We start from the raw sequence: 57671 nt of genomic DNA, 5'->3' as shown, positions 1-57671 counted from the left end.
GGACCCGCCGGTGCGCCGGCCAGACCCAGGATGGTGCCGGGCAAAATCGCGATACGGACGTCGTCTGGGCCCAGGAGTTGGATTGGTGCGCCCTGCCGGAGGTTCTTTTGCGGGTTGCGATGCGTTGCCGAACGCTGCGTGGGTTGTCCCATCTGCTGGACAATCTCAGCGTCGCTGAGCGAGGCGACAGGGGTAGCATTCGCGATGGTGACGCCATCGCGCAAAATAGTGCAGACATCGCAGACCTCGCGGATTTCACGCATACGGTGAGAAACAAAGACGATGCCGATGCCTTCCTCGCGCACCAGCCGCCTCAGCACCGAGAAAAGTTTGGCTGTCTCGCCGGCGGTGAGATTGGCCGTGGGCTCGTCGAGAAGCAGCACTTCGGCTCCAGTGGAAAGCGCACGAGCGATCTCGACGATCTGGCCCTCGTGAAGCGACAATTTGCGTGCCGGAAAATCGATGATTTCTTCGCCGATCGCTGGGTCGATCAGGCGGAGCGCACCAAGCGCAATTTCGCGCATGCGGCGGCGGCTGATCAGCGACCAGGCTGACCTGGCATGCACAATGCCGATGTTTTCCGCCACCGACAGCTCGGGCAACAGCGCTAGTTCCTGATGCACCACAGCGATGATCGGGCTGGTGCGGCCGGCCTTCGACGAGCGCAAGTCAATATCGCCGGCATCGCGCGAGGTCAGCCCCGTGACGATGCGGATGAGGGTGCTTTTGCCGGCGCCATTGCCGCCCAGGAGCGCGTGGATTTCGCCAGCCCGGACCTGAAAACTCACGCCCCGGAGGACTCGCGTCGCGCCGTAGCTCTTCTCGACGTTGGAAGCTTCGATCAGCGTCTTCCTGGCTGATCCCAGCCCAACGCCCGGAACATTGCCGCAAGTGCCCAAGCTTTGAGCTGACCCTGGTTCCATCCTCTATCTCCTCCCGAGACGGCAGGATCATGCGACCGATTGACATTCGGCTCAATTCTCGTTTCTTAATATTTTGTGTAGCTGAGCTTAACTGACGAGCACAATGTCGGATTTCAAGTTCAATTCCATGACCCATTTCGAGGCGGTCGCGCGTCTCGGAGGCGTGGCGAAGGCCGCGCAGGAATTGCGCGTGACACCTTCGGCGGTCAGCCAGCAACTGCGGCTGCTGGAACACCAGCTCGGGGTGCGGCTTTTTCAACGCGAGAAGCGTCATCTCTCGCTCACTATCGACGGCGAGCGGCTCTTTCAGACCACCACGCAGGCTTTCGAATCCATCCGCGAGGTGCGCAACGCCATCGTTCGGCAGCGTGAGAGCTTCCAGCTCAGCGTCCGTGTCAGTCCTTCTTTCGGTGAGAAGTGGCTGGCACCGCGCTTGGCCGAATTCAGCAAGGACTATCCGAGCTGGAATTTGCGGGTCGACGCGACACCCAACTTCTCCGACTTCGAAACGGAGGTCATCGATCTCGATCTTCGTTACGGCGACGGCGGCTGGGCCGGCCTCTATTCCGATTGCGTCGTCAACGACCTGATCCTGCCGATGTGCTCGCCTTCCTATCTTACCGAACTGCACGCGATCTCGCCGGATCCGCGCGAGCAGCTTCGCCATGCGCGATTGATCGACAGTGTGAAGGCCTATTTCCGTTGGGATTACTGGCTGCCGCGCAACGCCATCCAGGGGGCCCGCATGACCTATCCCTATCGTTTTGACCGTTCATCGATGTCGGTTCAGTTGGCTAAGGATGGGGCAGGCGTGGTCCTGGAGAGCACATCGATCGCATTCGAGGACCTGGTGTCGGGCTCCCTGGTGCCGGTCTCAACCGAGTTCGACGTCATAGAGTTTCCGGGCTATTGGCTGGTCTGTCCTTCGCGGCATATGAACCGGCGCGCGGTTCGCCTGTTTTCGGAATGGGTGTCACGGATCGGAAAGCGTGATACCGATCTGGCTCGCCATTTTCTGTTGGAGAAGCAACTCCACATATCGTTCGAGCGACGGCCGCATTTCGGCGCGCAGGATGACAGAGCCACACCAATGGCGTGATACAATAATGTTGATCCCGTATTAGAGTTTTTCAGAACGGCCAAGTTGACCTTGTGCGCATGGCGACAATAACGTTCTCAGCAGGTCGAGGCGCACCATGCGGTGGTCCTGTCGCAAGGAGGCAAAGCCAATTCCACCGAAACAAGAGGTCATAATACGCACGAAGTCGACCGGATATCTTTCCGCCTCCGTGGTGGCTATCTGAAATCCCGACACGCCGACCGTGGTCTGCGGGCGGGTTCATTGGGGCAAAGGCCCTAAATCGAATGAGTATTGCAGGGCGGCCGAGCAAATTCGGCGCTGTGACGAAGATGCCTAGGAACCTTCTGGAAAGACTGACAGGATTTTTTCTCTCGGCCGAGCTGCACCGCTATCGGCTCGGCCGCGTGCGCGAAAGCAGTTGAACGATGTGCTGAAGTTCGGCTTTCATGACGGGCGTAGCCGAACCGGAATGCCTCGGGCGCGTTCGCGGGGTCGAGTGCAAAACGAATCCCGGGCGTGATGGCAAGGCCCGCGCTGGCCGCGTTCGCGGCCCAGGTTTCCCCGCTCAGCCCGTTTCGCAGGCGCAACCAGAGTGCCAGGCCACCCGCCGGGAGGTCGAACATGACATCGTCGCCGAGATGCCGGCTGGCTTCCTCGGCCAGGAGATCACGCCGCGACGCGTAGATGCGTCGGGCCTTGCGGGTGCCGTTGCAACACTCCGTCTCCAATCAGCCTGGCCAGGGCTTGTTCGAGTGGGAAATCTCCCTGGCGGTCGATTGCCTCTCGCCGGTCGGCTATACGCGCCAGGATGTTCGGCCGCGCGGTTATATATCCGATCCGGATAGCGGGTGTGAGCAGCTTGAACAGGGAGCCGACATAGACGGTGGGCTGTTCCGGGTGCGCCCGTGCGGCTAGCGGCAGCACGGGTCGTCCTTCGAACCGGTATTCGTGATCATAGTCGTCCTCGATGACGACCAGTCCATGCTTTCGCGCGATGTCGAGCAGTTTTAGCCGGCGACCGGCACCGAGCGTCGGGTATTGATGGTGTGGCGTGACATAGATCGCTTTCGGGGCCGTTTCCTGCTGGGCGATATTTTCGAGTTGCGTGACGTCGATACCCTGGGTGTCAACTGGTACGGCGATGATTCTGGCGCCTGCTGCCCGAAACGCCGTCCACCAGAGGATAGCCTGGCACCTCCACGGCAATGGCTTGGCCAAGGTCAATAACCGCAGCCGCTGCCAGGAACAGCCCCATCTGGCTGCCCCTTGTCACCAGTATCTCATCAGGCGAGGCCGCAAGTCCACGATCGCTTGCTAGATAATCGGCAAGTGCCAGCCGCAGGACGCGCGCACTACGTGGATCGCCGTATCCAGCGTCGGACGCAAAAGTGCTGGACTGACCAGAAACTCGGGACGGCTTACGGAGGATGCTGGGGACATATTGGCAGGCTCGCTTTACCAACCCTATTGCAGAGTCCACCGGGCCGCCGGCAACATAATCAAGGGGCACTCGCATAGGACAAGCCGGTGTTTTGTTTCTCCCGGATCATCTGCGATTTAAATCAAATCCGTCTGTGGATATTGACGATTGCGTGACCCTCACCTCGTAGACGGCTAACGCGGGCGGCAACTGAGAGGGTCATATGACAAGCGATTTTTCTGCCGCGCGAGTGCATCTAGATCGAGCGTATCATTATCTGCGAGGCGATGACCCGATGAGCCAGAGGGGGCGCGAAGCCTTGGATCTGCTAATTGAGGCAGTTGCCGTCGAGGAGTTCAAGCAGCCGAGCCAAAACGCGCAGGTGCTAATGTTTCCGATTGGGCGCCGCTTCTGAGGCGATCTCCATGGCGGTAACCATCAACGTGATGTGCAAACATTCTCAGAATATTGCCCGCCAATGCATGAGCCGAATCGGCAATCGAATGGGAGTCCGAAGCCTGTCGCTCGCAATCTTCCGAATTTCGCTGCGCCAATTGTCATCGGCGGCAGCTATTCCGGAAAGGCCGCCCGGCAGTTCCGCCAGGTTCTGGTGATCGACGCCGGTTTGCGGCGGAACGCTTTTTGCCAGCCATTCGCCTGCCTTCCTGTCCCAGGACGGCGTCGATCCGGCCGAGATCACGGAACGGTCGCCTGAATAGCTTTCGCGCTGCGCGACGCCCTGGTACTACGGAACGACCGAACGGGTGAGGGGAGCCGCGACGGTTTCGGGTCCTACTCGCCGACGGCCCTCAGCGGAGGGAGTCTTTTCGCTGCCGGCGTTTCAGATGCGCCGCCAAGGGTCAATGGCTGGCGGAGAATGGGGAAACAGCGTTCCACCGACCCTGCTGTATGGCTGTGAACTTTATCCGGACGGCTCGGCGTGATTGGTGCCGATCCTGCTCGGTCCACTAGGCACTTCGTCTGTCCGAATGAGGAGGCGCCCGCTGCTTTGCCCTGCGGGGCAAATGCCCATTTTCCATAATCATTGTATATATCAGTGCTAGGAAGGTCCGAATTGGAAACGAAAACATCCAAATTGGAAACAAAAAATGGGGCGAGGCTTATGATGTTGAGCTGTAGCCGAGGCAAATCGCCTGCACAGCTTTTCCGCTATCTATCGGCCAAGTGGCCTGCGGCGTTCAATCCGAAAGCGCCCAGGCCGCTCAAGATCGGCATCCATCATGACATTCGGGTGCTCGACGGCGAACTGTCCGATGATGAATTGAGGAGAGCCCTGCTGGCGTATACCAAGATGGCCAAATACTTGGCGAGACTGGATGCCGGCGCCGCACGGGTCAATCTCGATGGCAAGCCGGCCGGCGTGGTCTCGGATGCGGACGCGGTGACCGCCAAGGCTTTGCTTTGCGCCCGCAAGGACAAACAAAAGGGCAAGCAAACGCTGGAGCCAAGGGTAGAGCCTCAAGCGCCACCCAAACCAAAACCGAAGCGAACCGCCGTGTTCAAGGCGAAGAATACGGCCGACAACCCGACCGGCATAATCGTTGAGACGAAGCGTCGCCGGTCATTCCGAAAGCCGATGACTTGATCGCCGCTAAGCGATAGCTCGCGCCGACCGGGACAGCCCTCAGGGTCGGAGCACATGGCGCCCGCGCCAATCCGAATTGCCGCGATCGCAATGGAGCTGCCGCATTCGCGCGCGAAAAACGGACTGGTCGGTCATCCCTTCTTCGGGATGAACGAAGGCCGGAGGCTATTCCGATGGTCGTTCTGGCTACCGCTGCGACCGTGATATTTCGGGATGGCAGTCAGATCGATGCCGGCCCAGATTGACTGTGGCCATACTGCTGCTCAACCACCTCTCAGTTGATGACGTTGGAAAGAATGGGAAGCAGATTGGGCAATTCAGCGCGCAGGCCTGACGGCGCCAGCTTCTGCCGGGCGATCGCCTTCGGGCGTGGCGGCAGGTGAACCCGAGCAGGCGGCAAAAAGCGGCGACGACGGCGCTCTGGCCATGGCTGTCGAATATTGGCCCTGAATCTCCACGTTGGTGCAGTGGTCGCAGCACGCCCTTGATCATCGCGGCGACCTCCGAAGACGAACAGCGCTTGAGTTGCGAGAAAATGCAGGTCGAGCCCTTTTCGACATGCCAGTAGGTCATCACGCCGCGACCGCCATAGCGGACATGCCATTCCGTCATCAGGTTGCCGTCCCAAGCGCCTAACTTCTTGGACTCCGACGCGCAGGCCGTCCCGGATTCGCCCCAGATGGGGGTGTTGCGGATCGCCTGTGTTGCATTGGCAACGCGCCCGCAAGCCGCCTCGAGCGCGCCCCTTGGCAAGCACGTGACCCCTGAGCCAGCCAGGAGCCCTCCCATGGGTCAATACGGTCAGGTCGCCTGCCATCATTCCACGACAGGACAACTAATAAAGAAGGTGTCGCCGGTCTGGCGTCTGACGACCGTATACTATCCGACACTGTTTTGTCGCCTTTGTTGGGTCCGCGACACCGGGCTATTTCATCGAGCTCTTGTCTGCCTCGGGCTAATCCCCTGAAAAGTAATCACAATGTTTTTCTTCTGCTGGGTCGGCCAAATTGGCACGAGTTTTGAAACTCCTTCGTTGGGAGCCGGGAGCCGACGACCGATCTTCATTTCGTGGATGACACCGCGATCGATGGAACGAAGAAAGAAAAGCATAATGTCAAATCCGCATCAGATAGCATCCTATGGCAAGGGGGCCTTGGCGAAACCGCCCGTACCCAAACAGGCTGCCAACCTTGTGGACACTTGCGCAGGAAATCTTGATGGCCGGCTGCGACTCAAGGGCCCACCACACTCGCCTTAAAGTTCTGCATCTCGCCGCGCGGTATGCCTAGACAGTTACACGTTGGCCGATCTTGACATCGAGTCGGGCTACTCCCCGGAGGACGTCTACGTGCCGTCTTAATCATTCGCTGCCGCAGCGCCTTCCGCCCTTCCATCGCTTAGAGAGTGAAGTGCCACCATGTCCGAACAACCCTTGCCGACGCTGCCGATGTGGCGCGTCGATCACATCGAGCCCTCGCCTGAGATGTTGGCGCTACGCGCCAACGGTCCGATCCACCGCGTACGCTTCCCGTCCGGGCACGAAGGCTGGTGGGTGACAGGCTACGACGAGGCCAAGGCGGCGCTGTCCGACGCGGCGTTCCGGCCCGCGGGAATGCCGCCGGCGGCATTCACGCCGGATTCGGTGATTCTCGGTTCGCCGGGGTGGCTGGTCTCGCATGAGGGGGGCGAGCATGCCCGGTTACGCACGATCGTGGCGCCTGCCTTCAGCAACCGCAGGGTGAAGCTGCTCGCGCAGCAGGTCGAGGCGATCGCCGCTCAGCTGTTCGAGACGCTGGCGGCCCAGCCCCAGCCCGCCGACCTGAAGCGCCACCTCTCCTTTCCGCTGCCGGCTATGGTCATCAGCGCGCTGATGGGCGTGCCTTACGAGGATCACGCCTTTTTCGCCGGGCTGTCCGACGAGGTGATGACGCATCAGCATGAAAGCGGCCCGCGCAGCGCGTCGCGCCTGGCCTGGGAAGAACTGCGCGCTTACATTCGCGGCAAGATGTGGGACAAGCGCCAGGATCCGGGCGACAACCTGCTGACGGATCTGCTCGCGGCGGTCGGCCAGGGCAAGGCGACGGAGGAAGAGGCGATCGGCCTGGCGACGGGCATGCTGGTGGCGGGACACGAGAGCACCGTCGCGCAGATCGAATTCGGCCTGCTGGCCATGTTACGCCATCCGCAACAGCGCGAACGGCTAGTCGGCGATCCATCCCTGGTGGACAAGGCGGTGGAGGAAATCCTGCGCATGTACCCGCCGGGCGCGGGCTGGGACGGCATCATGCGCTATCCGAGGACCGACGTGACTATCGCGGGCGTGCATATTCCCGCAGAGAGCAAGGTGCTGATCGGCCTGCCGGCGACGTCGTTCGATCCGCGCCATTTTGACGACCCGGAAATCTTCGACATCGGACGCGACGAAAATCCGCACTTGGCGTTCTCCCACGGGCCGCACTACTGCATCGGCATGGCGCTGGCCAGGCTGGAACTCAAGGTGGTGGTCGGTTCGATCTTCCAGCGCTTTCCCGCGCTGCGCCTGGCCGTGGCGCCCGAAGAACTGAAGTTGCGCAAGGAGATCATCACTGGCGGGTTCGACGAGTTCCCGGTGCTCTGGTGATGCGCGGACGCCGCCCGGAATCGCGGTCTTCTCCGCAATTTGCCGGCGCGCCCAGCGCGCGCCGGTCAGATCAGCCAGCCAACAGGTAACCAAGATGGACGTGCAAGAAACCACGGCAGCATGCCGGGACGCCTTCGCCGAACTTGCGTCGCCAGCGTGTATCCAAGACCCGTATACGTTCATGCGGTGGTTGCGCGAGCACGATCCGGTGCATCGTGCGGCGTCGGGCCTCTTTCTGTTGAGCCGCCACGCCGACATCTACTGGGCGCTCAAGGCCACGGGCGATGTGTTTCGGGGACCGGCGCCGGGCGAACTGGCGCGCTATTTCCCGCGTGCGGAGACCAGCCTGTCACTCAATCTCCTCGCGTCCACGCTAGCGATGAAGGAACCACCGACGCATACGCGTCTGCGCCGGCTGATCTCGCGCGATTTCACCATACGCCAGATCGACAACCTGCGGCCGAGCATCGCACGCATCGTCGCAGCGCGCCTGGACGGCATGGCGCCCGCGCTGGAGCGCGGGGAGGCGGTGGACCTGCATTGGGAATTCGCGCTGGCTGTGCCCATTCTGGTCTTCGCCGAACTGTTCGGCATGCCCCAGGATGACATGTTCGGGCTCGCCGCCGGCATCGGCGCCATTCTGGAAGGCCTGAGCCCACACGCCAGCGATCCTCAGCTCGCCGCGGCGGACGCGGCCAGCGCCAGGGTGCAGGCCTACTTCGGCGACCTCATACAGCGCAAGCGCACCGATCCCCGCAACGACATCGTGTCGATGATGGTCGGCGCACACGACGACGATGCCGACACGCTGTCGGATGCGGAGTTGATCAGCATGCTGTGGGGCATGCTGCTGGGCGGCTTCGCCACCACTGCTGCGACCATCGACCATGCGGTCCTAGCGATGCTGGCGTATCCCGAACAGCGGCACTGGCTGCAGGGAGACGCCGTGGGGGTGAAGGCATTCGTCGAAGAAGTCCTGCGCTGCGACGCGCCTGCCATGTTCAGCTCCATTCCGCGTATCGCCCAGCGCGACATCGAACTGGGCGGCGTGGTGATCCCGAAGAACGCGGACGTGCGCGTGCTGATCGCGGCCGGCAATCGCGACCCGGACGCCTTCTCCGATCCCGACCGCTTCGATCCCGCGCGGTTCTACGGCACCACTCCTGGCATGTCGACCGACGGGAAGATCATGCTGAGCTTTGGCCACGGCATCCACTTCTGCCTCGGTGCGCAACTGGCCCGGGTGCAGTTGGCCGAGAGCCTGCCGCGGATCGAGGCGCGCTTCCCCACGCTGGCATTGGCCGAGCAGCCGACCCGGGAGCCATCCGCGTTCCTCAGGACGTTCCGCGCGCTGCCGGTGCGACTGCATGCTCAGGGGGGCTGAGATGCGCGTCGTGATCGATCAGGATCTATGCGGAACCACCGGGCAGTGTGTGCTGACGCTGCCGGGCACCTTTCGCCAGCGCGAACCGGACGGCGTGGCGGAAGTGTGCGTGGCGACGGTCCCGCAGGCGCTGCACGCCGCCGCGCGGCTCGCGGCCAGCCAGTGTCCGGTCGCCGCCATTCGGGTCATCGAAAGCGACGCTGGCGAGCGCGCCAGCGCCGACCCTGCGCCTTCTCCGGCGCAGGCTGAGCGGCATGCCGCGAAAGACCAACGCAACCCAGGAGGACGGTTTGAAGGCAAGGTGGCCGTGGTGACCGGCGCCGGCGCCGGCATCGGCAAGGCATGCGCCCTCGCCATCGCGCGCGAGGGCGGCAGAGTGGTGGTGGCCGACATTGATGGCTCGGCGGCCGTCGCCTGCACCGCGCAGATCGCGGCCGAAGCGGGCCACGCGCTGGCCCTGGCCATGGACATCGCCGATGCGCAGGCGGTGGCAGCGCTGTTCGAGACGGCGGAGCGGCACTTCGGTGGGGTCGACCTGCTGGTGAACAACGCGAGCGCCATGCATCTGACACCGCGCGACCGCACGATCCTCGACCTGGACCTGGCGGTCTGGGATCAGACCATGGCGACCAATCTGCGCGGCACGCTGCTCTGCTGCCGGCAGGCCATCCCACGAATGATCGCCCGCGGCGGTGGCGCGATCGTCAACATGTCGTCGTGCCAGGGGCTCAGCGGTGACACCGCGCAGACGTCCTACGCCGCGTCGAAGGCGGCGATGAACATGCTGTCGGCCTCGCTCGCCACCCAGTACGGTCATGCGCAGATCCGCTGCAACGCGGTTGCGCCGGGTCTCATCATGACCGAGCGTCTCCTCGCCAAGCTGGACGAGTGCATGCAACGGCATCTGAGCCGGCACCAACTCCTGCAGCGCGTCGGCCGCCCCGAGGACGTGGCCGCGCTGGTGGCGTTCCTGCTCTCCGACGATGCTGCGTTCATCACCGGCCAGGTCCTGTGCATCGACGGCGGCATGCTGGCGCATGTGCCGACGTACGCCGACGGTGGCAACAGCCGCGCCGCGCGGCCTGCCGGCGACACCGCCAAAGCGGCCGCGGGGCCGCGCTGCTGATGGACATGCTGCTCAACCCGCTGGACCGTCGGCACCGGCTGCGGGACGACATCCCGGTCGTGCCCGGCGCTTTCCCCCTGGTCGGACATCTTCCCGCCATCGTATGCGACCTGCCGCGCCTGCTGCGGCGCGCGGAACGGACGTTGGGCAGCCACTTCTGGCTGGATTTCGGCCCTGCCGGACACCTGATGACCTGCGTGGATCCGGATGCGTTTGCACTGCTCCGGCACAAGGACGTGTCCTCGGCGCTGATCGAAGAGATCGCGCCCGAATTGCTTGGCGGAACGTTGGTCGCCCAGGACGGCGGCGCGCACCGGCAGGCGCGCGACGCGATCAAGGCGGCGTTCCTGCCCAAGGGGCTGACCCAGGCCGGCATCGGCAACCTGTTCGCGCCCGTCATCCAGGCGCGGGTGCAGGCGTGGCGCGACCGCGGCGACGTAACCATCCTGCGCGAAACCGGCGACCTGATGCTCAAGCTCATCTTCAGCCTCATGGGAATCCCAGCGCAGGACCTGCCGGGATGGCATCGCAAATACCGGCAACTGCTGCAGTTGATCGTCGCGCCCCCGGTCGACCTGCCCGGACTGCCCTTGCGGCGCGGCCGCGCCGCCCGCGACTGGATCGACGCGCAGTTGCGCCAGTTCGTCCGCGACGCGCGCGCACATGCCGCGCGCACTGGGTTGATCAATGACATGGTGAGCGCCTTCGATCGCGGCGACGATGCGCTCTCCGACGACGTCCTGGTCGCCAATATCCGCCTGCTGCTGCTTGCCGGTCACGACACCACCGCCTCGACGATGGCCTGGATGGTGATCGAGCTGGCGCGGCAGCCTGGGCTTTGGGACGCCCTGGTCGAGGAGGCGCAACGCGTGGGCGCGGTGCCGACCCGGCACGCGGACCTGACGCAGTGTCCGGTCGCCGAGGCGCTGTTCCGCGAGACGCTGCGCGTGCATCCGGCGACCACGCTCCTGCCGCGTCGCGCGCTGCAGGAATTGCAACTCGGCCAACGGCGCATTCCTGCGGGCACCCCTCTGTGCATCCCGCTGCTGCATTTCTCGACCTCTGCGCTGCTGCACGAGGCGCCTGATCAGTTCCGCCTGGCACGGTGGCTGCAACGCACGGAGCCGATCCGGCCGGTGGACATGCTGCAGTTCGGTACCGGCCCACACGTCTGCATCGGTTACCACCTGGTATGGCTGGAAATGGTGCAGTTCTGCATCGCCTTGGCACTGACCATGCACAAGGCCGGGGTGCGGCCGCGGTTGCTGAGCGCCGTCGAAAAAGGTCGGCGCTATTTCCCGACCGCACATCCGTCCATGAAAATCCGCATCGGATTCTCATGAGCTGGCATCGCATGCCCCGTGTGGCGAGGCAGCTGCGCCGGCGACGCGCGGCAATGCTGCACTTGGCGCGCGCGCTCGGTGCGACGCCGCCAACACCGCGGCGGCTCGGACGCTCGCCGTGGCCGTGCCAGGTACAAGGACATGAACGACATGCAGACCGATTCCACGCTACACGACGACGCGCAGGCGCGTGGCGCATCCGGCAGGCTGCCGCCGGAGATCTGGATGCAGGACGGCGCAAGGCGGGTCGAACAGGCGCTGGCGCGTCTTCTCTGCGCCGAAGACGACGGTGAGACCGAGCTGATGGCGGCGATGCGCTACGCCACCTTGCATGGCGGAAAGCGCACCCGCGCCTTGCTCTGTCTGGCTACCGGCGCACTGGCCGACACGCCGGCGCCCATGCTCGACGATGTTGGCGCCGCCATCGAGATGATGCACGCCTGTACCCTGGTCCACGACGACCTGCCCGCAATGGACGATGACGTGCTTCGCCGCGGCCTTCCGACCGTGCACGTCAAGTTCGGCGAAGCCACTGCGATCCTGGTCGGCGATGCGCTGCAGGCGCACGCCTTCCTGACCCTGGCGAGCCTGGATGCGCCGGGCGACAACCGTATCGCGCTCGTGCGCGAACTGGCGCAGGCGGTGTCCGCCGAGGGTGCCGCAGGCGGGCAGGCCATGGATCTGTCGCTGGTAGGAAAGCACGTCGAGCTGGACAGGATCGTGGCGATGCACCGGATGAAGAGCGGAGCACTAGTGCGCGCGTCCGTTCGCATGGGCGCGCTATGCGCCATCGCGGAGGATGCCGCCCACGCTGCGCTGTACTGTGCGCTCGATCGCTACTCCGCCTGTTTCGGCCTGGCGTTGCAGGTGGTCGACGACATTCTCGACGCGACAGCGGATACCGCGACGTTGGGCAAGACCCCCGGCAAGGACGCGGCGGCGCAGAAGCCGACCTGTGCGTCGATCATGGGGCTGCAGGCAGCGCGCCAGTTGGCGCTGGATCTGTTGCGCGACGCCGGGGAGGCCATCGCCCCGCTGGGAACGCGTGCGGAACGGTTGGCGCAGATGCTGCAGCGGGCCAACGCGTATCTGTTCAAGCACGCGCCATGCGCATGAGCGCGCCCGTCCGCATGGAGTCGCCCCTGTGCCGCTGCGATCGATCGGCCGGCGTGAGCGATGCATGCTGCACTGTGTCCAAGTCGGCGGCGGCGATCGCAGCGGTTGCTCAGCACAGCCGCGGCGTACGCGGCGCGCCGCGCGCAAGCCTATGCGGCGGACCGGCCCCAGCATGGGGCGCGTCGCCGCGCCGGAGCAGGGCGGCCGTCCGGCGCTGCCCGTGCGCCGGGCCGCGACGGACCTGCGGCGACGTGCGCGGCGTCTGCCCGATCCTGGTTCCCGTCAACTGTCTGCAGAAGGAACATACCGCGTGAACGCGCTGTCCGAACAGATCCTTTCCGAATTGCGCCACCTGCTGATCGAGATGAGCGACGGCGGCAGCGTCGGTCCGTCCGTCTACGACACGGCGCGAGCTCTGCAGTTCCACGGCAACGTCACCGGTCGGCAGGACGCATACGCGTGGCTCATCGCGCAACAACAGGCCGATGGCGGATGGGGAAGCGCGGACTTCCCGCTGTTCCGCCATGCGCCCACCTGGGCGGCGTTGCTGACATTGCAGCGTGCCGATCCTCTTCCCGGCGCGGCCGACGCAGTCCAGGCTGCAACCCGGTTCCTCGAGCGCCAGGCCGATCCCTACGCGCATTCGGTGCCGGAGGACGCGCCGATCGGCGCGGAGCTGATCCTGCCGCAGTTGTGCGGCGAGGCCGCATCCTTGCTGGGCGGCGTGGGGTTTCCGCGCCACCCGGCGCTGTTGCCGTTGCGGCAGGCGTGCCTTGTCAAGTTGGGGGCGGTGGCGACGTTGCCGAGCGGCCATCCGTTGCTGCACTCCTGGGAAGCCTGGGGAACGTCGCCGACCACCGCATGCCCCGACGACGACGGCAGCATTGGCATCAGTCCGGCGGCCACCGCCGCGTGGCGTGCGCACGCCGTAACACATGGGAGCACGCCGCAGGTCGGGCGCACCGACGCGTATCTGCAGGCGGCATCGCGGGCGACGCGCAGCGGCATCGAAGGTGTCGTTCCCAACGTCTGGCCGATCAATGTGTTCGAGCCATGCTGGTCGCTGTACACCCTGCATCTGGCCGGGCTGTTCGCGCATCCCGCGTTCGCCGATGCCGTGCGCGTGATCGTCGCGCAGCTCGACGCCCGCATGGGCGTGCGCGGTCTGGGCCCGGCCTTGCACTTCGCAGCCGATGCCGACGACACCTCCGTTGCGTTGTGCGTCCTGCGCCTTGCAGGTCGCGACCCGCCGGTCGATGCGCTGCGCGATTTCGAAATCGGCGAGCTATTCGTCACCTTCCCCGGCGAGCGCAATGCCTCGGTGTCGACCAACATCCATGCCCTGCATGCGTTGCGACTGTTGGGAAAGCCCGCCGCCGGCACCAGCTACTACGTCGAGGCCAATCGCAACCTGCACGGTCTATGGGACAACGAAAAATGGCACGTTTCGTGGCTGTATCCCACCGCGCATGCGGTCGCTGCGCTGGCGCAAGGCAAGCCCCAGTGGCGAGACGAGCGCGCGCTGGCGGCGCTGCTGCAGGCGCAGCGCGATGACGGCGGCTGGGGCGCCGGTCGCGCATCCTCATTTGAGGAAACCAGCTATGCGCTGTTCGCGTTGCACGTGATGGACGCGAGCGAAGAGCCGACAGGGCGCCGGCGCATCGCGCAGACGGTGGCGCGTGCGCTGGAGTGGATGCTCGCCCGCCATGTGTCGCATGCATTGCCGCAGACGTCGCTGTGGATCGGCAAGGAACTGTATTGCCCCACCCGGGTCGTGCGCGTGGCCGAACTCGCCGGGTTGTGGCTGGCGCTTCGTTGGGGGCGGCGCGTCCTGGCCGAGGGAGCAGGAGCGGCGCCATGATCCAGACCGAACGCGCGCTGCAGCAGGTGCTGGAGTGGGGGCGTTCCCTGACAGGGTTCGCCGACGAGCATGCCGTGGAAGCGGTCAGGGGCGGCCAGTACATCCTGCAGCGCATCCACCCGGGCCTGCGCGACACCTGCGCCCGCACTGGCCGCGATCCGCAGGCCGAAACGCTGATCGTGGCGTTCTATCGCGAACTGGCGCTGCTGTTCTGGCTCGACGATTGCAACGACCTTGGCCTGATCGCGCCGGAGGAGCTCGCCGCGGTGGAGCAGGCGCTGGGGCAGGGCGTGCCGTGCGCGCTCCCCGGATTCGAGGGCTGCGCTGTGCTGCGCGCTTCGCTGGCCGCGCTCGCCTATGATCGTCGCGACTATGCTCGGCTGCTCGACGACACTCGGTGCTACTGCGCGGCGCTGCGCGCCGGACACGCGCAGGCGGTAGGGGCGGAACGCTGGTCCTACGCCGAGTACCTGCACAACGGCATCGATTCGATCGCCTACACGAACGTGTTCTGTTGCCTGTCGTTGCTGTGGGGGCTGGACATGGCGACCTTGCGCGCGCGTCCGGCGTTTCGCCAGGTCCTGCGGCTCATCTCCGCGATAGGGCGCCTGCAGAACGATCTGCATGGACGCGACAAGGACAGGTCGGCGGGCGAGGCCGACAACGCGGCGATCCTGCTGCGGCAGCGCTATCCGGCTATGCCTGTGGTGGAGTTCCTCAACGACGAGTTGGCCGGCCATACGCGCATGCTGCACCGGGTGATGGCGGAAGAACGCTTTCCCGCGCCGTGGGGAGCGTTGATCGAGGCCATGGCGGCCATCAGAGCGCAGTACTACCAGACCTCGACCAGCCGCTACCGCAGCGACGCTGCGGGGGGAGGCCAGCGTGCGCCCGCCTGAACGGCGGGATGCGGCTGCGTGCGCGCGCTGCCGTCGGTCCGATCCGATGCAACGCCGTCCCCCGATGCCACGGATGGAGCGAGCATGAGCGATAGCGACAACATCCCGAGCCGGCGCAAGGACGACCATCTGGACATCGTGCTGGATCGGCGAACGGCGCCGGCCACGGTCGCCGCCGGCTGGGAGTACATCCGTTTCGAACACTGCGCATTGCCCGAGTTGGACCTGACGCAGATCGACCTGCGCGCCTCGCTGCTGGGCAAGACCATGCGCGCGCCGCTGCTGATCAGCTCCATGACCGGCGGCGTGCCACGCGCCGAGGCCATCAACCGGCATCTGAGCGAGGCAGCACAAGCCTTGGGGATCGCCATGTGCGTCGGTTCGCAGCGCGTGAGCCTGCAATCCCGCAACTCCCAGGGGCTGACGCGCGCGCTGCGCCGCATGGCCCCAGACATTCCCTTGCTGGCTAATATCGGCGCCGCGCAACTGCGCGAGGCCGACGGCCTGGACCTGGCGCGCCGGGCGGTGGATGCGCTGGAGGCCGATGGACTCATCGTCCATCTCAATGCGCTGCAGGAAGCGGTACAGCCGGAGGGCGACCGCGACTGGCGCGGCGTCCTGGCGCAGATCGCTCGCGCCGCGCGCAGCGTGGACGTGCCGATTGTGGCCAAGGAAGTGGGGTCGGGCCTGTCCGCCTCGGTGGCCTGCGCGCTCGTCAAGGCGGGCGTGGCGGTCATCGATGTCGCCGGCGCCGGCGGCACCAGTTGGGCCGCGGTGGAGGGCGAGCGCGCCCGCGATGCCGCCGACCGTGCAGTGGCGATGGCGTTCGCCGACTGGGGGATTCCGACCCCGGCCAGCGTGCAGGCGGTACGTCGGGCGCTGCCAACTGTGAAGCTGATCGCGTCGGGCGGGATCCGCGACGGCGTCGACGTGGCCAAGGCCATCCGCCTGGGCGCGGACATCGCCGGCCAGGCGGCCGGCGTGCTGCGCGCGGCGACGGTGTCCACCGAGGCGGTTGTCGCGCATTTCGAGATCGTCATCCGCCAGTTGGCCGTTGCCTGCTTCTGCACCGGCTCGGCTGATCTGGCGGCGTTGCGTCAGGCGCGGTTGTTGCCCCCGGCGCATCTGCCCGCCGGTTGATGCCGGCGTCGCCCGCACGTGGCGGCGGGCGCCTAGCAGGCTGCTGAATACCTACGCCAAAGATAGACTATTGATCCCTCTTGGCGAGGCGGTTCAAAGCGCGGGAGCTCGTGATCACCAGAAGGGAAGTCGATGCCCAGGACGTGGCTTGGTTGGAGACGCCAAGGATCGTCAAACTGACGATTCTTGTAACGTGGTCGGGGATCGACAACGACAGGATCGAACCGGTCTCGTCCCGCATAGCGGAACGATAGCTCCACCGGAAGCATTCGGTTCTGCCACAGCATCGGCCAGGCAAAAATAACTTGCGTTGCGCAGATAAAATGCCCTGATCCTGCCATTCCTCCATGGGCACGTGGGCGGGGAGAAATCTCATACAACTGGCAGCGAAGGGAGGCTCGGCCCAATGAGCGGGGTGGCGCGTGAAGAAGTTAATCCGGTGTCATCGGCAACGTTCGCGCCGCTCGAGAATTCAACTTTCCGTCCGATCTGGATTGCCACACAGGTATCCAGTCTAGGGTGGCTGATTCAAATGGTTGCCATCAGTTGGCTGATGGCGACCATTTCGACATCGGATGTGATGGTCGCCTTGGTGCAGGCTTCGACAACCTTGCCCACATTCCTCCTGTCAATTATCGCCGGCGCCCTAGCGGACAATTACAGCCGCCGCAATCTCATGTTCGCTGGCTGGTGCGTGATAGCATTGTCCTCGACGATGCTGACTGTTCTTGCAGGTCTCGGAATTTTCAATCCATGGATGGTTCTTGCATTCAGCTGTTTGGCCGGAGTAGGCGCCGCTTTCACCGACCCCGCCTGGCACGCGTCGGTTGGCGATATCCTGCGAAAGCGCGATGTTCCGGCCGCCGTCACGCTTATCTCGGTCGGATATAACGCCGTCCGAAGCATCGGTCCCGCTCTCGGTGGCGTCGTCGTTGCTTCCTTTGGCCCTTTGACGGCTTTCGCAGTGGCGACGCTTACATATCTGATGCTGCTGTGGACCATAGGGCGCTGCAAATGGCATGTTCGCTCGTCACCGCTGCCGAGTGAACCATTGACCACGGCGATCCATGACGGAGCGCGCTTCACTGCCCTGTCATCCGAAATCAAGGCAGCAATTGCCCGCGGTGCCCTTTTTGGGCTGACGAGCATCTCTATACTAGCGCTCTTGCCTCTCGTCGCCCGCGATCAGCTGGGGGGAGGGCCAGTCGTTTACGGCATCCTGATGGCCGGCTTCGGGACCGGCGCCTTGTTCGCCGGCATCTGCAACAACATTCTGAGACGGAGGCTGTCCCAGGAACGTTTGACGACACTGTCGTGCATCGCCTGTGCGGCTTGTTGTCTATCGCTTGCTTTCACCCCCTCGGTGGCGGTGGCGGCTATCGCGCTGGCGCTCGGCGGCGCGGGCTGGGTCGTGACCTGGACCGGGCTGGACGTAAGCGTCCAGTTGGCGAGTCCAAGGTGGGTCGTTGGTCGCACGCTCTCGATCTATTATGCCCTTTCATCCGGCGGCATCGCGGCTGGCAGCTGGCTGTGGGGTACGGTGGCCGAGAGCTATTCGCTGAGCTCGGCTCTGGAGCTTTCAGGTGGCGCGCTGGTGCTGGTCGCTGGCACCGGCTTCCTGCTGCCCATCCGTCAATGGAAAGATTCCGATCAGGCTCCTCTTGGCTTCGAAACGCCTCAGGTTGCCCTGGATTTGAAGCCCCGAAGCGGGCCGATCGTCGCCAAGATCGAATATTCAATACCCGAAGCAAATGTCGAAGCGTTCCTGGAGCAGATGCGGGAACGGCGGCGAGTACAAAGCGGCGTTGGTGCGCGACACTGGAATCTCCAGCGCGACCTCCAGCAGCCTTCGCGTTGGACAGAAACCTTCCGCACCCCGACCTGGATGGACTACCTTCGTCTGAACCACCGCCTTACGGCAGCCGACAAGGAGTTGGACCAGCGTCTCCTCGCATTGCACCTGGGAGAGCTTCCTCCTCGAACCACGCTTGCGATCGAGCGGCCGACTGGAGCTGGCCGCAAGCGGGACCAATCGATGCGGTTCTTTTTCCGGCGTTGACATCCGTCCAGGCGTCCGCGCTGGTGAGACAGGATGGGTTGGAAACGAGCCAACGCTCTCACCATCCGTTTTGCAGATCGGCTTCGATCCATTCGGGTGGTTGCCGAGCCGGCATACTGGGCGGCTCAGACGTATCCTTGTCGGAGAGATTCCTCGGCACTCGAGCGTCTTGCAGCGCGTTGCGCTCAAGCTCACCGGCACCTGTTCGGTGCTTTCCCAAACAGAGCAATGGCTTTTCGCGCCGCAACCCCGAGGTGGGTAATTCTGGTTTTTGCTGGGTTTAACTCTACGAAATATGAACAGGATCGGCTTTACGGCCCGTCTGGTTCGCACTGGCCACAGAGGAATACACGATATGGCGACCGGAACAGTGAAGTGGTTCAACAGCCAAAGGTTTTGGCTTCATCCAGCCCGATGACGGCGGTCAGGACGTTTTCGTCCATATTTCAGCTGTAGAACGGGCTGGACTTTCAAACCTCGTTGATGGGCAGAAGATCAAGTGCGAGATCGAGCAGGACCGCCGTAGCGGCAAGTCCTCCGCAGGTAGTCTCAGCAAGGTAGGCTGATTTTCTCGTCGGACCCGCAGAGCGCGAAGGATAAGTCAAGCCGAAGGTACCATCGTCATTCGCGGGGCGTATCGCGACGGACTCTCTTATATGAGACGATCCTGATGCGTCACGCAAACGGTGAATCACGAACGCTCTCGCCGCAAACCCTTCCGCCCGGAAATCTGCCCCGGTTACGGCTCTCGGCGTATCCCAGAGTTGGGAGAAGCTTCTGCCAGACTACAACTGTAACCTCATATCGGTTTAGCAGGTCAAGCGTCGGTGGTACCCTGATTGGGTAACTTAACGACTTTGGAGGCCGAGCAATGGATCGCGATAACAAACGGGCACGCGCAGCTGCAAGTTCATCCCAAGACGTGGGGAATCGCAGTACCCTCCGTGACCTTCCATACGGACCATTGACCGATGTTGCAGAACGGCTGGTAAGCGCTAACCCGCGCGATACAGCGCGAAATCTTGGGACCTTCAAAGAACTCGGGAGGCGAGAGCGCATAGCCGTTCGGGGCACTCGAACCGAGCCAGAAACTGACCTCGCGAAGTTTGAAACGCGGACCAATCAGCTTGGACGATCAGCCGTCGATCTGGGGGATAAATTGACTGCCGGGTTGGGACACACCCCGGATGAAGTAGCATTGGAGCAATTCAGAGCAGTCAGTAACGTGTCTCATTACCTTCGGCCAGAGACACAAGATAGTATTGTTAATCGCATTGGCAACATGGACCCACCTTCGCAAGCTATCGGAGCGCTTTACGCTGCGCAAAACTTCAGCAAGTTTAACACTGAAAATAAAGCTCGCATTTTTGATCAGGCCGCTGAATTGGCTACCGATCCGGATGGCCACGTCAGGTCGACAGCATCCAATGCTATGTACGCGATGTATCACCAGTTAGATCCAAATCAACAGGCCCAAGCTCACTCAATTCCCGGCATGCAAGACATCTTGCCGCAGATGCCTCCTCCGCGGCATGCAGCAGAGGAACGCAGTGCGGATCTGGACGCCCACATAGCAGGTATTGGGGCTGCAGTCCGTGATACAGTTGGCCCGCAAACCTCTCACGAACAGCTGCAGCGGGGTGGTCAAGTCGGCCGGGACATAAGCCACTCCTACAATCACGCCCGAGAGGATCTAATGGAGGCTAGGAGAAGCAGAGATCGGACCGGCCGTTGAGGTCTCGGCCATGGCAGTAACGCTTCCTCTCCCGAATTCCGTTCACGGCCTTGCTGTTTCCAATTCCCTGGCCGTCGACGTATCTGCTTAGTGAAACTTTCAAAATCCTCGTCTGCCGGGTGGCGCGATGCAAGCATCGCACCACCCGCTGCGGCATCGATCTGTCGAGCGTCGGCATCGCGCGACCTCGGTTCGGTGCCTGAAGCAAGCGCAGCATCAGCACGGCTAATTCGGCCATGGAACAATGTCTTCTACAAAAACGACGTCCCCCAACATAGCCATTAGCATCGCGTGCTCACTCGCCTTGGGGTTCTGTGCGGCAAGTCTGTACGCAACCTTCCGCCACGGGGGTAGCGGCGAGGCTCTGATGGCGTTTGATGTCCGTGCCTTTTGGTTTGAGACGCCCTTCTATTTGGGTTTCGCAACCCCCGTTTTCTATCAGGGCGCGGCGATCGTGCTCTCGACATCCGCGGTTGTCTTGCTGATTCAGCAGTTCGTATTGCGCCGCAAGCTCGAACACCACGGGACCGCTCGTTGGGCTCGAGTGGATGAAATGCGACGCACGGGATATCTGCGGCGATACCGTGGCGTGACAGGACCGGTCTTCGGGAAGACGAGTGGTCCTTTCTGGCCTGGCTATTACCTGACCAATGGCGAGCAGCCTCACAGCCTCATCGTTGCGCCGACCCGCGCTGGCAAGGGTGTCGGCATAGTCATTCCAACGCTACTTACATTTAAAGGCTCTGTGATAGCTCTGGACGTGAAAGGGGAGCTCTTTGAGCTCACATCGAGGGCGCGTAAAGCCGCGGGCCACGAAGTGTTCAAATTCGCGCCACTGGATTCAGAGCGGCGCACAAACTGCTACAATCCACTGTTGGATCTAATAGCACTGCATCCACAGCAGCAATTCACCGAAGCCCGCCGCTTGGCCGCGAACCTGATTACGGCCAAGGGGGAGGGGGCGGAAGGTTTCGTCAGCGGCGCGCGAGATATCTTTGTCGCGGGGATCCTTGCCTGCATCGAGCGGGGCACGCCAACAATCGGCGCCGTCTATGATCTGTTCGCTCAGCCGGGGGAGAAGTTTAAGCTCTTCGCGCAGCTCGCCATGGAGACCCGGAACAAAGAGGCACAACGCATCTTCGACGACATGGCGGGGAACGACACGAAAATCCTAACCTCCTACACGTCCGTGCTCGGCGATGGCGGGCTCAACTTGTGGGCGGATCCGGCTGTCAAGGCGGCTACAAGTCGCTCGGACTTTTCGGTCTATGATCTTCGCCGTCGCAGAACGTGCATCTATCTTTGCGTTGGTCCGAACGACCTTGAGGTGATCGCGCCTTTGATACGCTTATTTTTTCAGCAAATCGTTTCAATTCTACAGCGGTCGCTGCCCCGCCAGGACGAAAAGCACGAGGTTCTCTTTCTGCTCGATGAGTTCAAGCACTTGGGGAAGCTGGAGGCGATCGAGACCGCAATTACGACTATCGCGGGCTACAAGGGGCGTTTCATGCTCATCATCCAAAGCCTTTCGGCACTAACGGGGGCTTATGGAGAGGCTGGTAAGCAGAATTTTCTCAGCAATACCGGACTGCAAGTGTTCATGGCCACGGCCGATGACGAGACTCCGAACTACATTTCCAAAGCCATCGGTGAATACACGTTTGAAGCCAAATCGATTTCCTACAGCCAGTCGCGAGCGTTCGACCGGAACATTCAGAATTCGTTTCAAGGTGCGCCGCTGCTGCGTCCCGAACAGGTTCGGCTGCTCAATGACGAGTACGAGATTGTTCTCATCAAAGGTCTGCCACCATTGCAATTGAGGAAGGTGCGATATTTTTCGGACCGCATCCTTAAACGCATCTTTGAAAGCCAGACAGGCGCCCTCCCGGAGCCGGCACCCTTGATGGAAGCTCATCCAGATGACACTGACGGTTAAGCGCCCGTCTCGCGTATCCCGTCCCTCGGCGATCAGAAACTCCACTACAGGTGAACGGCTATGGGAATTTGCATCTCCAAATCCTCCGGATCGACTCGACATGCCACATATGACACGGAAGAGTCGCCGCGAGAATCCACGGCAGCGCTGAAGGTCTCCGTGGGCACGCCTGCCGACAGGTTGCGACGGGGCGGAGATGCGCCTCTGGAGCCACATCAGATCCAGCAGGCCGCCTATCATATGGGAGCGTGTGTCGTCGGTGACGACGTCACCAGCCCGATAAGACTCGCGACAGCGGGGCAAACAGTTCACGACGTTCGCCTGCTGCTCAAGCATGGCCGGGGAAACGTTAAGGTGGACGACATTCCCTCTCACGGCCACAACAGCATCGGATCGTCGGTTGCAATGATGGGAGCAGACGACAACATTAAGGTTGCAGTGGCAGTAGTCATGGGAGCGGCGTGCTGCAATCAGACCGCTCCCCTTTCCGCTATCGTCCACGCCCCACACATGGCGGCCGACGAGCGGAGTATGACCTCTAGTGCTTCCGTGTCAATGAAAGAGATAACCGACAAAGGTGATGAGATCTCAGTCAAGGCGGGTCACATTTGGAACGAACTGCGGCGCGGAAGCCGCGACCCGAGGTCGACCGTGGTTATGGATGCCTGGGCCAACGGTCCCGCTGTTCGGTTGAAAGACAGCGCATGGAGCGGAGTGCCGGTCAAGGAAGGTCATTGGTCGATGGACAAAAGCACCGCCGAATTCCTGAAAAACCGTGTTGAGGGGTTGATTCCGTTCGTGCATCCGGACACAAATGAACAGACTGCCAACGATTTGCGCCGGAAGCAAAACGCACCCGTATCGTGGAAAAAATATGCAGAAGTACAAGTGATCTCACCCGAGTTCGCTGATAGTGTACGCAACGCATTGTCCCGTATTCCTGAAGACCAACAAAAGGAAATCGCATCACTGATGATTCAGGGAGCCTACGGAATGGATCCTTCCTCGCGCACGCACCAAGACGCAGTGGAATCAGTTCTGGTGGCCGCCAACCAACTGGACTCGCTGCCCCGGCCTCCTGTCGCGCCGCCGGAATTGGCGGTGTATCACCAGTTCGACGCAAATCAACAGGCCCAAGCTCACGCAGTTCCCGGCATGCAAGATATCTTGCCGCACATGCCTCCGCCGCGGCATGCAGTAGAGGAACGGAATGCGAATTTGGACGACCACATAGCAGGTATTGCGGCTTCAGTCCGTGATACAGTAGGCCCGCAAACCTCCCGTCAACAGCTGCGGCGGGGTGGTGAAATCGGGCAGTCCCTAAGTCACCCCTATGATCACGCCCGCGAGGATCTAATGGCTGCCTCCAGAAGCAGAGATCGCTCCGGCCGTTGAGGTCTCGGCCATGGTAAGTGACGGTTTCTCCTCGAATCCCGTTCACGGCCTTGCCAGCCAGGCGCGAACGTTCGATTGGAACATTCAGAATTCGTTTCAAGGTGCGCCGCTGCTGCGTCCCGAACAGGTTCGGCTGCTCGATGAAGACTACGAGATTGTTCTCATCAAAGGCCTGCCACCATTGCAATTGAGGAAGGTGCGATATTTTTCGGACCGCATCCTTAAACGCATCTTCGAAAGCCAGACAGGCGCCCTCCCGGAGCCGGTACCCTTGACGATAGCGGACGAGGGGCTCTCGGCAGAATCTCAACTCGATGACCCGCTGCGTGAATTGGCGCAGGATTTTTGACGATACAGTTTGATGTGAGGCTAGTGTGGACCCGCGAAATAGTAATCCATCCCGTGTAACAGCTTTGCCGCAGGTGCAGGACGCCAGCTTGGAAGAGGATCAAGCGGTCCAGGCCAGGCAAGTGGGCGTTGAGCAGCACCTTGCCGAGGCCCGGAGGCTGTTCGATCAAGCTGACGAGTCGCCAACCAATCCAGAGGAGCTTCAGCGACTGGACCAGGGGCTCCGCGAAGTGCTTCAGCAATGGCAGGATGAGCAAGCCGCCTCGCCTTCTTTCAGCGCTGAGGTTCCCGAGGCGCTCCGGCCGCTGTTCGATGATCGATCTCACCAGCCGCCAACCAATGCAGAGGAGCTTCTGCGAGTGGAACAGGGGTTCCGCGAAGTGCTTCAGCAGCGGCAGGATGATCAAGCCGCCTCGTCTTCGCTCAGCAACCCAGGGATGCGTGCTGGACCGGAGGACCCCAATAGAAGCGTGTCGGAGGCTTTCGCAACATCTGGGCACGCCGGAGTTCAGGCCGCCGCCCCGCCAGTCTTGGCTGCCAGCCAACAGCAGATCCGGCCCTCGCCGGATGCGCTCGACCAGGGCAACCACCTGCCACCCCAGGGGGGCATCATCAACAATGAACATTCCACACCGCTGTTGCGGCCAGCGGAGAGGCAGAGGGCCGTGGATAGGCCGCAAGCCGTCGCCATTCAGCAGCCGCTGAGCGAAATTGGCAATTCAGGCGGCCGCATGCCGATGCAGCCCCCCATGCAGCAATTGGGTGAATTGCCATTGCAAGGGGTACCGGTTCAAGGGACAGGGTCCGAACACATCGGAAGGCTGCATGCGGGGGCCGCGCCCTCAGCAAGGTCCGAGGCGCCCCCGGCTGCGATCGAGGACTCCGTAAATGTTTCGTTCGCCGTCCCCAAAGACTTCTCCCATGGGACTCAACGCGTCCCAGACGCGATGCTCCCTTTCTTGGACCGCCCTGGCCCCTTGCCGGATGCTGGCCAAGCGCGGCAAGCGGGCTTTGAGCAGCACGTGGCCGAGCCGCGCCGAGCCGACCCCGTTGCGAGTGGCGCCCGTGCTTCCCGTTATCACCATCTGTCCGGCGAACACCGGGACCTTATTGATAGAGCGATCGCCCACTCCCAGGAAAAATATAGCGAGACCACGGCCCGAAAATACACGTTTGCACTTCGCCGGTTGGCGAATGATCTCAGCGCTCGTGGCCAAGCGATCGATCTAAGAAATCACAAATCCCTGGTCGATCACGTCGGTGCTTTCTTTCCGAAAGACGTTGATATGAAGAGCGCGTTGAAGGCCCTGCGTGCGTATCATGAGCCGGGCTATTCAGCGACTGCTGGCGGCCCTGCTGCCAGCTATCCCCATCTGTCCGCCGAACACCGGGACGTTATTGACAAGGCGATCGACCGCGCTGCGGCTCAGCAAAACCAGAGCGCGGACACGCTGCGAATATACTCGAATGCGCTTCGCCGATTGGCGAATGATCTCGGCGCTCGTGGCCAAGCGACTGATCTAAAAAATCACCAATCCCTGGTCGATCACCTCGATACTTTCTTTCCGAATGACCAGAACATTAAAACGGCGTTGAACGTCCTACGTGCGTATCATGATCCGGGCAATGCAGCGACTGGCTGGTGGCCAGCGGCGGTGCCGTCAAAGGCAGATGCGCGTATCCTGGAAAAATTAAGCAGTGACAGCGGGTTGGCCTTAAGCACCCGTGTCGTCTATGGTCGTCTTCTTCGCAGATTTTCTGAGGAGCTTGAGAGTCGGGGCCAGACGATCTCTGGGCTGGATCACAATTCGCGGACCGAACTCGCCGAGGCGTTGTTTCCAGGCAACAAGAAACTCCGCTTGGCGCTGCAGCGGGTTCACAATGCGGAGGTTCCCGAGGCCTTGCGGCCGCTGTTCGATAATCGAGCTCACAAGCCGCCAACCAATCCAGAGGAGCTTCTGCGACTGGAACAGGGGTTCCGCGAAGTGCTTCAGCAGCGGCAGGATGATCAAGGCACCTCGTCTTCTTTCAGCGCGGAGGTTCCCGAGGCGCTCCGGCCGCTGTTGGATGATCGATCTCACCAGCCGCCAACCAATCCAGAGGAGCTTCTGCGACTGGACCAGGGGCTCCACGAAGTGCTTGAGCAGCGGCAGGGTGATCAAGCCACCTCGCCTTCTTTCAGCGCTGAGGTTCCCGAGGCGCTCCGGCCGTTGTTCGATGATCGAGCTCACCAGCCGCCAACCAATGCAGAGGAGCTTCTGCGACTGGAACAGGGGTTCCGCGAAGTGCTTCAGCAGCGGCAGGGTGATCAAGCCACCTCGCCTTCTTTCAGCGCTGAGGTTCCCGAGGCGCTCCGGCCGTTGTTCGATGATCGAGCTCACCAGCCGCCAACCAACGCAGACGAGCTTCTGCGACTGGAACAGGGGTTCCGCGAAGTGCTTCAGCAGCGGCAGGGTGATCAAGCCGCCTCATCTTTGTTCAGCAATCCAGGGATGCGTGCTGGACCGGAGGACCCCAACAGAAGCGTGTCGGACGCTTTCGCAACATCTGGGCACGCCGGAGTTCAGGCCGCCGCTCCGCCAGTCTTGGCTGCCAGCCAACAGCAGATCCGGCCCTCGCCGGATGCGCTTGACCAGGGCAACCATCTGCCACCCCAGGGCGACATCATCAACAACGAACATTCCACAGCGCTGTTCCGGCCAGCGAAGAGGCAGAGGGCCGTGGATAGGCCGCAAGCCGTCGCCATTCAGCAGCCGCTGAGCGAAATCGGCAATTCAGGCGGCCGCGTGCCGATGCAGCCCCCCACGCAGCAGTTGGGTGAATTGCCATTGGAAGGGGTACCGGTTCAAGGGACAGGGTCCGAACACATCGGAGGGCTGCATGCGGAGGCCGCGCCCTCCGCAAGGGCTGAGGCACCCCCCGCTGCCATCGAGAACTCCATAAACGTCTCATTCGCCGTCCCCAAAGGCTTCTCCCATGGGACTCAACGCGTCCCAGACGCGATGCTCTCTTTCTTGGACCGCCCTGGCCCCTTGCCGGATGCTGGCCAAGCGCGGCAAGCGGGTTTTGAGCAGCACGTGGCCGAGCCGCGCCGAGCCGAACCTGTCGCGAGTGGCGCCCGTGCCACCGGCTATCGCCATTTGTCCGACGAACACCGCGACCTTATCGATAAGGCGATCGCCCACGCTGCGGCTCAGCAAAAATATAGCGAGAGCACGGTCCTAAAATACAGGTATGCACTTCGCCGATTGGCAAATGATCTCGGCGCTCGTGGCCAAGCGACTGATCTAAAAAATCACCAATCCCTGGTCGATCACCTCGATGCTTTCTTTCCGAAAAACGATGATATGAAGAGGGCGTTGAACGTCCTGCGTGCCTATCATGAGCCGGGCTATTCAGCGACTGTTGGTGCCCCGGCTAACCGCTATCCCCACTTGTCCGACGAACACCGGGACGTGATTGATAAGGCGATCGCCCATGCTGAGGCTCAGCAACACCATAGCGCGCCGACGCTGCGAATATACTCGAATGCGCTTCGCCGATTGGCGAATGATCTCGGTGCTCGTGGCCAAGCGACTGATCTAAAAAATCACCAATCCCTGGTCGATCACCTCAATACCTTCTTTCCGAAAGACACTGACATAAGGGATATAAGGCCGGCGTTGAACGTCCTGCGTGCGTATCATGAGCCGGGCTATTCAGCGACTGGCCGGTGGCCAGTGACGGTGCCTTCAAAGGCAGATGCGCATGTCTTGGAACAAGTGACCAGTGACAGCAGCTTGGCCCCAAGCACCCGTGTTGTCTATGGTCATAGTCTTCGCAGATTTTCTGAGGCGCTTGACAGGCGGGGCCGGACGATCTCTGGGCTGGATCATGATTCGCGGATCGAATTCGCCGAGGTGTTGTTTCCAGGCAACGATTATCTCCGCTTGGCGCTTGAACGGGTTCGCGATGCGAAGCCTGCGTCAGACAGGATCGTGGCGGACGCTTTGGCAGCGGCCGGCTCTGGGCACGCCGGAGTTGAGGCCGCCGCCCCGCCAGCGTTAGCTGTCAGCCAACACCGGCCCGGGCCGGATGCGCTTGACCAGGGCAACCTCCTGCCACCCGAGCGGTTCATCATCAACAATGAACATTCGACGGCGCCGTTGCGGCCGGCGGAGAGGCAGGGGACTGATAATCCGCAAAGCATCGCCATTCAGCAGCCGCCGAGCGAAGACGGCCGCGTGCCGATGCAGCCCCCCATGCAGCAGTTGGGTGAATTGCCATTGGCAGGGGTACCCGTTCAAGGCCCAGGGTCCGAACACATTGGAAGCCTGCATGCGGAGGCCGCGCCCTTTGCAAGGTCTGAGGCACCCGCCGCTGCCATCGAGAACTCCATAAACGTCTCATTCGCCGTGCCCAAAGGCTTCTCCCATGGGACTCAACGCGTCCCAGAGGCGATGCTCTCTTCCTTGTACCATTATGGCCTCTTGCCGGACGCGGACAAGCCGGAATGGAACTACGAGATTAAAGGCCACGGCTACACCGCCCGGAGGCCAGAGGAGGGCAATGACGTTTGGCTCCTCCATCGCGGAGCGATAAGGGACGCTGGAGCGGCAGCAGTACCGGCAAGGGCTCCGGGACCCGCCTTGCCAGCGACCGCCAGGCTCTCAGACACCCATCTCGGGGTTCCGTTGGTCGATCTGACCACCTCCTCCGATGCACACATCGAAGCCCTTCCGTCAGGCTCGTCCAATCTCCCCCGGGGGGCGGTGCTCGGGGCCACCCAACTGCTGGGCGACGAACATATCCAGAGGGATTACGAATTCCTCGAGCAGCAGCTGCAGCAGGCCGATCCAGCGCTCGCCGCCCGGACGCGGCTGGTCGATCCGTCGGTCTCCCATCTGCTGCGCCACATGGAGCAGCAAGACGCGCGAGGCACATTGCAGTCGATTTATGATCGAAACGCCGGCCCATCCGACTTCCTGTTCGTGCCAGTGAACGATGGGGTGGGTATTGACCACGGCACCCATTGGTCGCTGCTCCTCGTAGATCGCCGAGATCCGGAAAGAGCGGTCGCCTATCACTACGACTCCATCCAGCAAAATGAACGGCGATACAACGACGCGCCTGCACGAAAGCTCGCTACAAGACTGGACGCGACCCTGGTAACACCCGACATGGCGCAGCAGAAAAACGCTGTTGACTGCGGCGTCTTCGTGGTGGACGGCACGCGCGAGCTGGTTCGTCGATTGGCGAACGAAGAGCGGCCAGACCAGCAGCTGCCGCTGCACCTCAACTACCTCGTCGCCGATCGGCAGGCGCTGCAAAACCGACTGAGAGAGGGGCGCTTGCCGCACGAGCTTGCCGCAAGCCCCGCCGAAGCTTTGGCAGCAGCCGGGTCGCAGGTGCAACACGCCGCGTTGCAAGAGCAGCAAGCCAGACAGGTCGCGCCAGCGCCGTTGGAACGGCACTTGGGCCAGACGCGCGAGGCCGAGGACAAGCCGACGAGTACACTGCACAGGAGCAACCGCGTGAACAGCGGGGGCGTCATCATCAACACTGAACGTTACACAGCGCCGTTGAGACCAGCGAAAAGGCAAAGGACTGACAATTCGCAAAGCCTCGCCATCGGGCGGCAGCCGAGCGACGCAAACACAACGTCCATCGGCCAAGCCTCCGATCAAGCCCGAGCGGACCTCATGGCTTCCTTCAGGAGCAGAGAGCGCTCTGACGCTGGGCGTTGAGCTCGACGGCTAAGCAGAACAGCTCTTTTGGCGACGGAGAGGCTGATGCGATCTCCGGACCGGTAGCTCTCGCCGTAATTGATCAGACTGGCACTGTTGGAAGGCGATGTAGGCCTGGAACTCGCCGATCGCCAGCGAGGCGCTGAGACGATCGCCCACCTCAATAAGATCGAGGACGATATCCGCGGCCGATCGGCCGATGAACGCCGTGCGACGCGTCGGGAAAATAGCCGCGCTATTGTCGCCATCTTGAACCTTGGCTGCGTGAAAGCTCGGCCTGATCGGTCAGAAGAAAGGTCGCCGAGGCAATCCGCTGCACGCTCTCACGCTGCGAAGGCCTCTCGCGCTTCGTTGACGACGGTCGCACCGAGATCGACAACAACACCGTCGAGCGCTCAATCCGTCCGCAAGTACGCGCTCTTCGCCGGCTCGAACGGCGGTGCCGAACACTGGTCAGTCATTGCGTCGCTGATCGAAAGCTGCAGGCTCAATGGTGTCGAGTCACTCGGTTATCTCGCCGACGTCCTCACCACCAGGATCGTCAACAGCCATCCCAGCCAGATCGACGAGATGCTGCCTTGGGTCCGACATCCAGGCGCCGAGCTAAAGGCCGCCAGAAAACACCGCCACGCTTCATCAGCCTCGTCAGCCAATCTCCAGAATAGCTCCTGTCACGCGGCCAAGGTGCCTCCGTAGCTAACGTCTACGTCAGCGTTGAAGAAATACCCTGCACCACGGCATGTCTTGACTAGCCTTGGATTGGCCGCATCAGCCTCCAGCTTTCGGCGCAAGCGCAAGATTAGGACATCAATACTTCGATCGTAGACCTCTTCTCCACGCACACGGCTCGCGAGCAAAAGCCGTTCTCTGGATAGGACATTGCGGGGGTTCTCCAGGAACGCGATCAGCAGGTTGAACTCACATGCGGTAAGCTTGACTTCGCCACGCTCCGCACAGATCAGTCGCCGCTGCTTGACGCTGAGCTTCCAGGCTCCGAACCGAAATGAGCGATGATCTTTCGTTCGCGGACTGGAAATGCGCTGGCGTAGCCCTACTCGAATGCGGGCCAAGAACTCGCGCAGCCCGAAAGGCTTGGGGATGAAATCGGTTGCGCCGAGCTCCAGCGCAACGACTTTTTCCGCCTCATCAAGCCGGTCGCCGCTGATCACTATGATGGGTAAATCCGATTTTGTCGCCAGGTTGCGGACGATGGCAAGCCCATCCTCCCGGCCTAGGTTGAGGTCAACAACCACGAGATCGACTGGCTCATGCGATAGAACGTAGTTAAACTGCTTGCTATCGTTGACTGCGGTCACCTTCAAGGCATGCATCATGAGATACTGGGAGATGAGGCGTCGCATTGCGGCATCATCGTCAATGACAAGAACATGTTTCAACGGCTCACCTTCAATCTTGAATCCCCTTGTCTAAAGCTGTTGCCGAGCAACCCTTGGGGGCACCGACGCAGAACAGCTGCCCCTTGCTACCACTCGCCGGTGCGTGCGGCCAATGTGAGGCCGTTGCTCGGCCTGGTCTTTTCATCCACAGCGAATTGACCGCATCCAGGCAGCCGGTGGCCACCACACATCTGCAAGCGCCGGTATGACCCTGCCGTGTGGTCCTTCGCTTATTCGCGAGCTCCGCCGTTGGTGCAGGCCTGCCAACACCACTTGATTACGACGGCACGGACGCCCGGTCGCTTGCCATGTCCTTGCATCTTCTTCGCGTTTCTGGCGCTTGCGGACCTGGATCACCTCGAAATCCTCCCGCTCGTGCGTGCGGCTCGGACGCGGTGGAGCAGCGCGGCGTTTAACTGATCGCAGAGGCGGTTGGCCGAAGAACGGCCGTGATTCGCTATAGTGACCTTGTGCCAACGGTATGTCTCCTGCCCAAGGCAGGTCATTGGGAGGTGGCCGGCGGCGCCAATCCTGTTCCGGGCGATCGGCAGGTCCGGTTGCGGTTACCTTGCGAGCTAACATTTCTCGGTTGAATGCAATACCTTTCCTTTTGAGCCTGTCACTGTACTTGTCGAGAGCGCTGTCGGACTGCGGCAATCCGCCTGCGGTTTCTGCCGATGGGACTGTGCGTGACCCACCAGTTCGCGGGCGGCCGAACAGCTGAACCAGCCTCGCACCAGGGTGGGCTGCGCCGCCAGGTCTTCCCAGTTGACCCTCGTCCCCGCGTATTTGCGCCTCCGACGAGCTTCGCGGACGAACTCGCGGTTTCAACCAATGCCCGAGTATTCAGGGCGCTGGCTGTCTCTTGCAACAACGGCAGCATGCCGCAACATTGGGCAGCTCCGCCCCTTAGTCGGTTCTCGCGTTCGATAGACCCAAGCTTCCGCAGCCTGCGATGAACCCGCCAAGCTCCCCATTTTGTGGCGCTGACACAAGATTCCATTACCGCCCATGATGCCAAGTCGCGGTTGACGCTGCAGGAGCAACCGACGGCCGGGACGGGCAATCCCGCGCAGGAATGATCCACCACGATGGTCGAGATGTGCCGGCTGATCGCGCCCGCGCAACCCGCGCATGCGCAAGATGCCCACGCACGCGGACACGAACGAAGCTCTTTGCTTCAGTTGAAACCGAAAAGCTGAACTTGAACATCACGCAGTAACAAACCTGCCCGATAAGCGCGTGCCGGACAGGGCCAGAACCGGTCCGGACGCTTGTAAAGGTAGGGGATAGGAATGTTTATTGCAGCTTGGCCGCTGGCCGTCGCCCTGTTGACATCCATGTCATTCCCAGCCGAGCCCGCGCCACTTTCGCCCCGTGAATTCCACCGCCTGTCGCGCAAATGCGCTCCCTGGGTTGCGCCGTCCACCCTCGCCGCGATTGCCAAAATTGAAAGTGGCTTTGAAACGCTGGTGGCTCATGACAACACCACAGGTGAGCAGCTTCGCTGGATAGACCGCCTGGAAGCGACGCGGGGCATCAAGAACCGCCTCGAAGCACAACATTCTGTCGATGTCGGATTGATGCAGATAAACAGCAAGAACTTTTCCTTCCTCAATCTCACGCCGGAAAAGGCTTTCGAGCCCTGCGCCTCGCTATCGGCCGCCGCCCACTTGCTTGAAAGCCGGTATGCCGGCGGCACGACTGCTCCGGCGCAGCAACTGGCGCTTCGCCGTGCCATCTCGGCCTACAACACGGGCGACGTCACGCGTGGCTTCACCAACGGTTATGTACGCAAGGTCGAGTCGGCCGCAAAGGACATCTCGAGTCACCCCGCGCCAACCCTGGAGCCGACCGCTCAAGATGCGCAACACCTTGAGGCACCCGGTCGGAAAGCCGTGCCGCCTCTGCTCCAACAGAGCCAACAGGCCAATGGAAAGCAGCCCAACCAAAATTCTTGGGACATCTGGGGCTCGTATGAGTCAAACCGCTCCGGGGCCGATCCCTCCGGTCCGACAGGCAGCCAGGCTGCGGAAGAGCGGGAACCCTCGAACCCGAACAAACTCGTATTCGATTGAACCATGGAGATACAATGATGACGCCACTCAAAATACTTCGTGCGCTTAAAACGCGTGTTTCTTCGCCTTTTTCCATGCTGCGCACGGCGGCTGAATATGTACCGGCCGCTGCTGCAGGCGCCGCGTGGACGGTCTTCTCCATCGGGCCAGCCTCGGCTCAGGTGACCGGAGGGACGGATCCCGCCAAGATGGTCCAGAATATCTGCACCTTCATACTCGGCCCCTTCGGACAATCACTGGCCGTGCTCGGACTCGTGGCCATCGGCATCTCTTGGATGTTCGGTCGTGCTTCACTTGGCTTGGTTGCGGGTGTCGTTGGAGGGATCGTCATCATGTTCGGCGCCAGCTTCCTGGGCAAGGCGCTCATAGGCGGTGGCTGATGAGCGACCGGTTGGAAGTGAGCACCCTCTATGTGGCGGCGACACGTCCCGCACTGTTTCTGGGGGTGCCGCTCACGCTGGCCGGATTGCTGATGATGTTGGCTGGGCTCGTCATCATTGTCCTTCAAAACCCACTTTATGAAATCGTGCTCGTGCCACTCTGGTTCGGGGCACGGCTGGTGGTTGAGCGTGACTATAACGCCGCAAGCGTCGCGCTCCTCTATTTGCAGACGGCCGGCAGAAGCGTGGACGGGCCGGTCTGGGGTGGCGCGAGCGTCAGCGCCAATCCGATCAGAGTGCCGAAACGCGGAAGAGGAATGGTGTAATGTTTGGCGCCAGTGGCCGGACCGAGAGATCTGGCGAGATCTATCTTCCGTATGTCGGTCATCTCAGCGATCAGGTTGTCCTGCTGGAAGACGGATCGATCATGGCCATGGCACACGTGAACGGCCTGCCCTTTGATTTGGAAGACGCAGAGATGCGCAATTCGCGCTGCCGCGCGTTCAACACTCTCTTGCGCAACATCGCTGATGACAATGTCACGCTATACGCTCATCTTGTGCGAAACAACGATGTGCCGGAGCCGGCATCGCGCCAGTTTCAAAGTGCATTTGCTGGCAGTCTGAGCGAGGCCTATGAGCGCCATGTGCTGTCGGGCAAGCTCTTTCGCAACGATCACTTCCTCACTATCGTCGTGTCCCCCCGCACCGCAATCGGTAAGATCGGCTGGCGCATTGCCAAATCCCACAGACGGAATGACAACGATCTGGCCACACAAATACGAAGCCTGGAGGACCTCTGGCAGATCATTGCTGGCTCACTCGGCGGTTACGGTCTGCGCCGGTTGGGTATTCGCGAGAAAGGCAACGTGCTTTTCACGGAAATTGGTGAGGCGCTTCGGCTGATAATGACTTGCCGGTTTCTTCCGGTTCCGATGGTTACCGGCTCGCTTGGCGCCTCGATCTACACTGATAGGGTCATCTGCGGGAAGCGGGCGCTTGAGATTCGAAGACCCGGGGATAGCTCCGTGGGATCATTGTTTTCGTTCCGTGAATATCCGGCGACGACGCGGCCAGGCATGCTAAATCCCTTACTGTCCGCCAACTTCCCGCTTGTCCTGAGCCAGAGCTTTTCCTTCCTCACTCGGCCACAAGCTCATGCGAAGCTTAGCCTTAAATCCAGCCAGATGACGAGCGCCGGCGACAAGGCTCTCACCCAGATCAATGAACTTGCCGAGGCAGAGGACGCACTGGCAAGCAACGAGTTCGTCATGGGTTCGCATCATCTGAGCCTGTGCGTCTATGGCGACAGCCTCAATAGCCTCGCCGATCGCGCAGCAAATGCGCGCGCAAGGCTGGCCGACACAGGCGCCGTTATCGTCCAAGAGGGTATCGGCATGGAGGCCGCGTACTGGTCCCAACTCCCGGGGAACAACAGGTGGCGCACGCGCCCCGGGGCGATCACCTCGTACAATTTTGCCGGGCTTGTCTCATTTGAGAACTTCCCCAGCGGTTCCAGCTCCGGCCACTGGGGCAAAGCTGTTGCGCGCTTTCGCACAAACGGTGGAACGTCTTTCGACTACATCCCCCATGAGAATGACGTCGGCATGACGGCGATATTCGGACCCGTCGGCAAAGGCAAGACGACGCTGATGACCTTTATCCTCGCGATGCTTGAGCAAAGCGTGGTCGATCGCAATGGTGCAATCGTCTTTTTCGATAAAGACCGGGGTGGTGAACTGCTGGTGCGAGCCACGGGAGGGACATACCTTGCGTTGCGCAGAGGCGCTCCGAGCGGCTTGGCCCCTCTGCGCGGACTGGACAACACCTCCGCCTCGTTGGATTTTCTGCGCGAATGGCTGATGGCCCTCATCGAGAGTGACGGCCGTGGTCCGATCTCGTCGGAGGAAAGCCGTCGACTGGAACGTGGCATTCTTCGTCAACTTTCGTTCGAACCCGCCATGCGCTCACTTGCGGGCCTGCGCGAATTCCTGCTGCACAGCCCCTCGGAGGGCGCGGGAGCACGGCTGCAGCGGTGGTGTAGAGGGAATGCGCTTGGATGGGCCTTTGACGGCGATGAGGACGAAGTCAGGCTGGATGCCTCCATTACCGGCTTCGACATGACGCAGCTCCTGGAATTTGAGGAGGTCTGTGCGCCGGCCGCCGCATATCTTCTGCACCGCGTGGGCGCTGTTGTCGATGGCCGTCGGTTCGTCATGAGCTGCGACGAATTTCGCTTCTATCTGCTCAACCCGCAGTTCTCGGCTGTTATCGACAAGTTCCTGCTCACCGTCCGCAAGAACAACGGCATGTTGATACTCGCAACGCAGCAGCCCGAACACGTGCTTGAATCGCCCCTTGGGGCCAGTCTCGTTGCACAATGCATGACCAAGATCTTCTACCCATCACCGACGGCCGACCGGGCCGCGTATGTCGATGGCTTGAAGTGCACCACGCAGGAGTTCGAGGCAATCCGCCAGGGAATGGCAATTGGCAGCCGCAAGTTTTTGCTCAAGCGCGAGAGCGGGAGTGTTGTTTGCGAATTCGATCTTGGCCAGATGCGCGAGTATGTAGCCGTACTCTCGGGGCGGGCCAACACCGTGCGCTTTGTCGACCAGCTTCGTGACCAGCACGGAGATGCCCCAACCGGGTGGCTCGACAAGTTCATGACTCGTTACCACGAAATTCAAGACTGACGGAGGAATATTCATGAGATTTCCCACGCTTGCAGCAACGACGCTTGCCGCTTCCTTTCTGCTTAGCGGACAGGCCCGGGCGCAATTTGTCGTCATCGACCCGGCGGTAGTAACACAAGCGGGCTTAACAGCGGTTTCCACTGCGCAGATCCTGATAAAGTCAGCCCAGACGGTCGCTACGACGATGGAAATGGTGGAGATACTAAGGTCGTCATTCGGTGTCACGGGGCTGCTAAGTTCACTGAACCAAGGAAATCACTACCCGTCGGGCAATCAGCTTGAGAGGCAGATGTTTGAGGGTCAGGCGCCAACTTCGATTAAAGCGCGTGCAATTGCGGACAACCCAAACCGGAAAGTCGACGGCACGGATTCAGAAGCGAAACTGTTGCAGGGACAAATCGCTGGTGCCATCAATGCCGCAGCTCTTGCGGCCGACACTCTGGGCGTAATGGACAAGCGCCTTAAGGCCAACGACAACACGCTTGGTCAGCTTTCCCGCTCGGGAAATATTGTGCAGGCCACCGTCACCAACGGTCTGGTCCTCAAGCAGATTCATGATGCGATTATCCAAAATGTCCAGGCCACGAGTCTGCTGACGATGGCCACTGCACAAGCGAGCCTTCACGCCGCAGAGGAGGCCGCGATGCAGCGTCGCGAACGCCAGGACACCGCCAGAATGTTTGAGTAGCGACGCTTAGTTCATCCGGCTCATCTGCGCTGATCAGGGGCAAATAAGGTTCACGCAATGGTTTTCAGAATTCCTGCGCCATTCACGGCCATACACGTGATCTTTCATGAGGCCTTTACGTTGGGGCTGCACAAAGTGATTGGAAACGTCCAAGAGGCGGTCAGTGCGCCTCTGGTTGCGTGCGTCACGCTCTGGATCATAATCCAAGGCTTTCTGGTCATGCGCGGTCAAGTCGACGCGCGCGGAGGTATCTCGCGCGTAGTCACGGTATCGATTGTCGTCGCCCTCATCTTAGGGCAGGCCAACTATCAGCTGTACATTGAATCGGTCTTCGACGACACGATTCCAAAGCTTGCTCACCAGATCAGCGGAAGCCACTTGCCCTTCATCGGTATCCCCCAGAAGCTCGACGTAATGTTCGCTGCAAGTCAGAGTGCCTTTCAGCGGATTGCTTCCGAAATTGGGCCAATGAATCAGCAGGACATACTTGCCTTCCAGGGAGCGCAATGGATTTTGTACGGCGCGCTCTGGACAGCGTTCGAGATCTATGATGCCGTTGGAATTCTGACGAAGGTGCTCCTGGCGATCGGCCCCCTCGTTCTTGTAGGCTATCTTTTTGATCACACTCGAGACATGGCTACCAGATGGATCGGCCAACTGCTTTCATACGGGCTGCTGCTTGTCCTCCTCAACATCGTTGCAACGATAGTTATCGCGGCCGAATCAGTCGCGCTGGGAGTCATGCTTGCGGTGATCAAATACAAGGGTACGACAGCAGCCAAGATCATCGGGCTTTACGAGCTCGATATGCTTTTCCTAGCTGGTGACGCCCTGATCGTCGCGCTTCCGACGATCGCCAGCAGCATAGCCGGCGGTTCTTGGGCAGGTGCGAACCAATCTCTTAGCAGCCTCAATCGCCGCATTGCCAAAACGGCAGGTGGTTAATCAATCGACAAGCGCGGTACCTCAACATGAAATACTATCTACTTTTGTCAATACTGGCTTTGGCGGCATGCAAGACAACCGATAAGCTTGCGACCTGCACGGGTTCGCCATTCCAACTGAACGTGGGACAATGGGAAACCTCCCCTGAAGATCTTGAAGTCGAATGTGCGAAAGAGCCCAAGTGAAATTTCCTGAACATGCCCTTCTGGTGGAGAGAGAAACGCTAGCCGCCCACTATAAGAAGGTGGAAGCGTTTCAAACTTCACGAGCGAAGTCTGCGCGGCGCCTGTCAAAGGCCCTCATAGCCTTTGCGGCAGCGGCGGTCCTAGGAAATGTTGCGCAGGCATTTACCATCGCTGCCATGGTCCCGTTGGCCAAGCTCGTACCTGTCTTCCTCTGGGTACGCCCGGATGGAACAGTTGACAGCGAAGTGTCAGTCTCTCGACTGCCGGCAACCCAAGAGCGAGCCGTCATAAATGCTTCGCTGTGGGAATATGTACGCCTGCGCGAGAGCTACACAGCCGATTCCGCCCAATACGGCTATGACCTCGTATCCAGTTTCAGCGCACCGGCTGTGCGGCAGCAATATCAAGAGTTCTTCAATTATCCGAATCCCACCTCGCCGCAAGTCACAGTCGGCAAGCTCGGCAAGCTCGAAGTCGGGCATATTTCCTCAAACGACATCAGTCCGGACGTTCAACAGATCCGATACAAACGCACCCTTTCCATCGATGGGCAGATGCCGTTGGTGACCACCTGGACAGCAACCATCCGCTACGAGCGCCTGACAGATCTGCCTGCCCAATCAAGGCTCACCAATCCGGGAGGTCTACTCGTCACTTCCTATCAAACCTCGGAAGATAGCGTGTCGAACCTGGGTGACGTGCAGCCATGACAAAAAGAGCGTTTCTCGCACTGGCCTGTTCACTACTCTTAACGCTGGAGGCTTCCGCGGAAGACACCCCGCTTGCCGGCAAGCATGATGCGCGGATGCGCTACTTGGCTTACCGTCCCGACGAAGTGGTGCGCCTGTCGACCGCGGTGGGGGCAACGCTGGTCGTCACATTCGCGGCCAACGAGACCGTTGCAGCCGTGGCCGTTTCCAATAGCAAAGACCTGGCTGCGCTCCCACGCGCCAACTACCTGTTCTTCAAGGCCAGCCGGATCCTGCCGCCGCAGCCGGTCGTCGTTCTGGCCGACAGTGAGTCCGGTACCCGCAGATATGTCTTCAGCATTTCAACGAGAGCGATGCCAAAGTTAGATGAGCAGCAACCTGACTTATACTACAGTGTGCAGTTCACCTATCCCGGTGATGAGGCCGCTGCTTTGAGACAGGCAGCAGAAAAGCGCTCGATTCTTGGTCAGGCCCGGGCAAAGGTGCTGCAGGAACAGAGGGTTCAGGATTTGTTGAATCGGCCCGGTACAACTGCCAGTTCCGACGAAAGGAATTTTCACTACGTCGCAAAGGGCGATCGATCGCTGGCGCCGCTGCAGGTTTTCGACAATGGCTTTACCACCGTATTTGGCTTCGCAAGCAATTCCCGTATCCCCTCCCTCTACATTATCAATCCCGACGGCAAGGAAGCCGCTGCCAACTTCACAGTCAAAGGCGACTTTGTTGAAGTAGCCGCAGTCGCCCGGGAATGGCGTCTGAGAGATGGCAATACGGTATTGTCGATTTTCAACAGGGCATATGATCCTGTTGGACAAGCGCCGGGGACCGGTACAGTGAGACCCGACGTGTGGCGCGTTTTGAAAGGCTCGGGCCGATGAATGAAACCGGCCCACAGTCGGGACACGATGTAAATGCATCCGCATCGTTGGTCTCGGAGCCGGCCCGCCGGCATGTTTCGGGATCACAGAAATTGGCCGTCGCCGGTCTTGTTCTCATCTCATCTCTGTCGCTCATCTGGCTCGGAAGTCGTCCCAGCACACAAGACGAACCATCTCAGCCAAACCCGCCAATTTCCCCGAACGCCGAGCCGTTTCGCCCCGTGCCTATTGAGCTTGCTCCCGAACCTCCAGCACCTGCAAAGGCGGCGCAGGCGGCAGATCCTGCGCCATCCACGCCGCAACCCGCGGCAGCTGAACCGCCGCCCGAGGAGTCACCAATTTTCGCCTACAGCAGCAGCAGTCAAAAGCCCGACGTGGCTCAGCGGAGCGAAGACGACCACAAGGATGCTCCCGCGACCGCGGATGAGATTTCGATCGGTGGCGACCTGTCGGGCCGATTGAAGCCAGACATACAGGAGCCGAGCCGGGCCACACTTTTGCCGCACCCTGATCTCGTGATTACTCAGGGAACGATCATTCCTTGCCTTTTGCAAACGGCAGTCGACACAAATTTACCCGGTTATGTGAAGTGCGTCTTACCTAAAGACGTCCGCGGCGCCACCAACAATGTCGTGCTCTTGGATCGTGGGACGACCGTGATTGGCGAGATCCAGCATGGTCTCGAACAGGGGGATGCGCGTGTCTTCGTGCTGTGGACGCGCATCGAAACACCTGACCATGCCCTCGTTTCGATAGCATCGCCGGGCGCTGACGAGCTCGGCCGCTCCGGAGTGCCTGGCACGGTGGATAATCACTTCCGGGAACGCTTTGGCGGAGCAATGCTGATGAGCGTCCTTCAAGGCGCGTTCCAGGCGGCCGGTCAATACGCGGCGAGCTCTGGCGGAGGAAGCGGCATCAACAGCTTCCAGAGCAATGGCGGACAAGCCGTCGAGACGACACTGAGAGCGACGGTCAACATCCCGCCAACCCTGAAGAAAAACCAGGGAGATGCTGTATCCATCTTTGTGGCTCGCGACCTCGATTTCTCGGATGTATACGGTCTCACGGCAACCGTCGTGGCGCCAGCCCCCCAACATCGCCAACGCCGGAGAGACAACAATGCGATCGGAGGCTGACCCTCAATTGCGTTTGCTTCTCGACCCCGTTCTGAAATGGCTTGAGGAGCCGAGGACCGAAGAGGTCGCTATCAACCGGCCTGGGGAAGCGTTTGTGCGACAAGCCGGCGTCTTCACGAAACATCCGCTACCACTAGGTTATAACGATCTGGAGGACATCGCGATTCTCGCTGGAGCGCTGCGCAAGCAAGATGTCGGACCGCAAAGCCCCCTCTGTGCGACTGAGCTGCCGAACGGGGAGCGGCTGCAGATCTGTTTGCCGCCCGCTGTTCCCTCAGGAACAGTAAGCCTGACGATACGGCGTCCTTCAAGTCGTGTGACCGAACTGAAGGAAGTTTCTTCTCGCTACGAATACTCACGCTGGAATCAATGGCGGTCACGAAAACAGCGCCAAGAGCGGCAGGACCAAACTATTCTTCAGCAATACGACGATGGTGACTTGGAGAAGTTTTTGCAAGCGTGTGTTTCGGGACGGCTCACGATGCTGCTTTGCGGACCTACTGGAAGCGGCAAAACGACAATGAGCAAGACTTTGATCAACGCTATACCCCCGCAAGAGAGACTGATAAGTATCGAGGACACGCTGGAGCTTGTAATCCCGCACGAGAACCATGTCCGGTTACTCTATCCGAAGGACCGAGCCGGCGTAGGTGCGGTGACAGCCGAGCAACTGCTGCAAGCGAGCTTGCGCATGCGCCCTGACCGAATATTGCTCGGCGAGATGCGCGATGATGCTGCATGGGCCTACCTTAGCGAAGTCGTCTCCGGCCATGCGGGATCAATATCAACGATCCATGGGGCTGATCCGGTCCAGGGCTTCAAAAAGCTCTTTTCCCTCGTCAAGAGCAGCCCGCAAGGAGCCGCTGTGGAAGATCGAACGCTTCTTGACATGCTGTCGGCTGCCGTTGACGTCATTGTGCCGTTCCACACCCAAGGTGACCTGTACGAGGTGGGAGAGGTATGGCTCGCCGCCGATGCCCGGCGACGGGGAGAGACAGTAGCCGACCTCCTTAACAAGCACTAAGGCTAGAACAACGTCTCGGGATCGATAAGTCCATTGTGATGCGACGCGTCGTTTTGTTCTGCTTCGATGTCTTTTGCCAGGCCTTCTCACATTACTTGCATAGAATGAGCGAGTCGGCGGCATCACGCCATCATCATTATACGAATCGCATGCTCTATTGTCCTGGACGAGACCGGTCTCGCTAGCCGAAGGACGAAGGCCTGATTGTCAGAGGTGACCGGCATGGGGTCGATGTCACCGATGACTATGAAAGGCACCGTCATGATGGCCGGGCATACGGACTCGGCCCGTCCTCGCTCGAGGAAAGCCGTCTTCGCCAAAATCAGCAGGTCAGCTGCCTTCCCGCTCTCGATCCAGCCGCAAAGACTTTCGAAGGTCGCGAAGCCGATCGGCTCATAACCCAGCGCGGCGATATTGTCCTTGTGAATCTCCAACTCTGCTGGATCGGGCTCCACGACTGCAATGATTCCGCCGTTGGCCGGTGATCCGTTGTATGGGCCGAAAGTGACGTCAGCGTTGACTGGCTCATCCTCGGAGGCTGGCAAGTAGATATCAAAGCGCGTACCTCGGCCAACAACCGAGGTGACGTCTAGGCATCCTGCGAGCGCGCTCACGTGCCTGTCAACCGCAGCAAGACCCAGCCCGGTCCCGCCGACGAGAGAGCGAGTGGTAAAAAAGGGCTCAAAGACATGCGGAAGTATCGAACTTGCGATTCCTGGGCCATCGTCGCTGATGGAGAGGAGAACGTAATCTCCAGGTCTCAAGGTGCCCTGAGCCAGCGGCTTGGTTTGGCACACCTGGGCGCGAGAAACGCTAACCTCGACGCGGCCCTCGTTCAAGACAGCCTCCGACGCGTTCTTGCACAGATTCATGAGGATCTGCTGCATCTCGGTTGGGCTGCCCTCGACCACCGTTTGCCACTCGTTGATCTTGAAGTTCAACTGAACACCCGCACGAACTGTAACCCGCAGCAATGGCGCAAGATCCATGACAATTTCGGAGACGTTGAAAGGCACTGCAACGCGCTTGCGGTTTCGGCTGAGTGACAAGATCTGGTCAACGATCAGCTTGGCGCGGTGTCCAGCTAAGATGATTTGGTCGATGTGGTTCCGTATTCTGGAGGGGCGACGCACCAGACCTTGGGCAATTTCTGAATATCCGATTATTGCGCCTAAAATATTGTTGAACTCATGTGTGGCGCCGCTTGCGATCGTGCCGACGGTCCTCAGCCTTTCCGCCTGCTCCCATCGACTCACCAGAACGTCGCGTTCGGCATTTACACGTTGCATTTCAAGATGGTTGCTCAAACGCACAATGGCACTGGCAAGAACCCACAGGTCGCCTGCTGAGGGGAGTGAGCGATCTCGTTCAAAAACAAGGATGCAAACCACAGCCTGCTGATCGGAGGCCCTGCAAGCAACAATTTGACAAACACCGGAAGTGTCTAGGGCGGTGCGAACCATTTCCGCCGCCGGAACGACGCGAAACACTGGCCGTCCGGCGCGGACAAGTGAAACGACTTCATCAAGAAGCGCGACGTTCCAGACACGCATGCACGTGTTCGTCACAAAGCACTCGGTATGCCTGCTGAGACTCGGATCCACCTGAGCAAGCGCGCATTGATCCGCGTCGAAAGCGCGTTGAACAAGTCTAAGCGCTGCTTCGGTTGAAAAGCGCGGCGACGCGTTCTTTGCTTTACTTTCGTTGAAGCGAGCTTCGATCTCACGCATTGCCTCTTCAAGCTCCAGCCGCCTTTCCAACCGGTTCGTCCGCACATGCAGCCTGAAGGCCCGAATGATCGCAAACAAGCAGAGGCATATGGATACCGAGCCAAAGAAAAGTCGTGTGCGCTGCGCTTGCGCGCTGGCCAAGCTGTTGTCTTTCAGGTATTCGCGCTCCAGTTCGGCGGCCTTGGCGAACGTGTTAAAGGATGCGATCCGATCGGCTGCGCGGTCCACTCTCGACAACGCGGACAGGATAGCGCGGCCGTTGCGGACAACATCGTGGGTGGCTTGGTCCTGACTCGGAGGAAGTCGGCTGAGAGACTGATCGATCTGTGATGCGAGGCTGAATCCCGGTCTGGCCGAAAACTGAAGGATCAAATTGGAGAGTTCAAGCCTGTTGGACGGCGCCCCCTCAAGGCGATTAACCGAGCGAGCAAACCGTACGAGAGAGCTTTGCAGAAGCTCATTTTGCGCAGCCGCTGCCGAGATGGCAGCCTCTGTGTTCTCGACGGACTTTTTGAGCTGTGCAAGCAACCTGGAGTGCGCTCCGGAGCTCTCATCGGGCGAAATCTCGGCAAGGCGTTGCAAGTTTGTAACGTTCCTTTGCAATGCTTGGAGGGTAGAATCAACGGGGCGGAAGTCCAATACCATGTCGGTTCGAGCGCGGGCGACATCGCGCTGGAGCAATGCGTAGTTGATCTGAATCGTTCGCAGTTCACTTAGGACCGCCTCGTCGACCTGTGGGTCCTGCCTCTGTATCCCGAACAAGAGCGCAAACGAGGCCGCCAGGGCGATTACAAATACGTTGTCGGTACTGAGCCTTTTTTCACAACGAAACGGCGTTTGATGCGCGGTGCGCGCCTTGCGAAAGTCTGATCTGAATTCTAGCTCCTCATTGCTTCGGTGTGCGGCCGGATGCTGCTGGAACAGGAAAACCATGTGTACCTCTCCCCTCATAAAGACGGCTTAGACACCGTCGCACTTTGCCCCCGTGGCCCCGCTGACCCTCCGTTGAATTTCGCGGCGATTAGACTTCGACCGTTCTGTTCCGAACTCTGGCCACTCGCGAGCTCGACGCGAACCTGGAAACTGAAGGCACGGCGTTACGGCACGTGAGAAACTGGGCTATCCGTGAATGCTGATTTGATAGTTGTTGAGAAGGGAAGGCACCAATGCCAGGCTGACACCGCGTGACGGATTCAATCGAGATTTGCCTGTTTTCGCGCGGCGAGTCGAACCACGCCGATGTTGAAGGTACCGTTGAGTCTCGTCATAATGACGGCAGGAACCGAATACTCGTGAGCCTTCGTTGCGTCAGTCCGCTCAAGCCATCACGCACGCGGCAGAGCTAACTTCCGGCAAGAGTTTCATAGCTGGGCCAACAAATTGCGCTCTATGCCTGACCAGAGTAAGCAGGACGTACGTACGATCGGCATGATCCCCGAGGAGCGTTCGCACTTCATCTCTTATCCGGTGAAGGATAGCCCATTGAGCAGCTCACCATCGGTTATGAGATCGAGGCGACACACAAGGCGGGCAACCGGTCGCAGTATTCGGAACTGTCTTCCGAGAGATCATGGAGGGACAGACAAGCCGCACGCTGCAGCAGCCTGGGGATGACACCGGTCGGCCAGCCATTATGCCGCTAACCCGCTTGCGATCTCTGTGCATTGTATCTCCTGCGTGCAGCCCCTGCATTAAGCCAGCGTCGACGACCAGAGCCCATGTTCCACCAAACAAGGGTTAGCTTTCAAGAAGCTGATTGAACAAATTGATTGTTTGGATCGCAGGCATCCGAACAATGGATGCAGCTAAATGCAGCGGCGGTTTTCGTTAGATGCGAGCGAGCGTCTCTTGGCAAGAACCACCGCGGGGCGCGGGCGAGGTGAGGGGCTGCACGCCAAGCGCGTCGGGACGGTCATCGAGGATCTGCGTGCGGGTTTGCAGCAGAAGATGTGCGCCGATCCTGCTCCACTGCATCTGCCGCTTGTTGGCGACCCGCTTGGAACGGCGTTGACGGTGGCCTTGACGAGGGCCGAAGAGATGCGATCTCCGGACCGCTAACGCTCGCCGTAATAATCAGGCTGGCACTGTTGGAGGCGATGTAGGCCTGGTGAACTCGCCGATGCGGTCAGGAACTTGCGCATGTTCGGCTAGCCTGTTTCGAGACCTTCCGCGTCGAATTGCAGGTCGGCGATTTCGTGACGGGCCCGATAGACGTCAACATGCCAGAGATGCCATTTGATCCTGCGCAGAGTTTCGAGCAGGTCCTGTCCGGTCTGCTCGTCCTGGTTTTCGAGCCCTTGCACGAACTGCCGAAGGACCCTGATGCGCACGGTGATATGGAACCAGTCGGCGTTCTTCCCCACCGTCGGTGATGAAGGTGATATCCTGATTGGCTTGGACGGGCTGCTTCTTGAGATGGTCGAGAATGCGCCGTTGCGGCTCGCGATCATAGCCATAGACGAAACCGATGTAGCGCGGAGCACCCTCTTCAGGCAGCGAGCGGCCTACGATCAGCTCGAAATTCTACTTCCGGTCGTTTGGTCGCGGATGAAAGTTCGATGCGGCTGCAGAACGCGTTTGCGATGGCCGCCCATCTTCCCGGCGCTACCGGAGCACGATAACGTTGCGACCATTTCACCACCGAAGAGACCGCAAAGCCAAAGCGCGACCAACCCGATCCAATTCTGCGCCGCCCAACTTCCATCTCCAACGGTGCGCGGAACGCCCGCGCGCCGGGTGCCTAACTAGCAGTGGCACTGGGCATGCCCTGTGCTCGGCTATTCGAGCTTCTCCAATGCCTGCCTAATGTCATCTCCGGCGTCCTCCGGCAACGGCAAAATAGGGCGCGGTGGCTGGACGTGCGCCAGACCGAGGTAGTCGGCGATGACGAACATAACGCGGAAGCTGCCGTAGTGTTTGAACAAGGTCCAGAGCGGCCCGAAAGCGCGGTTCAACCGAGTGGACTCCACCGCGTCGCCGGACTGCGCTGCACGCGTCAGCGCAAGCGCCGGGACCGGCAGCAGACCTGCCGCAACGCTGTACCAGGTGTCACATCCGGCAAGCAGGGCATCCGCCGCGCCCCAATCGCCGCTGTATCCGATTGTGAACGTGTCAGGCGTCATCGACCGCAAACGTGCCAGTTCTCCCGCGTAATCGTCATTCGCCGCCAGAGGCATTTTCACCGCGACGATGTTGGACACCTCTGACAGCCGGGCGATCAATGCGTCGCTGAATGTGAAGCGCGTGGTGCTTGGATTGTTATATATGCACAAAGGCAATTCCCCCGCCTCGGCCACGGCGACGAAGTGCTGGAAGACTTCGTCCTCGTTCAGGGGAACGTAGGACATCGGTGCCAGGAGCAGGCCGTCAGCGCCAGCGGATTTGGCATCGCGCGCCAGAGCCTGAGCTTCATCGGTACGCAATGCACCCACACCCACGACAAGAGGCGTTTTGCCGCCGATGCATTCCACGGCAGCCTGAACGGCACGCTTGCGTTCTTCCCTGGTGAGGTAAGCATAACCGCCCGTGCTCCCCAGAAGGCCGATGGAGTCCGCTCCGGCGCGTTGAATACGCTCGAGAAAACGAGCCAGACCCTCGGTGTCGACATGCCCTTCCGCATCGGTTGGCGTAAGGGGGAACGCCGACAGGCCGCGAAACAAAGTCATCATCCATTCCTTTCGAAACTACATACGGGAAAGCAGCATACGCAGCCCGGCGAACGCGAAGAACATCGCCAACAGACTTTCGATCCAGCGGCGGCAGCGGCGATATAGAGCCACCATAGGCGGTGTGGAGAAGACAATGGCGTAGCCGCAGAATATCGTGACACTTAGGATGGCGCAGCCACCCAATATCGCCGCGATGCTTTGCCACGATGAATTCGGACCGATCCCCAGCGTGACGAGCGCGATCCATGCCAGCACGGATTTTGGGTTCGCCAAATGCATCAAGAGGCCCTTCCTATAGAGCTCACCCCGCGAAAGAGCGACTTGGTCGGTCGATGCGCGCACCGCCAGCTTCTCGTTCGACGTAAGCGCCGACCGTCCCGCCCTGAAGGCGAGGAACAGCAGGTAAAGCCCCCCGAAAACCTGCAGAACGAGCAGTGCCTGGGCGTACCTGGCCAACAGGGCGGAGATGCCGGTGGAGGCCATAAAACCCCAAAAGATCGAGCCGCTGACGACGCCGGAGGCAAGCATGAGCGCAGCACCTCTGCCGCGCGCCATCGCAACCCCCATAATGCGCATGTTGCTCGGGCCGGGGCTCCCTGCGGCAATGACATATGCAGCAAAGACGATGAGCAACTGATGGAGATCGACATTCATTCTCTCAGCCCTTGATAATCTCGATCGGATCGATCGCGCCGGATGCCCCGGGCGGCGATGGATCCACTCGCTCGACCGGAAACCTCATCCGGCGATGGCAATTTCTTGGCTCGCGATTTTGCAGCCAGGCATCAAGGCATTCAGCCCTCCGACCATGGCATCCGTCGCCTCTGCCAATCCATCGTCCGGCATGGTCTCCAACGCCTCCAGTACGAACCACATCCGGCCTGTTAGGGTCTTCAGGCGGGTTCGAGTGCCCTGTCGCCAGTTCCAGCGTCGGCAGGTGACGCCAATGTCGTCGCGCCAGATGACCTCACCGGGCAAGGGAGGATCGTTGACCGCCTCTCCATTCATCATGGTGTCGAACGTCTCACTCCCGTCAGCGATCGTCAGGTGGGGTCTTCCGACATAGGCGTCAAAATTCTCTCCACCCACCGGGACTGCGTATTTCAGGCTGATGGCGTTGTAGAGATCGACGATCGGGTTGATCGTCGAAAGAGTGCCGTCTTTCAGAACCCGCTTTCTGAGGGCCTGGGCTGAGCACGGCGTACGGTTAGGCTTCGCGCCAAAGACGACGTAGGCGTCGGACCAACTCGCCAGATGAGCTTCTGCCCAAGCCGGGCCATCCGCCAACGCGCAATCGCAGGCTTCACCAAGCAATCGGGGATCGAAACGTCCTTCTCCAGCTGAAGTGGCATCGACGTAGACGCTCACGGCTCTAAATCCCGATGCAATATTCTTAATTCGACCGTCGATGATGGGACCCTCAAACATCCAGGCAACTCCATCAGTTCGAGCGCAAGCAATCCATGACCGGCGCGACCAGTCACGATCGCTTCCCTGACTGCAAGCCAATATTGCAGTTCACTGGTCCAAACTAAACTGCCACTTTTGGAGATTTTAATTGGTCCAGTATAAGGAGGGTTCTCGCAGCACGGGAGCGACGCGTCGAATTTATCAATCCCTGATCAAGCAGATCCAGGCCGGAGTGTACGGGTGTCGGTGACGCCACCCAGTTCTCCGCAAGCAAGCGGCCCACAAGTTCCCCATGATCCGGTCATGCTGTTGTGAACCCTAGGGCATTATGGTCGATGCCAGCGCCACCAGGGTGGCGTCGTACTGTTCGAAACCCCCCGATTGTTACCGCGGTTTTGCTTGACGCGCGCGATGACCTTAGCTGAGGCCTAGGATGAAGCGCCGATTGGAGGGACGGATCGACCGCGCGTTAGATGCGTAAAGCGTCGTAAACCGCTTGATGTCTGCGGTGTCGACCTCGACCGGTTCCATTGCAACCATCCACTCCACGTTTTCGGTGCAGGGCGGAGTCGTTAATGATCCCTCATAGGTCCAGTAGCCGAGCGAGGCCGGCAAAAGCCCGTTGGGATCGAACTCGTCAACTGCCATCTCCTCGCCGGGCCGGGCCGGAAAGACCTTGGCGAGACCGGCAAAGCTGATATTTGTCGCGCCAGGCGTAAGAAGGGCGCTCAGCACACCCAGAGTATCGCTCTTTGTGTCTTTATGGACAAAATGCGCTTCCATCGGGAAGCTCATGCCCGCCACGTGATGCTCGCTCGGCGCGTGGAAATGCAACTGTGCCAGTTGGTAGACGCGATCCCCGCGGGTCAAGGTGCTGCCTTCCGGCATGTTGATTTGAATGGTGTGGCCGTTGTTCACCATCCTGCCGCCGCCCTTGAGCCAACTGATGTCGATGCGCGGTATATCCGCCTTTACCGTGCCGGCGATGTCGATGGGTGACTGCTGCCTGCCCGCCGAACAGGCGAAATTTCTCGTGTCCAGATCGGCCCAATGCTCCGGCCCGACCGAGCCGCCATATCCCCAATGGGCGCTGGCCGCACGCGCGGTCTGGGCGCAGATCGGGCACACGCCCAGCGCCATGAATGCTCTAATCAGGTTACGACGATGCATATTGCCTCGCTCCTTGATGCGAACCTAATGTCCTTGCTTCCAATTGGTGCAGTCAAGGCACAGCCGCAAGGGCGGGCGTAGGTTGAGCCGCGCCACCAGCGTACACGCCAGCCAGTCCTCGTCGAACTGGTAAACTGGAAGAAGCGTCGCCGCCGGCGATCGTTGGAGGCTACGCTCGCCGGTCCGTGGAAATGGCTGGCGACGTGGCTCAGATTCACCGTGCCGCCGCTGATCAGGCCAACAACCAGCACAGCCGCGTCGCCGGTCCGGCTGTTACTCGGCGGTATGTGGCGCGTAACGTTGAAGCGGGAGTGTCGGGCAGGCAGTGCATTGCAAAGGATCCCCTCTTTGGCGAGACGAATTCCTCCATTCCAACTGATTCCCGACCTCTCGGCCACCCACTGTGTAGCCTGCCCGCCACGCTCTCCAAGACCATAAAGGCATGGATAAAACTCGCGAATACGCCTTGGAAAGCAGGTCTCAAAGGGCAAGGGGACCTTCCATCTGGAAAATGCCAAGCAAAGCTCGCGTTCGGACGATCCATGCGGTTGCCAGGCTGGCTGCCTCCGGTCAGGCGAGATCCGGATCCTTCCGCGAGGATAGCTGTAAACGTCCACAGGCTGCATCGCTGTGCGCTTTGCCCTTCGATGGCGGGAACACAACCCGCACGGAGGCGACGAATGATTCAGCTGATCACACCTGGCCTCTACAGCGAATTCGCAGGCGAGCTCAAAGAGATGCACGGGCTCAGATATCGGGTTTTCAAGGAGAGGCTCGATTGGGAAGTTCAGACCGGAGGCGAAATGGAAACAGACACCTTTGACGACTTGAAGCCTGTCTATCTGCTGCTCAAGGGATCCGATTGGCGAATTCGTGGCTGCGTGCGCCTCTTGCCAACCACTGGGCCGACCATGTTGCGCGACACATTCCCGGCGCTGCTGGGTGAAGCTGTGGCGCCCGCGAGTCCCGACATATGGGAAAGCAGCCGTTTCGCGCTCGATTTGCCCCCATCAACGCCCAAGGCGGCAGGCGGCCTTGCCCAAGCAACCTACGAGCTCTTCGCCGGCATGATCGAATTCGGCTTGGCCAACAATCTCACCCGGATCGTGACGGTGACCGATACGCGTATGGAACGGATCCTTCGCCTCGCAACGTGGCCATTGTCGCGCATCGGAAAGCCGCAGCCCGTCGGCAAAACGGAGGCGGTGGCCGGGTTTCTCGAGATCTCTCACGCCAGCCTGTTGCGCATCCGCTGGAGGGGACGTCTGAATGGGCCGGTACTGTGGCGACCGATTCTCGGCCTGCCGCACGGCCCATGCGGATAGCTAAGACGTGGTGCGTGGCCCCAGGATCGGAAGAGGGTTTGCTTCTCGTCGCCGAAAGGAGTCATTGCGTCCCGAGGAATGATGCATGAAGCAACGTCCGCACAATTGAACGGCGAGATCAGAGAGTGCGCTGGGGCTACCCATTCGCACTCGGCCCAAGTATTCCCCGTCTCCTCCGGCCGGCTTGCATGCTATTAACGCAGGTGAGGGCGCCGGCCATGATATGCGCAGCCCGTTGAAGGCGGAAGCGTACGCCCCGGTTCACATCACCCGCATTGGACTGAGGTTTAGTTCATCCATGGCGTGGATGATGGCTATCCCAACAATCAATTTTACCGAACTTACCGGATTCCATTAGAAGACTCTAACTGAGCGCATGCCGGGCGGCGTCCCTCGTCTGCGTCGGCTAAGGCTGCCGGGAAGAATTCGGAGAAGAACATGTGCGGAATTGTTGGCATCGTTGGGCAACAGCCGGTGTCGGAACGCCTGGTCGACGCATTGAAGCGTCTGGAATACCGCGGCTATGATTCGGCCGGCATTGCGACGATCACCGAGGGCACCTTGCACCGCCGGCGCGCGGAGGGCAAGCTCGTCAATCTCGAGAGGAGACTCAAGGAAGAGCCGCTGGGTGGTACCATCGGCATCGCCCACACCCGCTGGGCAACCCATGGGCCACCGACGGAACGCAATGCACACCCGCACTTCACGGATGGTGTGGCCGTCGTCCATAACGGCATCATCGAGAATTTCGCCGAACTGAAGGACGAATTGGCGGCGACGGGAGCCGAGTTCCAGACCGACACCGACACTGAGGTCCTTGCGCATCTCTTGGCAAGGCACCGCCGGGAGGGCATGAGGCGTGGTGAGGCGGTGCATGCCATGCTGAAAAGCGTCAGGGGTGCCTACGCGCTTGCCATCCTCTTTGAGGATGATCCGTCGACCATCATTGCGGCGCGCAATGGACCACCGCTGGCGATCGGTCACGGCGACGGCGAGATGTTCCTGGGCTCCGACGCGATCGCGCTTGCTCCATTCACGAATGAAATCACCTATCTCATCGACGGTGACTGGGCCGTTGTCGGCAGGACGGGCGCTGATATCTTTGATTACGACGGCCACCCCGTCGCGCGTCCGCGCCAGACCTCCGTGGCCGTGGCCACTCTGGCCAACAAGGGCAGCCATCGCCACTTCATGGAGAAGGAAATCCTCGAGCAGCCCGAGGTCATCGCCGATGCGCTCGGTCATTATATCAATTTCATCGAAAATGGTGCCGATGCGGTTTTTGGCATCGACTTCGCCAAGATCCCGAGCTTGGCGATCTCTGCCTGCGGCACCGCATATCTCGCCGGGCTGATCGGAAAATACTGGTTCGAGCGCTATGCGCGCCTGCCGGTCGAAATAGATGTTGCATCCGAATTCCGCTATCGCGAGATTCCGTTGTCGCCGCAGTCTGCGGCTCTGTTCATTTCACAGTCGGGCGAAACCGCCGATACGCTGGCATCGCTGAGGTACTGCAAGCAGCTTGGGCTGAAAATTGGCGCTGTCGTCAATGCGCGCGAATCGACCATCGCTCGGGAGGCCGATGTGGTCTTCCCGATCCTTGCCGGCCCAGAGATCGGCGTCGCCTCCACCAAGGCCTTCACCTGCCAGCTAGCCGCTCTTGCCGCACTCGCCATCCACGCAGCCAAGGCCCGCGGAACCGTGACCGAAGATGAGGTGCAGGCGCTCGTCGAGAGCCTCGCCGAAATGCCGGGCCTCATGAGGCAGGTACTGGACAGCATCCAGCCGGAGATTGAGCTTCTGTCGCGCGAACTGTCAAAGTGTCATCATGTCCTTTATCTCGGCCGTGGCACAAATTTCCCACTGGCGATGGAGGGTGCGCTGAAGCTCAAGGAGATTTCCTACATCCACGCCGAAGGCTATGCGGCGGGTGAATTGAAGCACGGTCCTATCGCATTGATAGACGAGAACATGCCAGTGATCGTCATCGCGCCACATGATCGCTTTTTCGACAAGACCCTCTCCAACATGCAGGAAGTGGCCGCCCGCGGAGGGCGCATTATCCTCATCACCGATGGAAAAGGGGCAGCCGCATCGAAACTCGATACGATGCACACGATCGTGCTGCCGGCCACCGACGAGATTATCGCGCCGATGATCTTCTCGCTGCCGATACAGCTTCTTGCGTACCACACGGCGCTCTTCATGGGCACAGATCTCGACCAGCCACGCAACCTGGCAAAATCAGTCACCGTCGAATGATGTGACGCCTTCATTAGTCGCAACGCTCGCCCATTCGGAAAAACTCCAAGCACTTCAACCGGGGCTCAAGCGCGCCGCTACCGCCTTGCCGTTATTTGCTGGGGCATGCCGTTTAGCGACGATTGGTTATCCCTCTGGCCTCCCCTCACGCTGCTTGGCTGTGCCTACGGGCAAACCCGGCCGAGAAAAGCATCGAATACGCAGCAATAGCGCTAACCACAAAGCGATCCTCCTGCCGCATGCGGATAAAACCCTTCGCTGTCCACTATTTCGTCCTCGCTCGATGATTGCGGCTCGCCGCGGTCTTCGTCGGTGAGACGGTAGCCCTTTGACTTTGCCAGGCGGCCAGCTGCGATGTGCGGGCTGTAGGAATCCCGTGTAACCTCGTTCTGGATCTAACGCTCACCGATAGGCCCGGCCAGTCGCAAGAGGACCGGGCGATGATCGACACTTCCAGGAACCGCTCGATGGTTCGGTCGAGCGCGAGGATCATGAAATCGTGGTCGCACGGCACGAGATTGGGCGAGATAAAGACATGGTCGATCAGCGACTTGAAGGGCGCCTTGACGCAGGTGATTTGCTTGTCCGAAGCATCCTGCGCGGCGAGCGCGGTCAGGCCGGCGGCGGTCAGCGCGGTCTCCGGAAGCCAAGGTTGCATTGAGTCGCCGCCGATTCAGTCGTTATCGAAGCTGGGATACTGGGCGAGTTCGGCGATTGCTTCGGCGATCACGCGCCCACCCATCTGCCGGCGGCCTCCACCGTGTCGCCGGACTGCGCCGCACGCGTCAGCGCAAGCGCCGGGACCGCCAGCAAACCTGCCGCAACGCTTTACCAGCTGTCACATCCCGGCAAGCGGGGCATCGGCCGCGCCCTAATCGCAGCTGTATCCGATTGCAAACGTGTCAGGGCTTATCTGCCGCAGGCGTGGCAGGTCCCCCCATAATCGTCATTCGCCGCCTGAGGCCACCGAGATGAAGCTCTTCCTCCCGTTAGAATGAACGTTCGAAACGGAGGATGCCGCCGACACTGCTCTTTTTGTTGGCATTAGCCCAGCTAATGGAAGGGTCGACCTTGCCGACGGCGAAGTCGCCGTAGCGGTCATAGTCGAGCTCGGCTGTAATTGTGAAATCTGCAAGAAACGCATAGGCAACGTTTGCAGCGACTCCATAGTTCCTGAGCTGATCACCCGAGAGCTGAAGATTCAACGAAGTTGTCTCATTGAGCTTGTAAGTGGCGCCGGCCCAGAAAGCCCAGTTACCGCCCCAACTTTTGTAGAACCCGCGACCATGAGCGTCGATTGCGTTAGTGACGTCATCGTTGAGCTTGCCGCTGGAGCCGTAGCCGAACATTCCGAATAGCGAGAGTTGGTCGGTAACATCGACGTCGATGCGGACCTTGCCGGCGACCGATTCGTAGTTGCTATCATAAGCGACAACGCCGGTGATCGCGCCCCAGTGTTGTGTGTATTTCACTCCGCCGACTAGGTGCGGAACGTAGCTGTCGATGGTGCCGACCAGGCCCGAGCCTTCTTCGAGTGAAACCACAGCCGAAAAGCCGTTACCGCCGTCAAAGTAGTACTGAACCACATTAGTATCGAAGGCGCCGTACGGGATAAGCATCTGATTGAGCACGTCGCCCGCGGAGCCAATAAACATGTCGAAGGCGGACCAGTCCTTGCCAACTCGGAGGCCACCAAGCTGAACCCAGGCGAAAGTCAACGTGATGCCTTGGCTGAAGGCATAGTATCGAGGACTGTCCGAACCGGAATAGGCGGTGTGCTTGCCGTAGTTCATGCGGGTCTCGATGTAGGTCTGCAATGTACCGAGTTCGGTCTCTTGCCCGGTCCAAGTTTTGAATGTGAAACGCGTGTGGTTTTGCCATATGCCCTGGGCCGCGCCAGTCTTCACATCCGTGGTTCTAGCTTTGTCATACGATACGACATCGCCGAGGCCGATGTCGTAACGGATATAGCCGCCGATGCGCAGGCAGGTCTCGGTGCCGGGGATGTAGTAGTAACCAGCGCCGTAAACGTCGCAGATCTTGACGTATTCAACGGGCTCAGGCTCGGCCAGGACGATGGCGTCGGCGGCTCGGGCACAGGAAACGGCGATCAGGGCCGCAGCTGAGCCGAGCAGGAGGCTCCTGATGTTCATTCTTGATCTCCGTTCAAATATTGAAGAACGGGACGTCAACGAACGAGCCAGCCCTTCCTGTCCCCACAATCGAAAACGATGCACATCGCTGCGCCTATCGCAGTGTGACACACGGATCACAATAATTATTCAACAACAGGGGCGATGAAGCTGAATCATACTTTAACACGATAAGTTGTTGTTCTCATATCACCTGCTTGAAATGCCCGGGGAGGAATCAAACACTTCCGAGTCGATCGCCATGATTATCTCCGATAGCTGCGGGCGTACCGTCACAACGGCTTCGAAAATCACCCCGCAAATGACGTGCCAACCTCACGACCAAGCTACGATTGACACTCAAGTTTGCCGTCGGACCTTGGTTTGCGTTTCCTTTTTTGCTCTGAGGGTCAAGCTGAGCATGAAAAGCAAATGTTTCGGACATGGTTCGTCTGTTCGCTTCGCGACAGTATCGTTCAATGGCGATAGCTTTTGTTTGTTTTGAGCCTCGACATTGTTGACATCATGCGAGTGCACCGCTCGGTACGTCAGCCGAGATGCCCCACTGATGCCGACATGCCTAGGCGTAAGCGTCCTCGTTAGGGCGAAGGGCCACACCTCGGCGGTGGCGAGGTGCACCAGCTTTCCAGCTAGTCCGGACAAAGTGGTTCCGAAAGGCGGGAGGGTCGAGACGAGCCGTTGTAAGCCCCTCTCTAAATCGGAAGCCGTGCATGGGCCATTTTTGTTTTTACGGAAGCACATGCGAATTCGCTCGATTGTCAGTTGCGAGCGATGCTTGAGTTGCGCTTCACTCCGGCGCTTTGCCGGGCCACAGGAGCGCGATTTGTCGGTGATCATGCGCCTGGCGTAGCGCTACTTTCTAAATTGGTTCATCAGGCTTGCAGCCTTGGCAGGGGCGGACCTGGACGGTCTCCTCGAGCACAATTCCCGCTCTGACAGACGGTGCGCCACGGCCAAAGCCTCGTGCCGGCAATTAATACGACGAACTCATCGAGATGCCAGGTATCGCTACGTGACGCCGTCTTACGCACCAGCCGGCGAGCAAAAGTCTGGTCCCAACGCCGAATCGACTGGTCGGATGCGGCATGCTGCGTTCCATCGGACGCTGAAGGGAGGGGATAGGATAGGATAGGATAGGATAGTAACACCAAACGGTGTGCGGGAAAGTCTCGACGGGAAACCCATGGCGCTTGTCCCTGACCAGCGCGTGCTCATACCATCGCTGTCCAGCCAAGGCTGAATGGGGCTATCGCTGCGAAATAATCGGGCCCAAAGCGGAACGGACTGATATAGCGCAAAGACACAGGAGAGCGCAGTGGTAAGGATGGAAGGCAACAACATGGGACGGTAACTGTTGCAGACCACAAAACATCGCGAAGCCCGCCTGCCTTGGTACACCATCTATCCGACTGTCGCGGAGTTCTCTGGGGCGGTCGGCGCCGACGCTTATGAGGAATGGCTCAGGAACCTACCGGCTAACGATCCGGCGTCACTCTACTTGCACGTTCCGTTCTGCCGATCAAAGTGCTGGTATTGCGGCTTCCCCACCACCATCACCCGCCATGATGCGCCGATCGTTAGTTATCTGGCGGCGCTGCGTGACGAGATACGTTTGGTCTCGGAGCACGCGCCGCAGGCGCTGCCCGTGAGCGATGTGCATTTCGGCGGCGGAACGCCAACTCTCATGGGGCCAGTTGAGTTCCTCGCCCTGACGGAATTCCTGCGCCGCCACTTTGCGCTTGCGGAAACAGCTACGATCGCCGTCGAGATCGATCCACGCACGTTCACGGCCGATATGGCCGAAGCCTTGCAAGCAGCCGGCGTGAACCGCGCGAGCCTCGGCGTGCAGAGCTTCGATCCCACTGTTCAAAAAGCGATCAACCGGGTCCAGAGTGAGGCGCAGACGGCGGCTGCCGTCGAAATGCTGCGTCGGCATGGAGTGACAAGCATCAACTTCGACCTCATCTTTGGTCTCCCGCATCAAACGGTGCAGTCTTGCGTCGAGACCACGAGGGCGGCGGTCGCCATGCGCCCCAACCGGCTTGCGGTGTTCGGCTACTCGCACATTCCGTCCTTTATTAAGAATCAGCGCCTCATCGAGGAGGCATCGCTTCCGGGC

At 60.5% G+C, this 57671-nt stretch carries 43 protein-coding genes and 6 pseudogenes (2 of these 49 only partly in view); 34 read left to right on the top strand and 15 right to left on the bottom strand.

Annotated features, from left to right (window positions below; translation table 11 throughout):
• Nucleotides 1–923, bottom strand: the 5' portion of a protein-coding gene (locus EB231_RS31870; protein ID WP_246740801.1) for a sugar ABC transporter ATP-binding protein. The gene continues 610 nt to the left of window position 1, outside the view; only the first 923 of its 1533 coding nucleotides appear in the window; it begins with the start codon at nucleotides 921–923; the stop codon falls past the left edge of the window.
• A 103-nt stretch (nucleotides 924–1026) separates the two neighbouring features.
• Here EB231_RS31870 and EB231_RS31865 point away from each other — a divergent pair, with 103 nt between their 5' ends.
• The gene (locus EB231_RS31865) at nucleotides 1027–2022 is read left to right on the top strand and encodes a LysR substrate-binding domain-containing protein (protein ID WP_172352318.1); all 996 of its coding nucleotides are present in this window, start codon (nucleotides 1027–1029) and stop codon (nucleotides 2020–2022) included.
• A gap of 257 nt (nucleotides 2023–2279) precedes the next feature.
• Here EB231_RS31865 and EB231_RS31860 read toward each other — a convergent pair whose 3' ends face one another.
• Nucleotides 2280–2627, bottom strand: coding sequence for a hypothetical protein (locus EB231_RS31860; RefSeq protein WP_172352317.1), 348 nt, complete (start codon nucleotides 2625–2627; stop codon nucleotides 2280–2282).
• Between the two features lie 43 nt (nucleotides 2628–2670).
• Nucleotides 2671–3222: a PLP-dependent aminotransferase family protein gene (locus EB231_RS31855; protein ID WP_172352316.1), complete on the bottom strand. Its 552-nt coding sequence runs from the start codon at nucleotides 3220–3222 to the stop codon at nucleotides 2671–2673.
• Between the two features lie 425 nt (nucleotides 3223–3647).
• On the opposite strand from EB231_RS31855, the gene EB231_RS35325 reads away from it, so the two are divergent.
• From EB231_RS35325 to EB231_RS31845, 3 genes are all read left to right on the top strand, one after another.
• Nucleotides 3648–3839 (top strand): hypothetical protein, encoded by a 192-nt coding sequence (locus EB231_RS35325; protein WP_027033412.1) that lies wholly within the window; start codon nucleotides 3648–3650, stop codon nucleotides 3837–3839.
• Between the two features lie 10 nt (nucleotides 3840–3849).
• A complete protein-coding gene (locus tag EB231_RS31850) occupies nucleotides 3850–4038 on the top strand; it encodes a hypothetical protein (RefSeq protein ID WP_172352315.1) in 189 nt (62 codons plus the stop codon).
• Nucleotides 4039–4499: 461 nt separating this feature from the next.
• The gene (locus tag EB231_RS31845; RefSeq protein WP_246740800.1) at nucleotides 4500–5030 is read left to right on the top strand and encodes a ProQ/FINO family protein; all 531 of its coding nucleotides are present in this window, start codon (nucleotides 4500–4502) and stop codon (nucleotides 5028–5030) included.
• 186 nt (nucleotides 5031–5216) lie between these two features.
• Here EB231_RS31845 and EB231_RS31840 read toward each other — a convergent pair whose 3' ends face one another.
• Nucleotides 5217–5819, bottom strand: coding sequence for a Tn3 family transposase (locus EB231_RS31840; RefSeq protein WP_445299292.1), 603 nt, complete (start codon nucleotides 5817–5819; stop codon nucleotides 5217–5219).
• A 628-nt stretch (nucleotides 5820–6447) separates the two neighbouring features.
• Here EB231_RS31840 and EB231_RS31835 point away from each other — a divergent pair.
• From EB231_RS31835 to EB231_RS31790, 11 genes and pseudogenes are all read left to right on the top strand, one after another.
• Nucleotides 6448–7650, top strand: coding sequence for a cytochrome P450 (locus tag EB231_RS31835; RefSeq protein ID WP_172352313.1), 1203 nt, complete (start codon nucleotides 6448–6450; stop codon nucleotides 7648–7650).
• Between the two features lie 94 nt (nucleotides 7651–7744).
• Nucleotides 7745–9034, top strand: coding sequence for a cytochrome P450 (locus tag EB231_RS31830; RefSeq protein WP_172352312.1), 1290 nt, complete (start codon nucleotides 7745–7747; stop codon nucleotides 9032–9034).
• Between the two features lies 1 nt (nucleotide 9035).
• Nucleotides 9036–9317: pseudogene (locus tag EB231_RS35615) on the top strand (ferredoxin); the annotation flags it as partial.
• Between the two features lie 18 nt (nucleotides 9318–9335).
• Complete coding sequence (locus EB231_RS31825; RefSeq protein WP_027033417.1) at nucleotides 9336–10160, top strand: SDR family oxidoreductase; 825 nt, start codon at nucleotides 9336–9338, stop codon at nucleotides 10158–10160.
• A complete protein-coding gene (locus tag EB231_RS31820) occupies nucleotides 10160–11503 on the top strand; it encodes a cytochrome P450 (RefSeq protein ID WP_172352311.1) in 1344 nt (447 codons plus the stop codon). The genes EB231_RS31825 and EB231_RS31820 overlap by 1 nt, the downstream gene beginning before the upstream one ends.
• A gap of 150 nt (nucleotides 11504–11653) precedes the next feature.
• Nucleotides 11654–12619, top strand: coding sequence for a polyprenyl synthetase family protein (locus EB231_RS31815; protein WP_027033419.1), 966 nt, complete (start codon nucleotides 11654–11656; stop codon nucleotides 12617–12619).
• Between the two features lie 310 nt (nucleotides 12620–12929).
• Nucleotides 12930–14480, top strand: a complete 1551-nt coding sequence (locus EB231_RS31810; RefSeq protein WP_172352310.1) for a hypothetical protein — start codon at nucleotides 12930–12932, stop codon at nucleotides 14478–14480.
• The gene (locus EB231_RS31805) at nucleotides 14477–15379 is read left to right on the top strand and encodes a terpene synthase family protein (protein WP_172352309.1); all 903 of its coding nucleotides are present in this window, start codon (nucleotides 14477–14479) and stop codon (nucleotides 15377–15379) included. Before EB231_RS31810 ends, EB231_RS31805 begins: the two co-directional genes overlap by 4 nt.
• Before the next feature lie 84 nt (nucleotides 15380–15463).
• The gene (gene fni / locus EB231_RS31800; protein ID WP_172352308.1) at nucleotides 15464–16519 is read left to right on the top strand and encodes a type 2 isopentenyl-diphosphate Delta-isomerase; all 1056 of its coding nucleotides are present in this window, start codon (nucleotides 15464–15466) and stop codon (nucleotides 16517–16519) included.
• Nucleotides 16520–16925: 406 nt separating this feature from the next.
• Nucleotides 16926–18578 (top strand): MFS transporter, encoded by a 1653-nt coding sequence (locus EB231_RS31795; RefSeq protein WP_172352307.1) that lies wholly within the window; start codon nucleotides 16926–16928, stop codon nucleotides 18576–18578.
• Between the two features lie 355 nt (nucleotides 18579–18933).
• Nucleotides 18934–19144, top strand: a pseudogene (locus EB231_RS31790) (cold-shock protein).
• A 1137-nt stretch (nucleotides 19145–20281) separates the two neighbouring features.
• On the opposite strand, the gene EB231_RS31785 reads toward EB231_RS31790, so the two are convergent.
• Nucleotides 20282–20551: a hypothetical protein gene (locus EB231_RS31785; RefSeq protein WP_172352306.1), complete on the bottom strand. Its 270-nt coding sequence runs from the start codon at nucleotides 20549–20551 to the stop codon at nucleotides 20282–20284.
• A 6-nt stretch (nucleotides 20552–20557) separates the two neighbouring features.
• On the opposite strand from EB231_RS31785, the gene virD4 reads away from it, so the two are divergent.
• The 5 genes and pseudogenes from virD4 to EB231_RS31755 form a co-directional block, all read left to right on the top strand.
• Complete coding sequence (gene virD4 / locus EB231_RS31780) at nucleotides 20558–22249, top strand: type IV secretion system ATPase VirD4 (RefSeq protein ID WP_172352305.1); 1692 nt, start codon at nucleotides 20558–20560, stop codon at nucleotides 22247–22249.
• Between the two features lie 354 nt (nucleotides 22250–22603).
• Nucleotides 22604–23644: a type III secretion protein gene (locus EB231_RS34995; protein ID WP_245307067.1), complete on the top strand. Its 1041-nt coding sequence runs from the start codon at nucleotides 22604–22606 to the stop codon at nucleotides 23642–23644.
• Nucleotides 23645–23699: 55 nt separating this feature from the next.
• A pseudogene (locus EB231_RS31770) lies at nucleotides 23700–23993 on the top strand (type IV secretory system conjugative DNA transfer family protein); the annotation flags it as partial.
• A 64-nt stretch (nucleotides 23994–24057) separates the two neighbouring features.
• Complete coding sequence (locus EB231_RS31760; protein ID WP_445299291.1) at nucleotides 24058–29718, top strand: Ulp1 family isopeptidase; 5661 nt, start codon at nucleotides 24058–24060, stop codon at nucleotides 29716–29718.
• A gap of 121 nt (nucleotides 29719–29839) precedes the next feature.
• Nucleotides 29840–30300 (top strand): annotated as a pseudogene (locus EB231_RS31755) (IS66 family transposase); the annotation flags it as partial.
• Between the two features lie 89 nt (nucleotides 30301–30389).
• Here EB231_RS31755 and EB231_RS31750 read toward each other — a convergent pair.
• The gene (locus EB231_RS31750) at nucleotides 30390–31115 is read right to left on the bottom strand and encodes a response regulator (protein WP_027033428.1); all 726 of its coding nucleotides are present in this window, start codon (nucleotides 31113–31115) and stop codon (nucleotides 30390–30392) included.
• Between the two features lie 1295 nt (nucleotides 31116–32410).
• Between EB231_RS31750 and EB231_RS31745 the strand changes: the two genes are divergently transcribed.
• From EB231_RS31745 to virB11, 11 genes are all read left to right on the top strand, one after another.
• Complete coding sequence (locus EB231_RS31745) at nucleotides 32411–33193, top strand: type IV secretion system lytic transglycosylase VirB1 (RefSeq protein WP_172352303.1); 783 nt, start codon at nucleotides 32411–32413, stop codon at nucleotides 33191–33193.
• A 74-nt stretch (nucleotides 33194–33267) separates the two neighbouring features.
• Nucleotides 33268–33573, top strand: a complete 306-nt coding sequence (gene virB2, locus EB231_RS31740; protein WP_245436993.1) for a pilin major subunit VirB2 — start codon at nucleotides 33268–33270, stop codon at nucleotides 33571–33573.
• Complete coding sequence (locus EB231_RS31735; protein WP_019856520.1) at nucleotides 33573–33899, top strand: type IV secretion system protein VirB3; 327 nt, start codon at nucleotides 33573–33575, stop codon at nucleotides 33897–33899. Before virB2 ends, EB231_RS31735 begins: the two co-directional genes overlap by 1 nt.
• Nucleotides 33899–36268, top strand: coding sequence for a VirB4 family type IV secretion/conjugal transfer ATPase (locus tag EB231_RS31730; protein ID WP_172352301.1), 2370 nt, complete (start codon nucleotides 33899–33901; stop codon nucleotides 36266–36268). The genes EB231_RS31735 and EB231_RS31730 overlap by 1 nt, the downstream gene beginning before the upstream one ends.
• A gap of 13 nt (nucleotides 36269–36281) precedes the next feature.
• Nucleotides 36282–36956 carry a hypothetical protein gene (locus tag EB231_RS31725; protein ID WP_006329143.1) on the top strand — a complete coding sequence of 225 codons (675 nt, stop codon included), beginning with the start codon at nucleotides 36282–36284 and terminating at the stop codon, nucleotides 36954–36956.
• 57 nt (nucleotides 36957–37013) lie between these two features.
• On the top strand, nucleotides 37014–37901 hold the full coding sequence (locus tag EB231_RS31720; protein ID WP_172352300.1) for a type IV secretion system protein: 888 nt from the start codon (nucleotides 37014–37016) through the stop codon (nucleotides 37899–37901).
• A 26-nt stretch (nucleotides 37902–37927) separates the two neighbouring features.
• Nucleotides 37928–38086, top strand: coding sequence for a type IV secretion system lipoprotein VirB7 (locus EB231_RS31715; protein ID WP_081609673.1), 159 nt, complete (start codon nucleotides 37928–37930; stop codon nucleotides 38084–38086).
• Complete coding sequence (locus EB231_RS31710; protein WP_006329145.1) at nucleotides 38083–38796, top strand: type IV secretion system protein VirB8; 714 nt, start codon at nucleotides 38083–38085, stop codon at nucleotides 38794–38796. The genes EB231_RS31715 and EB231_RS31710 overlap by 4 nt, the downstream gene beginning before the upstream one ends.
• Nucleotides 38793–39674, top strand: a complete 882-nt coding sequence (locus tag EB231_RS31705; protein ID WP_172352299.1) for a TrbG/VirB9 family P-type conjugative transfer protein — start codon at nucleotides 38793–38795, stop codon at nucleotides 39672–39674. The genes EB231_RS31710 and EB231_RS31705 overlap by 4 nt, the downstream gene beginning before the upstream one ends.
• Nucleotides 39671–40810, top strand: coding sequence for a type IV secretion system protein VirB10 (gene virB10, locus EB231_RS31700; protein WP_107648216.1), 1140 nt, complete (start codon nucleotides 39671–39673; stop codon nucleotides 40808–40810). The genes EB231_RS31705 and virB10 overlap by 4 nt, the downstream gene beginning before the upstream one ends.
• Nucleotides 40794–41834, top strand: a complete 1041-nt coding sequence (gene virB11, locus EB231_RS31695; protein WP_027056317.1) for a P-type DNA transfer ATPase VirB11 — start codon at nucleotides 40794–40796, stop codon at nucleotides 41832–41834. The genes virB10 and virB11 overlap by 17 nt, the downstream gene beginning before the upstream one ends.
• 122 nt (nucleotides 41835–41956) lie before the next feature.
• On the opposite strand, the gene EB231_RS31690 is transcribed toward virB11, so the two are convergent.
• From EB231_RS31690 to EB231_RS31660, 7 genes and pseudogenes are all read right to left on the bottom strand, one after another.
• Nucleotides 41957–44497 (bottom strand): two-component system VirA-like sensor kinase, encoded by a 2541-nt coding sequence (locus EB231_RS31690; RefSeq protein WP_172352298.1) that lies wholly within the window; start codon nucleotides 44495–44497, stop codon nucleotides 41957–41959.
• A gap of 981 nt (nucleotides 44498–45478) precedes the next feature.
• Nucleotides 45479–46087 (bottom strand): annotated as a pseudogene (locus EB231_RS31685) (ISKra4 family transposase); the annotation flags it as partial.
• Nucleotides 46088–46101: 14 nt separating this feature from the next.
• A pseudogene (locus EB231_RS31680) lies at nucleotides 46102–46229 on the bottom strand (IS630 family transposase); the annotation flags it as partial.
• 112 nt (nucleotides 46230–46341) lie between these two features.
• Complete coding sequence (locus tag EB231_RS31675; protein WP_069093303.1) at nucleotides 46342–47229, bottom strand: dihydrodipicolinate synthase family protein; 888 nt, start codon at nucleotides 47227–47229, stop codon at nucleotides 46342–46344.
• Between the two features lie 18 nt (nucleotides 47230–47247).
• On the bottom strand, nucleotides 47248–47886 hold the full coding sequence (locus tag EB231_RS31670) for a LysE family translocator (RefSeq protein ID WP_010914002.1): 639 nt from the start codon (nucleotides 47884–47886) through the stop codon (nucleotides 47248–47250).
• 84 nt (nucleotides 47887–47970) lie between these two features.
• The gene (locus EB231_RS31665) at nucleotides 47971–48660 is read right to left on the bottom strand and encodes a B3/B4 domain-containing protein (protein ID WP_172352297.1); all 690 of its coding nucleotides are present in this window, start codon (nucleotides 48658–48660) and stop codon (nucleotides 47971–47973) included.
• A 399-nt stretch (nucleotides 48661–49059) separates the two neighbouring features.
• Nucleotides 49060–49812 carry a carbonic anhydrase gene (locus tag EB231_RS31660; protein ID WP_172352296.1) on the bottom strand — a complete coding sequence of 251 codons (753 nt, stop codon included), beginning with the start codon at nucleotides 49810–49812 and terminating at the stop codon, nucleotides 49060–49062.
• A gap of 680 nt (nucleotides 49813–50492) precedes the next feature.
• Here EB231_RS31660 and EB231_RS31655 point away from each other — a divergent pair.
• Both EB231_RS31655 and glmS read left to right on the top strand, forming a co-directional pair.
• On the top strand, nucleotides 50493–51137 hold the full coding sequence (locus tag EB231_RS31655; RefSeq protein WP_006329186.1) for an acyl-homoserine-lactone synthase: 645 nt from the start codon (nucleotides 50493–50495) through the stop codon (nucleotides 51135–51137).
• A 438-nt stretch (nucleotides 51138–51575) separates the two neighbouring features.
• The gene (glmS, locus tag EB231_RS31650) at nucleotides 51576–53399 is read left to right on the top strand and encodes a glutamine--fructose-6-phosphate transaminase (isomerizing) (RefSeq protein ID WP_069091245.1); all 1824 of its coding nucleotides are present in this window, start codon (nucleotides 51576–51578) and stop codon (nucleotides 53397–53399) included.
• 265 nt (nucleotides 53400–53664) lie between these two features.
• Here the strand turns inward: glmS and EB231_RS31645 are convergent, their stop codons facing one another.
• Both EB231_RS31645 and EB231_RS31640 read right to left on the bottom strand, forming a co-directional pair.
• Nucleotides 53665–54057: a hypothetical protein gene (locus EB231_RS31645; protein WP_172352295.1), complete on the bottom strand. Its 393-nt coding sequence runs from the start codon at nucleotides 54055–54057 to the stop codon at nucleotides 53665–53667.
• A 331-nt stretch (nucleotides 54058–54388) separates the two neighbouring features.
• Nucleotides 54389–55552: a porin gene (locus tag EB231_RS31640; protein ID WP_172352294.1), complete on the bottom strand. Its 1164-nt coding sequence runs from the start codon at nucleotides 55550–55552 to the stop codon at nucleotides 54389–54391.
• Nucleotides 55553–56906: 1354 nt separating this feature from the next.
• Between EB231_RS31640 and hemN the strand changes: the two genes are divergently transcribed.
• Nucleotides 56907–57671, top strand: the 5' portion of a protein-coding gene (hemN, locus tag EB231_RS31635) for an oxygen-independent coproporphyrinogen III oxidase (protein ID WP_172352293.1). It continues 561 nt past the right edge of the window; the window shows 765 of its 1326 coding nt (coding positions 1–765); it begins with the start codon at nucleotides 56907–56909; its stop codon lies beyond the right edge, outside the window.

This window comes from Mesorhizobium sp. NZP2298 (assembly GCF_013170825.1).
Lineage (GTDB): Bacteria > Pseudomonadota > Alphaproteobacteria > Rhizobiales > Rhizobiaceae > Mesorhizobium.
Note: the sequence above shows the minus strand (reverse complement) of the source record. Positions and strands in the feature narration are given on the sequence as shown.

Excerpts from the sequence above, each read along its gene's own strand:
- EB231_RS31655 (WP_006329186.1), top strand. The coding sequence starts at position 50,493 with ATGATTCAGCTGATCACACCTGGCCTCTACAGCGAATTCGCAGGCGAG.
- EB231_RS31805 (WP_172352309.1), top strand. The coding sequence starts at position 14,477 with ATGATCCAGACCGAACGCGCGCTGCAGCAGGTGCTGGAGTGGGGGCGT.
- EB231_RS31645 (WP_172352295.1), bottom strand. The coding sequence starts at position 54,057 with ATGCAACCTTGGCTTCCGGAGACCGCGCTGACCGCCGCCGGCCTGACC.
- EB231_RS31830 (WP_172352312.1), top strand. The coding sequence starts at position 7,745 with ATGGACGTGCAAGAAACCACGGCAGCATGCCGGGACGCCTTCGCCGAA.
- virB10 (WP_107648216.1), top strand. The coding sequence starts at position 39,671 with ATGAATGAAACCGGCCCACAGTCGGGACACGATGTAAATGCATCCGCA.
- fni (WP_172352308.1), top strand. The coding sequence starts at position 15,464 with ATGAGCGATAGCGACAACATCCCGAGCCGGCGCAAGGACGACCATCTG.
- virB11 (WP_027056317.1), top strand. The coding sequence starts at position 40,794 with ATGCGATCGGAGGCTGACCCTCAATTGCGTTTGCTTCTCGACCCCGTT.
- EB231_RS31640 (WP_172352294.1), bottom strand. The coding sequence starts at position 55,552 with ATGAACATCAGGAGCCTCCTGCTCGGCTCAGCTGCGGCCCTGATCGCC.
- EB231_RS35325 (WP_027033412.1), top strand. The coding sequence starts at position 3,648 with ATGACAAGCGATTTTTCTGCCGCGCGAGTGCATCTAGATCGAGCGTAT.
- EB231_RS31660 (WP_172352296.1), bottom strand. The coding sequence starts at position 49,812 with ATGCATCGTCGTAACCTGATTAGAGCATTCATGGCGCTGGGCGTGTGC.
- EB231_RS31835 (WP_172352313.1), top strand. The coding sequence starts at position 6,448 with ATGTCCGAACAACCCTTGCCGACGCTGCCGATGTGGCGCGTCGATCAC.
- virB2 (WP_245436993.1), top strand. The coding sequence starts at position 33,268 with ATGCTGCGCACGGCGGCTGAATATGTACCGGCCGCTGCTGCAGGCGCC.
- virD4 (WP_172352305.1), top strand. The coding sequence starts at position 20,558 with ATGTCTTCTACAAAAACGACGTCCCCCAACATAGCCATTAGCATCGCG.
- EB231_RS31785 (WP_172352306.1), bottom strand. The coding sequence starts at position 20,551 with ATGGCCGAATTAGCCGTGCTGATGCTGCGCTTGCTTCAGGCACCGAAC.
- glmS (WP_069091245.1), top strand. The coding sequence starts at position 51,576 with ATGTGCGGAATTGTTGGCATCGTTGGGCAACAGCCGGTGTCGGAACGC.
- EB231_RS31860 (WP_172352317.1), bottom strand. The coding sequence starts at position 2,627 with ATGTTCGACCTCCCGGCGGGTGGCCTGGCACTCTGGTTGCGCCTGCGA.
- EB231_RS31665 (WP_172352297.1), bottom strand. The coding sequence starts at position 48,660 with ATGTTTGAGGGTCCCATCATCGACGGTCGAATTAAGAATATTGCATCG.
- EB231_RS31725 (WP_006329143.1), top strand. The coding sequence starts at position 36,282 with ATGAGATTTCCCACGCTTGCAGCAACGACGCTTGCCGCTTCCTTTCTG.
- EB231_RS31745 (WP_172352303.1), top strand. The coding sequence starts at position 32,411 with ATGTTTATTGCAGCTTGGCCGCTGGCCGTCGCCCTGTTGACATCCATG.
- EB231_RS31705 (WP_172352299.1), top strand. The coding sequence starts at position 38,793 with ATGACAAAAAGAGCGTTTCTCGCACTGGCCTGTTCACTACTCTTAACG.
- EB231_RS31675 (WP_069093303.1), bottom strand. The coding sequence starts at position 47,229 with ATGACTTTGTTTCGCGGCCTGTCGGCGTTCCCCCTTACGCCAACCGAT.
- EB231_RS31735 (WP_019856520.1), top strand. The coding sequence starts at position 33,573 with ATGAGCGACCGGTTGGAAGTGAGCACCCTCTATGTGGCGGCGACACGT.
- EB231_RS31840 (WP_445299292.1), bottom strand. The coding sequence starts at position 5,819 with ATGGGAGGGCTCCTGGCTGGCTCAGGGGTCACGTGCTTGCCAAGGGGC.
- EB231_RS31730 (WP_172352301.1), top strand. The coding sequence starts at position 33,899 with ATGTTTGGCGCCAGTGGCCGGACCGAGAGATCTGGCGAGATCTATCTT.
- EB231_RS31815 (WP_027033419.1), top strand. The coding sequence starts at position 11,654 with ATGCAGACCGATTCCACGCTACACGACGACGCGCAGGCGCGTGGCGCA.
- EB231_RS31865 (WP_172352318.1), top strand. The coding sequence starts at position 1,027 with ATGTCGGATTTCAAGTTCAATTCCATGACCCATTTCGAGGCGGTCGCG.
- EB231_RS31670 (WP_010914002.1), bottom strand. The coding sequence starts at position 47,886 with ATGAATGTCGATCTCCATCAGTTGCTCATCGTCTTTGCTGCATATGTC.
- EB231_RS31715 (WP_081609673.1), top strand. The coding sequence starts at position 37,928 with ATGAAATACTATCTACTTTTGTCAATACTGGCTTTGGCGGCATGCAAG.
- EB231_RS31850 (WP_172352315.1), top strand. The coding sequence starts at position 3,850 with ATGGCGGTAACCATCAACGTGATGTGCAAACATTCTCAGAATATTGCC.
- EB231_RS31820 (WP_172352311.1), top strand. The coding sequence starts at position 10,160 with ATGGACATGCTGCTCAACCCGCTGGACCGTCGGCACCGGCTGCGGGAC.
- EB231_RS31720 (WP_172352300.1), top strand. The coding sequence starts at position 37,014 with ATGGTTTTCAGAATTCCTGCGCCATTCACGGCCATACACGTGATCTTT.
- EB231_RS31795 (WP_172352307.1), top strand. The coding sequence starts at position 16,926 with ATGAGCGGGGTGGCGCGTGAAGAAGTTAATCCGGTGTCATCGGCAACG.
- EB231_RS31690 (WP_172352298.1), bottom strand. The coding sequence starts at position 44,497 with ATGGTTTTCCTGTTCCAGCAGCATCCGGCCGCACACCGAAGCAATGAG.